The sequence below is a fragment of the Paraburkholderia sp. J41 genome, from assembly GCF_905220235.1.
In the GTDB taxonomy this organism is placed as follows: Bacteria; Pseudomonadota; Gammaproteobacteria; order Burkholderiales; family Burkholderiaceae; genus Paraburkholderia.
This window is the reverse complement of the sequence record NZ_CAJMZE010000002.1, coordinates 115344-171688: the sequence shown is the minus strand read 5'-3', so window position 1 is coordinate 171688 and position 56345 is coordinate 115344. Positions and strand designations below refer to the sequence as shown.

Below are 56345 nucleotides of genomic sequence, written 5' to 3'. Positions count from 1 at the left end.
TGGCGGGTTTCCGGTGGATGACAGGGTGAGCGGGGAGCGTCGCGGCGCGCTAGGTCTGAGCGAGAAGGAACGCCAGCGCTTTTTGCGTGAATGCGTCGGCGTTGAAATTGAGGATGCGGTGCGGGCTGCCGTCGAAGATATCGAGCGTCGAACCATGAATGCCCCGGTGCAGCCGTTCGGCGTACGACGGCGGCATCACCGGATCGTCGGTGCCGACCGCGATCCACGTTGGACAACGGATCTGATCCAGACGCGCCGACGTGTCGTGCGACAGGATCGCGCGATAGTGGCCGATCAGCCCGGTGCGCGACGGTGCACTGTCGCCTTGCCAGCGTGCGGCGCGTTTGGCGATTTCGTTGCGCACGGTGGTTTCGTTCGCGTTGATGTAGTCGGTGCCGAACGCGGAGAACGCGCTGAACAGCGCCCACATGGCAGGCATCGCATGCTCGACGATGTCGACGAGAATATCGTAGCGCAAACGCAGATACGGATCAGGGCGGTCGTAGCTCGCATAGAGCGAAAGGCTTTTCACCCGCTTTGGCGCGCAAATGGCAAGCTCTTGACCGATCGCGCCGCCGAGCGAGTATCCGCCCACATGCGCGGATTCGATCCCGAGCGCGTCGAGCAATGCGAGCGCATCCTTCGCCATGCCGGCCGTCGTGTAGCCGTCGACGGTGATACTGCTCGCGCCAACGCCGCGCAGGTCGTACACGATGCACGTGAAGTACGGCGCGAACTGGCGCAACTGCTCGTCGAAGCAGGTGTGATCCATGCCATTGCCCGCGATCAGCAGCAGCGGAGGCCCTTCGCCCATGCTGCGGTAGAACGTGTCAACCTGATTGGCGGCAACGAAGGGCATGTGCGGCTCCGCGTGAAAGTGGCGAGCGGTCAGCATAGCACGCGGACGCTACAAAGGTATACTGCGATGGCATGCCAATAGACGTGTATTGCGGGAACGACAACGGCGCCGGGCGACCAGTGCTTCGGTATATACTTGCGGAATACCGTTCGCCGTGTCATGGCGCGCGCCGATTGCGCGTCCATCGCGCGCCCGGACCACTATCGGACCTTGCTATGTCTACCGTCGCAGACCTGATTTTCGATGACGTCGTTCGCGACATCCTGCTTGGCGCGATCCGCCCGCGCGACCATATTTCCGAACGTGACCTGGTCGCGCGCTTTGGCGTCAGTCGTACGCCGGTACGCGAGGCGCTCAAACGTCTGTTCGAGCGCGGTTTCGTGGATTCCGGACCGAAGGGAGTGGCGATCGTCGCCGAAATCGACCCCGAGGAATTGCGCAGCCTCTACGACCTGCGCATCGAACTCGAAGGCTATGCGGCCGGGCTGACCGTCGAGAACATCAGCAACGCGCAGATCGACGAGCTGAACCGTATCAACAAACGATTCGCTGCCGCGCTCGCCGACCGCGATCTGATGCGCATGCTTGACGTGCGTGCGGAATTTCATGCGCTGACGTCATCGGCGACGAAGAACAAATGGCTGGCGCAGATTCTCGTGATGCTGCGCGACAAGGCCTATACGGTGCGCCACTGGCATTGGCAGGATGCGGATCGCGCGAATCAGACTCGCAAGATTCACGAGGAAATGGTGCAGGCGCTGCGCCGCCGCGACGCGCAGATATACCGTGAACTGGTGGTCCAGCAGATCGAGGCGGCAATTATCAGCTACGAGGGCCAGTTGCGCGCGCGACCGCGCATCGTCAGTTCGGAGTCGGAGGCGCGCAAGCGCACGGTGTCGCGGCTGTCGTCGGCGCAAGGGAGCGAATCCGGCTTGAACCGCGATGCCGCGCCCACCGAAAAGAAGCGCCGCACGCGCGCAACCATCGAGTGATGTAGGCGCTCGCAGGTGGCCTGACCGAAGCTGCCCGTCTTTCACGCCGCATTTCACGCTATAACATCTGTCTGTACGGTCGCCCGATATCGCGCGGCCGTACAGGCGTTTCTCCTTCCCGCGTTTTCTCCTGTGTCCGAGCGCTGCGTCAGCCAAAGCCGAAGTGTCCGCCGACGTACCCCCCGCGTCATTCTGATCTCTCTCCCTCTGCCGCAAGCCTCAGCACGCCTTCGATCGCACGTCTCGCAGCGTCTGATAAAATGCATCGACATATTTTTGTGTATGTTGCATTGGTATGCCAATAACAATATACTCGGTAGCATCAGTTGATGCTGGATGCCTGTTCGCGCCGCCTCAACGGTTACCCACCGTTCACCGGAACATGCCATGCAAATCGAGTACTTCAGAGGCACAGAGTCCGTCGCTCTAAATGGCGGCGGCATGCAGTCGTCACACCCGGTGTCGCTGCACGAAGCGATTCAGCGGCGTCGCTCCGTCTACGCGTTCCTGAACGCACCGGTGCCACGCGGCGTCGTCGAGCGTGCGCTCGATCTCGCCGTGCTCGCGCCTTGTCATCATCAGACGCATCCTTGGCGCTTTTTCGTCTTCGAAGGCGCGGGGCGCGAGCGTCTCGCCACTGCGTACAAGGCGGCGGCGGAGCGGCTGGGCATGTTGCCGGAGAAAGCGATCCAGCGCGCGTACGACGCACCGGTGATGATCGCGATCGTCTGCCAGCCGATGCTCAAGCATCCGCGCGTCAAGCAATGGGAGGAAGAGTTCGCGACCACGGCGGCGACACAAACGCTGATGCTCGCGCTGTCGGCGGCGGGTGTGGGCACCTTGCTGACGACCGGCAGCCTGCCAGAGTCGGTCGAGGTGCGGCGCCTCCTCGGACTCGATCAGCCCGAGGCGAAGATGATGGGTGTGCTGAACGTCGGCTATCGCAATCCAGAACGTCCGTTGATGGCGCGTCCGGCCGCGTCGGCCTCCGCGGCAACGCACTGGATCAGCGCATCATGAGCATGCTGGCGGCGGTGGCGTCCGTTACGCCCGATCCGGCATGGCTCGACGTGCGGGTTCGCTCGGTGCAGCAGGAAGCGCGTAACGTGCGGCTCATCGAACTGCAGGCGCTCGCCGGTGAGTTGCCGGCCTTCGAGCCGGGCGCGCATATCGCGGTCGACTGCGGCGAAGGGCGGATTCGCCATTACTCGCTGTGCGGGCCGCTCGACGATCGTGCGGTATATCGTCTTGGCGTCAAGCTGGAAGCCGACGGTCGCGGCGGCAGCCAGTGGTTGTGGAATCACGCGAATACGGGTGCTGCATTGCGCGTGTCGGCGCCGCGTAATAACTTTCCGCTGGTGTGCGGCAAGCCGCACTATCTGTTCCTGTCGGGCGGCATCGGTGTGACGCCGGTGATCGCGATGCTCGATCGTCTGCGCGATCTCGGCGTGCGCGCACGGCATGTACATATGTGCCGGACGTGGGACGATCTCGCATTCAATCAGTATTTCGAAGAAAATCGGATCGTGCACGACGTGCACGTCCATGTCGATGCTTCGGAACACGGCTTTTACGATCTCCACGCGGAGCTGGCGTCGGCTGCGCCCGATACGGAAGTGTATTGCTGCGGTCCGGCGCCGATGATGGAAGCGGTATATGCGTTCGCGCAGACATCGGGACGCGCCAGCCGGTTTCATTTCGAGTTCTTCGCGCCGCCGGCCGCGTCGGCGTCGGCGGCGCAGCCGGGCGGCTGCGAGTTCGTCGTCGTGCAGAACAGCACGGGCCGCGAGATCCCGGTGCGTGAAGACCAGACGATGCTGTCGGCGCTTCGTGAGGCGGGCGTCAGCGTGCAAAGCGAATGTGAATACGGCGTATGCGGGTGGTGCGCGACACGCGTGCTGGCCGGCGAACCGCACCATCTCGATTCTTATCTGACGGATGCCGAGCGCACCGCGAAGAATATCGTGCTGCCGTGCGTATCCCGATGCAGCGGCGGCAAACTGGTGCTCGATCTGTAGCGTGTCGCTACGTCACAAGGCGGTGTGGCCGCCGTTCCCAATCAAGGACAACGATGAAGCTGGCTACCTTCGTATTGCAGAAAGACCCGCACACCACGCGTATCGGCTTGCTGGCGAACGATGCGCTGATCGATATCCAGTTGGCGCTGCTGGCGATTTCCCCGTTGTCGGCACTGCCGATCCATTCACTGAAGCACCTACTCGAACTCGGCGACGACGGCATGAAAGTGGCGCGCGCAGTGGAGCGCCATGCGTCGGGCGCTGATCGCCACATGTTGGCCGCGGCCAGTTTCACGCTTGACGAGATCGCATTCTTGCCACCGGTGACCGACGCGGGAAAGTTTCTGTGTGTCGGAAAAAACTATCGGACGCATCTGGCTGAGCTGGAAAGAACCGGCTTGATCAAGGAAAAGCCGGCGGAGCCGACTGGCTTCATCAAATTGAATTCGTGTCTCACCGGGCATCGCCGCGATGTGGTGCGGCCGGCCACCGTAACGAAGCTGGATTACGAGCCGGAGTTGGTATTCGTGATCGGCAAGCGTGCTTTCGAGGTCGCGCCGGAAAGCGGTCTGGAGTATGTGGCGGGCATCACGCTGCTGAACGACCTGACGTGCCGCGACACGCAGAAGCGCGAGGTCGTGTCCGGATCGCGCTTCTGGACCGGAAAGAACGCGCCGGGTTTCGGTCCGCTCGGCCCGTATCTGATCACGCTCGATGAAGTGCCCGATCCGTACGACTTGTGGGTATCGTGCAGCGTCAATGGCGAGCAGCGCATGCGGGTGAATACGTCGGAGCAGATCTGGAGGCTGCCCGCCATCATCGCGCACTTCTCACGGCTCATGCCGCTCGAACCGGGCGACATGATTTCCACTGGCGCGCCAGGCGGCGTCGCGGTCGGCAAGGAAAACGCAGAGAGTCTGTTTCTGAAACCCGGCGATGTCGTCGAATGCGCATTCGAATCGCCACAGATGGTGTTGTCCAACCGAATCATCGCGCCACACTAACCAGGAAAACGACATGACTCGCATCACGCGGGGCGACCCGCCCAATTTGACCAATGTCCGCAAGATGATCTACCACCACTACATTCGCGTCGACGAGCCGCAATCGCTGATCTTCCTGTCCGGACAGCTATCGCGCGACGTCAATGGACAGTTGGTGGGCGCCGGCGACATGGCCGAGCAGACGCGCCAGTGCATCCGCAACATGCGCACCGTGCTCGAAGCCGCGGGTGGATCGCTCGAAGACATCGTATCGATCGTCGTGTACACCACCGATATCCGGCAGTTCAAGGAGATCGTTGCGTCGCGCACGGAGTTTTTCGTCGCCAATCTGCCGACCAGCACGATCGTCGAGGTCAATCATCTGGCCGATCCGGGCCTGCTGATCGAATTCCAGGCAACCGCCGCACTGTAGGCAAAACCGCGGGTTCATGACGAACGCTTCAAATGATTCGTCATTCGAAGCGTTTTCGCACGCCTCACTTCAGACATCGCTTTGCGTGCGCCAGCGAGCCCGTTCGTCATCACCCCAGCCCGCGGCTTGCCAATCGTCGAAGGCGAAGCGTTGGCCGCTGGCATGCCGGATACCGCCGCGCGGGTTCCCGTGCGGCGTGTCGCCGAACAGCGCGCGCATCGGCGGTGGCAGCGGCGCGCCATCGGGCACGGTCAGCCACAGGCGCAGCAACGTGCGCTTTTTCTCGTGCTCGCTGTGATCGCGGTAATCGGTGCGCGCGTGATAAATCGTGTGGTTGTTGAAGAACTGGACGTCGCCACGACGCAGTTCGACGCTGATGCTGTGCTCGTCCGCGAGCCGCGCCAGCGCATCGAGTGCCTGGCGTTGCGTCGGATCGAGTGGCGGCACGCCGGCGAGCTTCTGTGCGTTGTCGATGAATGTTCGCGAAAAGAGACTTGATAGCCGGCCATCGTACTGCCCGAAAATCGGACAGGCGTAATAGGGCATTTCGCCCGTCACCTCTTCGCCTTGCCTGCTGAAATAAAACGGCCGATACAGCGCGGCGAGCAGTTCGGGCGCTTCGTCGAGCAGCGCGTTGTGAACGGTGGCCGAGCTGACGATCTTGCTATGGCCGCCCTCCAGCGCGCCGCGCACACACATTAACGCGAGTACGTCGCATTGGTCGGTATGAAATCGCAGTGCGCCCGGCGAGCGAAACGCGCGTGCGGTCGGATCGCCGACTTTTTCTCCGACGTCACGCACCTCGGCGAGCAGCTCGAGCTTCCGGCTCTGGTTGACCGGCATACCCAGCTGCAGGCCGATTCCCCAGAACAGTAGCTTGCAGTCGTTGTCGGAGAGGGTGTCGAGCGGCAGTCCGCGCAGCAGCATGAAGCCGCGCCCCGCCTGTAGCGCGGATGCCAGGTTGCGAAACAGAGGCTGTAGACCCGGCACGAGGAACTGATCGCGGCGCATCTGTCCTGGCGTCAAACGCTGCTCCTGTGCCGAGCGTAGCGCCTGCATCAGATCCTCGATTTGCGCGGTGTTCAGCGTGTGCGCGAAAGTCTCCGTCGCGCGGTAGTCGTCGGGTTGCCAGGCATAAGGTCCTTCCACGCGTCCTGGCGTGGTGGACGGCGGTGCAGAGGATTCGGCGGCGGGTTGCGTCATGGCGGGGGTCTCCTTTGCGGCGGTTGCGGATAGGGCGCATTCAGCGTTCAACGTTCGGCACATCTATGGGATACGCCAATGCATCACTGCGCGAGCGGAAATGCGCCCAGTCGCATTGGGGACCGGTGTGATCGAGGCAGGTCAATAGCGCCGGTAGACACTAAAGGGGAAGCCATCCCAAACAAATCACTTGCTGCGCATTTTGACAAAATATACACTGAATTGGTATGCCAATGAAGTATACCTTAATTGCTTATCAAGGAACCCCTCATGAAGAACCTGATCATCTCGGCTGATTCTCACGTGTTCGAACCGAATGACTTGTGGAGCAAGGCGCTCGGCGAGCGTTTCGGTGACGAAGTTCCGCATGCTGTGACGCGTTTCGAAGGTCACGAGGGCTCGTTCTTTTACGTCGGCCGTCCGGGCGAGGCCGCGAAGATGGACGAACTGGTGGCGGCCGACAACGTCGACCGCCGCCTTGAGGATCTGGCGAAGGCGGGCAGCGACCCGGTGTATCGCCTGCAACTGATGGATAGCGACGGCATCCAGGCCGAAGTGCTGAATCCGACCTGGGGCCTGTGGATTCCGCGCATGCCGAATGGCGCGGCGCGTAACGCGTGCGCCGAGGTCTACAACGACTGGATCATGGAATATTGCGCGCACGACCTGAAGCGCCTGCTGGCCGTCGCGATGATCCCGATCATCGACGTGGAGTGGGCGGTCGGCGAACTGCATCGTGTGATCAGGCGCGGCGCGCGCGGCGTGATGATCGGTACGAGCCCGGTGGATGGCGCGCCGCCGTATCGCGATCGCAAATACGATCCGTTCTGGGCTGCTGCGGAGGAGGCGGGGTTGCCAGTCACGCTGCACATCGTCACCGGCAGCGTCCGCGATCCGTTCACGTATCACGGCGACAAGGAGCGCGAGGACGTGCCCGCGAGCTTCATCGAGTTGTTCCACGAGATTCAACCTGCGCTGGCCAACGAGTTTATTTTTGGCGGCATCTTCGATCGTTTTCCGCGCCTGAAGGTATTTCTGTCGGAGTACGACGCATCGTGGCTCCCGATCCTCAAGTACCGCGTTAACCGCATCCAGACGTTTCCTGGCTTCGACAAGCTGAAAAAAAAGCCGGCGAGTCGCTATATCGAAGAAAACATCTTCGCGGGCATCATCAACGATCCGCTTGCTGCCAAGCTGCGCAAGGAGATCGGCATCGACCAGATCATGTGGGGCTCGGATTTCCCGCACCCGCCGTGTCCGTACCCGAACACCACGCAGAACATAGACCGTGTGCTCGGCGATATGTCGCCCGAAGAGCGTTTCAAGGTGGTGGCGGGAAATTGCGCCAGGCTCTACAACATCGAACTGTGATGGTGAGCTCATGTCGAGTGCATTCGAGCTGAAGGGAGCAACGGTCGTTGACGGCACCGGCGCCGCGCCGCTCGCCGATGCGACGGTGCGGGTACGCGACGGCTGCATAGAGGCTGTCTGGTCCGGGGCTGTGCCGTCCGACGCCGCGCGGCTGCCGGTGGAGCAGGTTATCGACGTGCGCGGCATGACGGTGATGCCCGGCCTGATCGACGCGCATTGTCATATCTCGTACGGTGAGGGCCGCACGGCCGAGGAGGTCGACGTTTACGGTGGCGCGGAATGGGCCGCCGTGCGGGCAGTGTGGAACGCGCGCAAGGTGCTGCTCGGCGGCGTGACGAGCTTCTGCGATCCTGGCTCGACGTGGAACGTCGCGGTGACGTGTCGGGATGCGATCGACAGCGGAATGTATCCGGGGCCGCGCATTTTCGCGGGCGGGCGTCATCTTTCGGCGGACGGCGGCTTTGCAGACTACTTCCCGAGCTGGCTAGGCATGCCGCCGTCGGCGGAAGGCGTGCTTTGTCCAACACGCGATGAGATCGGCAGGGAGGTGCGTCGTCAGGTGAAGAATCGTGTCGACCTGATCAAGATCAGCGGCGACAGTCAGGCGCAGGAGCGCGCGCCGAACGCGGGCTCCTGTTTCACCGACGATGAACTGCAATATACCGTTCGTTTGGCGCACCAGTTTGCACGCAAGGTGACGGTGCATTCACGCTATGCCGAAACGGTGTTGGCGGCCGCACGGGCGGGCGTTGACTGGTTAATTCACGCGTCGTATATGCGAGCAGGCGACATAAGCGAAATATTGGACCTGCAAGTTCCCATCTGCCCGACCATCACGTTTACCGCGAATGTGGTTGAGCACGGGCGTGATGTGGGTGTTGACGAAGGCTATATAGAGACCAAGCGGCGCGAACTCGATGCGCTGGTCAGCGTGCTTACACGCGCATTGGAAGCCGGTATCCCAATGATGATGGGATCCGAATCAGGCTTCTCGATTACGCCATACGGCGAGTGGCATGTCAGGGAGCTGGAGCTAATGGTCAAGTTGCTCGGTATGAGCCCGATGGATGCGATTGTTGCCTCGACCTCAAATAATGCGCGCGCTTTCGGCTGGGCGGGTCGGGTGGGAACCATTGAGCCAGGATGCCGAGCCGATCTGCTGGTCGTCGATGGCGATCCGTTGGCCGATATTAGCTTGCTGGGAGACCGAACCAGGATAAATGCCATTTTCAAGGATGGGGAAAAGGTGGAAGTAACACATTCGGATACACGGCGGCGCATGGCGCACGAGCGAGGATTTTCGGTTTCACGCGAAGTGCTGCATCGGAGAGCTGGGTTGTCGTTGCGATAGTTCTAATCGGAAGCGGTGCGGATGATTCCCTCTGTCCGGACTGCTGGTCTGTTCTATAGATATACCCAAAAAATTAAACGATACGGATTACGACAGTCCTCGCGGTTCGTCGCATCGGGAATTTTAATAAGTTAAACTGAATTATTTTGGCCGACGAACGTCGCGTCGAAGCACATCGTTCGTCCCGGATTCCTTAAACCAGAAATGCAAGAGGAATCAGGCTGCTGGCCAGAAGAAAACGTGCGTTCGCACTTTGTTTTGGAAGCCGTTCTATCAAGTTCGACCGATTCGTCTTCGTTCCATAAAAATCAACCTGGAGTCAAGAATGAGAAAGATATTGGTTTACGCCGCTGCGTCGGCGACGGCGATCGTGGTGGAAGTTGCTCAAGCACAGGGAAGCGTCACGCTCTATGGCATTGCCGACGCTGGATTTACCTACAATAACAACCAATCGGGCAGCAAGTTATATGCGCTTACGAGTGGAGATCTGCAAGGTAGTCGATTCGGGTTGCGTGGCTTAGAGAACTTGGGTAGTGGCCTGCAGGCGCTCTTCGTGCTTGAAAATGGCTTCAACATATTGAATGGAAGGTTAGGGCAGGGGAACGACGTCTTCGGGCGTCAAGCCTACGTCGGTATAGCGTCAAACAGGGTTGGAGCGGTGACGCTAGGCCGACAGTACGACTCCGTCGTCGATTACACGGGACGTTTCGCAGTCGCATACCAATGGATGCCCTACGAGGGAGCGCATCCTGGTGATATCGACAACATGATTGACACAAATCGCGTCAACAATTCGATTAAATATAAGAGCCCTGAAATCGCTGGCTTCACGTTTGGCGGACTCTACAGTTTGGGTGGTGTGGCCGGAGACTTTAGCAGGAACCAAATTTGGTCGATCGGTGCCGGTTATCATAGAGGCTCGCTCGACCTGGGTGCGGCCTACCTGACCGCGAACGATCCAAACTATTCTTTCTTCGGAAATAACTCGACGTCGAACACTGCGGCGTCGAACATGACAAGCCCAGTCTACTCAGGATATGCATCAGCCAAGACCCAGCAGATTGTTGCAGTCGGTGGTGCCTATGGAATCGGCAATTCGACGTTCGGCGCAACTTATAGCAATACGCAGTTCAAGGATATTGGTGCGCTTGCGAATCTGCCGGCACAAGGCGTCGAAAAAGGCGCCGCAAAGTTCCACAACGTCGAAGTCAATTATAAGTATCAGCTGACACCCGCGCTCTTACTCGGGGTTGCGTATGACTTCACAAAAGGTTATGGCGCCAACGACGCGAAATATCATCAGGTAATGCTGGGCACCGACTACTTCCTTTCGAAGCGGACAGACCTGTATGCGGCCGGGATATATCAGCACGCTTCTGGTACGGATTCGACGGGGGGGGCGGCTGTAGCTAGCATTACCAGCTTGTCTCCGTCGACCACATCGAATCAGACAGCGATCATATTAGGCATTCGGCACAAGTTCTGAATGGTATAGTCCAGCCATCGAACCGCGGTAATTGTGTTGATCCGGGTGCAGATGCGCTTCCGAGGGAGATCCGGTAAAGACAATATCGCCCGGCCCGAGCGTAATATGCTCACCGATCTTGGTGACGATCTCGTCGCACTTGAACAGCATTCCGCTCGTGCGAGCGTCGATCATCAGTTCCTCATTGACCCAGAGCCGAATGCGCAGATCGTCGACGTCGTCCACGAACTGGGCGGGCATGATGGCCGTACCGCACGGCGCCATCGTGCCTGCCCTTTGCCGCGAATGGGATCGGTGCCGAGACCGTTGTCGACTCCGGTCAAATCGCCGCAACCGAGATCAAGGCCGATCGAATAAGCCGTAGCATCGGCGGCCCCCACGCATCGTGGAGACCCACTGCAAGCTCGTCGGCGACGGTTCGAGTCATCGTCCAGATTCATCAACTGCGAGAGCGCCACACCGGGGTTGATCGAAAGAGAGACGCGCGGGATTGCGCCACGGCCGGGGCATCCCGATCGAGCCGCCGCCAGGTTGGACGGTAATCGTAGCCTCTTATGTAGGCGAAACTACAGAACGATCAATCGGTTTACTGACCGCAATAATTGCTGCGTAATGCGCAATGTTGGAAAGACGTCAGATGGCGTCCCCGCGTGATCTTGCACGCCAGCGCGTCGGCGACACCGAACAGTGTCGGGTGAACGCCTTCGTCAGCGCCTGTGCGCTGGAGAAACCGCAGCGCGATGCAACGGTGCCAAGGTCGAAATCGGTCCCGCACAGCAGGGTTTGCGCTGTCTCAATCCGAATGGCCAAAAGCGCGGCGTACGGGGTCATCCCGGTTTTTTCCCGAAACAGCCGCACGAAATGATAGCGACTAACGCAAGCTTCCGATGCCAACATGTCGAGCGTTATCGGTTCTGCCAAACGCGCGCTCATCATCTCGAACACCCGTGCAAGCCGACGGTCGGTGATCGCTTGAACGTGTCGCTGCGCAGTGTCGACGTTGAAGCCCGAATGCCTTGTAAGAAGATGGACCGCCAACCAGTAGGCTGTTGCGGAACAATACAAATCGGGCGCGCCTTCCCAAGCCGCCCGGTGCAGCGCCAGCGCTGCGTGCCGGATGAGGGGATCGGTATAAGCTAGTGCGTCTAATGAGGGAGGGTCCGATCGCTGAGCAGTGCGGCGAAATTCATTCCAGGCGTCTGCGATAACCAAACCCGACAGATACAGGTTGAGTTTTTCGAACGTGCGTGTGCCGTGCAGCGGTAATCGGCGCAGCCGATCCACGTGGTTCGGCGGGGTCAGCCCAATCGTTCCGGCCTGATAGATTGCGCGATGCCAGCGGTAATGCTCATACTTCTCGATCCATTGTTCGCCGCTTAGCTGCACAACAATAGTTTGATCGGGCGTCGCGCGGGTTTCGAATTCACATTCGTCGGGCGCCACGCGATGATGGTCGACGAGGATCGCGTTCCAGCCGGCATGCCTACTGCTGCTGACGAGCGTCGCGCCCAGATTTCGGTGTGCTTCGAGGCTGTGAGCAGCCAACTTCACGAGGCGCTCCGGCCTAGATCGTTCAGTTGAACACGGTTGATGTCCCAAAGCTGCAGCAGCGCAGTGATGGCTGCGTCGAGCCTTTCCTGCATGGCGCCGTCTCTAGTTTGGGAGGCCATCTCAACGAGGAACGCGTCGAACGCGGTAGCAAGTGCCTCGCCATCGGTTGATGTGTCGAGTTCCTTTTGCGCGATCCCGTGGTCAACGAACGCCTTGGTCCCCTCCCGACTTCGAGCACTTTCGGCCGCGAGCATCGCGTCAATGTGATAGTTCTCGGGAGAACAGGTCCGAGGAGCAAGGGCGATCAGGCAGCCGGCCGGGGGCTGCATTCGGTTTGCATGCGCACCGAAGCGCTCGAGTGCATAACGCGATGCCGACGCTTCGTCCCATAGGACAGCTACCACACGACCGTAGGTCCGCATGTGGCGCTTTACCACCTCCCTGAAGAGACGTTCCTGCGATCCGAACGCTGCATAGAAGCCGGCTGGCGAAATGCCGCTCATAGAGTTCTTGATCCGATTCAACGAGGTCGGCTCGTACTTCTGCGACCAAAACAAATGCATCACCGCATCCATCGCCCGTTCGCGGTCGAATTCGCGTGGGCGCCCGGTTCGTAGCATCACAGTCTCCCAGGATTGACTTTCATACTAGTCGATCCAGAAGTGATTGTGAAGGGGGCGTGCGATATATATGGAGCGATCGATCCATAAGACGCGGCGAGTCGTGCTATTGCCGTCTCATCATATGGGGTCGGCCGTTCTCAAACCCTCGGCAATGCTGAGGGCTAGGAGATTTAGATGCGTCCTCGTCCTGTCGGTGTTGATCTTGCTTTCGTCAGAACGCAGGCCGGTGAACTGCGCATTGAAGTCACAAACGCAGAGGCTAGTCGACTGCGTCATTGATCTTGCACCGCACGAATCCGGCGTGAAGGATCGCCATACTTCCATTTTTTCGGCTTCGGATTTTTGTTGTGATCTTGCCCTCGGAAAACTTATCCATTACTGAGAGTGTGTAAATCTTCAGTGACGGAGGATTGAGCAATGGGAAACGCGAGGGCGCGGTACACGCTGGAATTCAGGATTGAGCGGTGCGCGTGGTGCGTACCGACCAGAGCCAGGCGGCGACGGCGAAGATTTCCGAGCATCAGCACGCAGACGCTAGATGCGTGGATCAAGACCGACGATGCGGGCAAGCTCAATGGGCAAGCAGATTCATCGTTGCCTGAAGCGCTATATCGTAAGGGAGCTGTACCTCTAATCTTGGCGGATGTGGTCGATTCGACGCGTGTGACGGCCGCGCGAGCTGACGCAGATCCGCGACGCGCTGGGCAACGATGTCGAACTCGTTACCAACGCCGATAAGGTGCTCGTTTATGACCGCCCCATCGGCAACGACGTATTGCGTTGGAGCGACCTACAGCAGTGGTGGAGCGAGACCGAGCAAATTGCTGATGCCACGCAGGCCAAGCGCTCGCCATACGTGCGTTCCAAGGCCCGCTTGCCTCACAAGTCCCCGCCCCAGTCCTTGCTGTTTAATGCTTTCTTCGTGGGGTTCCGCGGTGCCGTGCAGAATCTGCCGGCGCTGCTGCGGGAAGTGTGGCTTCACTGGGGTCCACGCACGGTAAAGGAGAGAGGGCGGGATGCACTTCCGCGATTTCGCATTGATTTCCTCTTGCTATTACCGCAGGGTGCGCGGGTCGTCATCGAGCTGGAGGCAAGCACCACTGCGCGGACGTCGCGGGGAGCGTCGGCGCGCAACACTATGTGCAGTTGGCTAGAGGCGACCGCCGACTCAAGCTCGCGGGATATGAAGTTTCTCACTTTGGGGCAGTGAAGCTGCAGGCGCAACAGCCAAAGCGGGCTTGAAGACCTTTTTCGAGGCTTTGTCCAAGCGCTACGGGTTCCGACGAACTGGAGTTCCCAACCGCATTGAAGAAGGCGGCCCACAGTGGCGTGGACACGACCTAGGCGCTGAAATGTAGTTTCGCAATATTGCGGACCTTGTACCCGATATTGCTGTACCCGGAACCGACCCCTTACGCGAACGCGCCTCCTACCGTAAGGTTGGGCGAACCCCGCGGGCAGCCTCTTTAGCGTCCCGCAGGGGCTCGTGAGCATTGGGGATCGTGAATGAACGATGGTCAGCTTGGGATCGTGCTTGACGGCCTTCGTCTCGCTCTCTGGAGCGACAACCCGAACCGCTTCCGTCCCGGCTACGCCGGGAAAGCTGAACAAGATCGACAATGCTCACGGGACTTTCCAGAACAACAATGCTCACGGGCTTTCCAGCCGTCTTTTGGCTGGGAGCAAACAATGAATTTAGCAACAGGATTTGCTGTGGCCGCAACGAAGAAAGCAGAGGGAGATTCGCGTCGCTGGCCGGCGTTGGGCATACTTCTGGTAGGTGCGTTTCTGCCGCCGCTCGACTTCTTCATCGTCAATGTCGCGTTGCCGTCGATCCGCTCAGACCTCAAGGCGAGCGGCAGCATTCTACAGCTCGTCATCTCGGGATATGCGACGGCATATGCAGTCATGCTGATCACAGGCGGCCGACTCGGCGATCTCTACGGCCGCCGGCTTGCGTTCATCGTGGGAATGTTGGGGTTCGCTGCGTCGTCAGCTCTCTCCGGTCTTGCCTGGTCGCCAGTGGTCCTGGTGGTCGGGAGGGTGTGCCAAGGGCTGACTGCCGCAATAATGGCGCCTCAGCCCCTCGCATCCATCGAGGCATTGTTTTCGGATGATGAGAAGCCCCGCGCACTCGGCTTTTACGCGATGGCGTTCGGTCTGGCGTCGGCGGCGGGACTACTTTTGGGAGGGGGCCTCATCCTCGCCAGTCCACTCGGCCTCGGCTGGCGCAGCATATTCCTTATAAATCTCCCAATCGTTGCGGTCACCATACCCCTTGCGTTGGTACTGCTGAAGGAAACGAGAGCGAACGAACCCGAGCAATTGGATTCGGGCGGGGCGCTCTTGTTGGCTGCGGCGCTTTTCGCATTGGTTTTACCGCTTGTCGAAGGCCGTGAGTACGGTTGGCCATTCTGGTCATGGCTTCTGATGGCGACTTCGCTGCCATTGCTGATCGGCTTCTGGATCTACGAACTTCGCTTGGACGCGCGCGGAGGCGACCCGCTGGTCGTTCCTAAAGTGATCGCAGCGCCAGGCATGAAGCAAGGGCTGACCGCTGCGCTCTTCTTTTACGCATTGGCGGCTTTTTGGCTCTTCTTCTCGGTTTACGACCAGTCGGGCCGTGGAAAGACGCCATTTCAGACAGGGATTGATATCCTGCCGGCCGCAGTCGGATTCATTTTCGGACCGCTCATCAGCTCGCGACTTGAGCGAAGGGTTGGCCGCTGGACTGCGCCGACTGGCATGGTTTTGCTCGCGATCGGCCTCATCGGCACCGCGCTATGCGTCCTCTACGATACTGCTCACGTCTTGTCCTTGCCGCTTTTTGCAATCGGTCTGGGTCAGGGCGTCGCGCTTCCCGCCATGACCCACACGATCACCGGCCGCGTACATCGCAAGTGGTCAGGGCTCGCTGCAGGCTTGGTGACCTCAATGTTCCAGATCGGCGGCGCGCTCTCCGTGGCGGTCATAGGCGGCCTTTTCTATTCGCTGCTCGGTAATTCACCAACCAACCACTCTTTGGCGCAGGCCTACGCCGTTGCAGTGTCCTGCATCGCTCTGTCTCTCTTGCTCGCTGCGGGCCTGACTGCCGGCGTCCGAAGAACCGGATCGGAGAACCAGCGACATGCCACTTGAGTGCGGTCAGGTCATCACGGGGATCAGCGTGCGCCGGCGACATCCCGTTGAAGGGATCGCCCTCCGAACCTTCCATCGCGCCCGACACCAGAGCGATGCGCGAGGGCAATACGGTCCAGGGAGGTGCAATCGATGACAAATCCGTCGGGAGAAAACGTCTCGCCGAGGAACGACAGCGGGATCTACAGCCCTGCATATATTCTCTCACGAGCCAACTTTGGGTCGCTCATCGCGATCGGCGCGGTTCTCGTCGTCGTCGCCGCTGCATTCGCCTGGACTGCAGGCTGGCTGTCCCCCAAACGACTGACGCCGGGCGAGGTCGTGGACCAATTCGAACGCACCAACGGCCTACACGCGGGGTTCCGACGTAATCATCCCAAGGGCATCTGTTTCGCGGGACACTTCGACAGCAGCGGCGCCGGCCAAACCTTATCCAAGGCCGAGGTTTTCAGGCCCTGGGCTACGCCCGTCTTCGGGCGTTTCGCGATCGCGAGCGGCCAACCCTATTTGCCAGACACAGCGATGTCCGTGCGCAGCATGGCTCTGAACTTCACGCTGCGAAACGGCGAGGTTTGGCGCATGGCGATGAACGGCATTCCCGTCTTCACAGTCGCCAGTGTCCAGGATCTTTATGACCAGCTCGTGGCGGCGACGCCCGATCCGAAGACTGGCAAACCCGATCCAGCGCGCCTCGCAGCGTTTATGAAGAGCCATCCGGCTGACGCCCAAGCGGTCGCCGTCGTGAAGGCGACGCCGCTCGCCTCGGGGTTTGCCAACACAACCTTCAACAGTCTCGACGCATTTCTTTTTGTAAACGCCAGGGGAGACAAACGGGCGGTTCGCTGGGCGATGATCCCCGACGACCCTTTCCAACCGGCGAAGCCCGATCTAACACAAGCGACGCGCCCAAACTTCCAGTTCGATGATCTGATCACGCGCATGCGTCTTGGACCGATCCGTTATCACTTGGTGGTCACGCTCGGGCAGCCAGGTGACCAGACCACTGATCCGAGCAAAGCATGGCCCCCCGATCGGGACCACATCGACCTTGGCGTGTTGACGCTCGATCGCGTTGACGACGAGGCGCACGGAGCTTGCCGGGACGTTAATTTTGACCCTCTGATCCTGCCCGCGGGCGTAGAGGCTTCCGACGATCCGATCCTGAGCGCGCGATCCGCGACCTACGCGCAATCATTCAAGCGCCGGGCGGCAGAACATCCGCCCGTCAGCGCCGTGCACCTCCCTTCCAACTCAGAGGGGATGCACTGATGACAAAGTCCCATATCTTTTCCGGCATCGCTCGATTGCTGCACTGGACAATCGCAGCGATGATACTCGCGATGCTGTTCATCGGCATTGGCATGGTGTCGTCACAGGATCTTTACCACACCCTGCTGTCCATCCATCGACCGCTCGGGATTGCCATCCTTCTTCTTGCCGCGGTTCGCCTGATCTATCGTCTGTTCAATCCGCCGCCGGCGCTACCGCAGGCAATGCCACGCTGGCTGAAGCTTCTGGCCGACCTTTCACACATCGCGCTCTACGCATTCATGTTTGCAGTGCCCCTTGTTGGCTGGGCGATGCTGTCGGCGGGCGGCTATCCGATCGTGCTCTATGGAGGCCTGCGGCTGCCGGCGGTCCTGCCCCTCGATCTGCCCCTCTACGCGGCGTTGCGCACGACCCACACCGCCTTGGCGATGCTCCTCCTCCTGACCTTCCTCGCGCATTTGGGCGCGGCGCTCCTTCACGCCCTCGTGTTCCGCGATGGCGTGTTTCAGAGCATGGCGACACTCCGTTCGCGCCGCACCACGCCCTCGTCGACCGACGGCGCCACACAACTCGAGCGGCGTTGAGCTATGTCGAACCCATCGCGCCCTTCGATCGACGGCGTCCATCATTTCAAGATCCCGGTCGCCGATCTCGTTCGTGCGATGGCGTTCTACGGCAGAATCTTGGGCGCCGAGCCGATCCCCGAACTCGATCACCACACGGCTGATGGCAGTGTTTATGCGCATATTTGCGATGTCCCCGGACTGGGTACGAAGCTTGAGATTCGGCTCGATCCGGCCCAGGCGGCGGATAACAAAGGGTTCGATTCTGTCACCATCGCGGTCAGGGATCGCGCTACGCTCGACGACTGGGCAGCCTTTCTCTATGCAAACGGCATCGAGCACTCGCCCGTGCTCGCGGGCGTTCAGGCATGGCTGGTCGTGTTCGACGATCCCGACGGCAATCGCCTTCGCTTCTACACGCTCGAAAAGCACGGGGCGAATGTCTCGCCCGACGAAGACAGCCCTTGGGTTCGCAACTGAGGAAGGACGATGCGCATCCTATACCATACCGAGGCAATGGCACATGGCGGTCGCAATGCCCATGCCGAAACAAGCGACGATGCTTTCAAGGTCGACCTCGCGGTGCCGCGAGAGCTTGGGGGTCTTGGCGGACGAGGCAACAATCCCGAGCAGCTCTTCGCTTCGGGTTACGCCGCCTGTTTCCTGAGCGCGATGCAGGGCATTGCAAGGCATCGGAAAATCGAGTTTCCAGACGACGCGACCGTTACGGCTGAGATGGGGGGTGGGGCCGCGCGATGATGCTGCGGGCTTCATGCTTGACGTCAAGCTCAGAGTGCACATCGCGGGGATGGACACGACGAGGCCCGGACACTGGCTGAGCAAGCGCATCTCGTCTGTCCTTACAGCAACGCCACGCGGAATGGTCTCGATGTCCAGCTGGATGTCGTTTGAGGGACTGCGCAATGCCGACCACCGCCAACAGGGTCAATTCAAGCGACGATGCGCCTGTCGAATACTTGCCGCGCGATTTCGACGTCGTCGAGATGGTCCATCGTCCAGGCGTACAGCGCTTTGAACGGGCCCTGCAGCGATCGGCCAAGCGGAGTGATCTCATATTCAACCGCCACCGGCGAAACCGGAATGACCCGCCGCAAGATCAGACCATTGCGCTCCAGTCGGCGCAGGCACTGCGTCAACGCCTTTTGCGACACGCCCTCGAGCAGCCGCTTGATCGCGTTGAAGCGCGCTGGACCGTCGTCGAGCACGGTCAAGACCATGATCGACCATTTATCGGCGATTTGATCGAACAGAAGGCGGCTCGGGCAATCGACGGAGAAGCGGGGGCGTTCGGGGAAGGGCATGGTTACCTGCGATATACCTGGTCGAAACAAGGTGCGTTATTGACGCTAGGTCTACAATGTATACCATAATGAATTCCGATTTCAATGGAGCTTTTCCGGATGACTGTTTCACCCGACACGTTGTTTCGCCCCTTCCGCATCCATTCGCTCGAACTGCCCAACCGCATCGTCATGGCGCCCATGACCCGTACCTTCGCACCCGAAGGGATTCCGGGTGTTCGCAACGCCGATTACTACCGTCGTCGGGCCGAAGGCGGCGTAGGGCTCATCCTCTCCGAAGGAACCGTGATCGACCGTCCAGCGTCGCGAAACGAACCCGCGATCCCGTTCTTCCATGGCGACGCTGCGCTCGCGGGGTGGAAAGGTGTCATCGACGCCGTGCATGGTGCTGGCGGCCGCATGGGTCCCCAGATTTGGCATACCGGCTCGACGCTGGGAATGAGCGGTTGGGAGCCCGACCGTCCGGTCGAAAGCCCCTCGGGTCTGCTCGCGCCAGACACCCCGCGCGGCGAGATCATGAACGACGCGGCCATCGCCGACACGATCGCCGCATTCGCGCGGTCGGCAGCCGAGGCGAAGCGCTTGGGTTTTGACGTGGTCGAGATACACGGAGCCCACGGTTATCTGATCGACCAGTTCTTTTGGTCTGGCACCAATTTGCGCACCGATGGCTATGGTGGTCAGTTGATCGCAGAACGAGCGCGCTTCGGCGCCGAGGTCGTTGCTGCCGTGCGCGCCGCAGTCGGCCCGGATTTTCCCGTTCTCATCCGCCTCAGCCAATGGAAGCAGCAGGATTACAGTGCCCGCCTCGCAGCAACGCCGCAGGAAATGGCCGCCTGGCTTCAGCCTTTGGTGGATGCCGGAGCGGATGTTCTTCACTGCTCGCAGCGTCGTTTTTGGGAGCCAGAATTCCCCGAAATCGATGGTGAGAACGGCCTGAACTTTGCGGGCTGGGCGAAGAAGCTCACGGGTGCGGCAACGATCAGCGTTGGCTCGGTCGGGCTGTCCGGCGATTTTCTCGGCGCGTTCGGCGGAGAGAGTTCCACCAGCGCCGGCCTCGATCGTCTGGTCGAGCGCATGGAGCGAGATGAGTTCGATCTTATCGCAGTCGGACGGGCGCTGCTTACGGACGCACAATGGGCGAACAAGGTTCGCGCCGGAGACGCCGCGGGACTTAAGGGCTTCGAACCCACCGCGCTCGCCGAGCTTGTTTAGTTCCCGCCAAGGAGCCGAATCATGAGTGACAATAGTCTTGAAGATACCATCTACGTTACCTACCAGGGAAACGCGGACACGCGTTTCGACCGGGATTATTACGTCGAGCGCCATCTGCCACTCGTGATGCGGTCTTGGGAAAGCCATGGCCTGAAGAGCATCAAAGCTTTTTTTCCCAGCAGTGACGAATCCGGCACCATCGCTATTTGCGAATGCATTTTCCGAGATGAGGCTGCGACTGAGGCAGCCTTCGCCGCAGCGGAAACGCCTGCGGTGATGGCCGACGTCGCGCAATTTACCGATGTCGAGCCGATCCGTTTCCGCGCGAAGGATATGTAGCCATGGCCTTCTGGACTAACACGCCCGCCCGCCTGGTGCGCCGAGGCCATATCTGGATCGCGGGGGACCGCGTCGAGCAGGACGGCCTCACGTATCAACGGGGACCGTTATTCGCCGAATGGGAAGCGCCGGAGACAGTCACGCAGCCTTGGCCGGTCGTGCTTGTCCATGGCGGCGGCTATCAGAGCACCGAATGGCTCGATACGCCAGACGGACGTCCCGGCTGGCAGCAAAGGCTGGTCGAGGCCGGCTACGCGACGGTGATCGTTGATCGGCCCGGGCAGGGCCGGTCTCCCTACCACGTCGATACGATCGGACCGATGGGGCCGCCATTCTCTTACGAGAACGGCAAGAAAATCTACACGCCCGAAGCCTTGGCGGAAAAGCATACCCAGTGGCCGTTCGATCGTGATGACGAAGCGGCATGGGACGAATTCATCGCCGGTTACGGTCCGCTCCCAGCGGATCTCGCTTTCTCTCAGGATATGGAAGCGGACCGCATCGCAAAATTGCTCGATAGCATTGGACCAGCGATCCTCCTGACCCACTCCGCGTCAGGCCCGGTTGGCTGGCTGGTAGCCGATCGCCGGCCTGATCTCGTCAAGGCGATCGTGGCAGTGGAGCCGATGGGTCCGCCATTCGCCGATATTCCCGATATTGGATCGTTGAGCTGGGGTCTGACCGCCGCGCCGCTGACGTGGGAACCGGCCGCAACACCGCAAGAACTGCGCGACGCCGCGCCAGGCACCTATCGGCTGCCGGCCCTAGCCAATCTGCCGATTCTTGCCGTCACTGCCGACGCTTCGGCGTTCGCGGCCGCGAGTCCGCCCGCGATCGAACGGTTAAAGGCTGCCGGCGCAGCGGCGGAGTTGATGCACCTTGGAGATTACGGCGTACACGGCAATGGCCATGGTCTCATCTATGAGAAGAACTCGGACGCTGCGCTGGCCCCCGTTTTAGCTTGGCTCGAACGCCATAGCCGTATCTGAGACGACCAGTGGCAGCGCGAGCCAATTCCGGGGACAACACGCCGTGTCAGCGAGGCATGCGTAGAGTGCTTGCTGACGCAGCCTCAGCTTGGCCTCTCCTTGCTCCCGGCAGTTGGCCCACGCTAATCGCTGGCACACTGGTCATCGCGCTTCTTTCGCTAGGCATCCACGATCTCGCCATTTCGCATCTCGGGGTTCCCTATCCCAAGGAAGACGCTGTCCCCGTTTGGGCGAAATACCTGGGACAGGGCGTACGATTTGCAGCGACTGTCGCGCTGTGCCGAGCGGCGTCGATTTACTTCCTCGGAAGGAATGCTTTCGTCGCCGCCGCCATCATGGGCGGCCTTGTAGCCGGCCTCTATGAAAGCCTGCGCGTGATCGGAATTGAGTGGGTGATTCTTGATGGCTGGCGGCGACTGAATTGGGTCTATGTCCTGACTGATCGAGCGCCCGCCAGCATTCTGACCTTCTACCAGCGGGCAATCGCTACCTTCATAGCACGTCGGTGGCGCTCCGGTTGGAATGCGCCGGTCGTCATAGCAATCGCCGCCACGAGTGCTTTCGGCTATTTCACACTTTCTCCCGGCCTGACTATCGCCATGTCGCGCATCACTTCTGCACTTGGCGTCGCGCAGCCTGTGGTCCTATATTGGCCACCCTACGACTTGCATGTTTACGCCTACATCTATGGCCTCTTCATCGAGTCGGCGATCTTTACTGTCGCGTTGGCGGCGATCAGTTGGACCGGTCTTGGCGATCGGCTTTCCCGTTGCGTCAGCATGTTCGCCTTTCTGCTTCTTCTCGCCAGGGGAAGGCCCGTCGCATTGCTGGCCTTCAGCTACTGGATACCAGCGCGTCTGCCGGTAGCGCTCGCCTGCGAGGGCCAATTCTTTCTCGAAACCTTTGTCCTCGCATCGCTCTCCGCCCTCTTGTGGGCACGCGTCCGCGCAAGGGAAGTGGGCGTGCCATGATCCGAAGCGTCGTGCTCGATGCCGGCCTCCTCGCAAAAGCACGCCCGGATCTGATCCACGTCGTTGCCTCCACGATTTCGGACGCATTCTCGCACGAGCTGGTAGCGGCGCACGAGCGGGCGCGCGTCGCCTATGTGGCGGCGCCGGTTCTCGGCCGTCCGGACATCGCCGCGAAAGGCGAATTGAATATTCTGACCGGCGGGGCGCAGGAAGCGATCGCCAGGGTCCGTCCGGTGCTCGACGCGATAGGCTCCCGGATTTGGCCCATGGGCGATCAGCCTCCCGCAGCGAACGCGGCGAAGATCGCTTGCAACATGATGATCACCATGGCGATCGAGGCGATGGCGGAGGCCGTTGTGCTGACAGAGGCGAACGGGCTGGCTCGTGACGATTTCTTCGAACTCATTCTGGGGACTTTGTTCGGAAGCCGTTCGTACACGATCTATTCCGGCAACATCGCCTCGCATCATTATTCACCCGGGTTCAAGGCGACACTGGGATTGAAGGATTTGCGTCTCGCCCGCGAAGCCGCCGCCGATGCTGGCCGCTCGCTTCCAATGCTCGATGCTGTCCACGCGAGAATGAGGGAAGCGGTTGAGGCAGGGTTTGGCGACCGCGACTGGTCCGCCATGGCGGCGCTCACGATTGGCGACAAAATCTGAGTGATGATCTCAAAAGGGACGACAGATAATGGATAGCATCACGGTACACTTGCCAGCCGAAACGCTGGAGCTCGCAGTCGACCAAAAAGGAGGGGGAAGACCACTCCTTCTGCTTCACGGCGGGGCGGGCCCCGCGTCTATGCGCCCGTTGTTTGGAGCGCTGGACGAGTTTCACGTGATCTTGCCGACGCATCCAGGCTTCGATGCCACCAAGCGACCAACTTGGCTTGCCTCAATCGCGGGGTTAGCCGATTGTTATCTTGCGTTGCTTGACCAGCTCGAACTGCACGATGTGATCCTCGTGGGCAACTCGGTAGGCGGCTGGATTGCGGCGGAGATGGCGACGAGGCGTCCGGCGAGCGTGGCTGGCTGTGCCCTGATCGACGCGGTCGGACTTCAGCCGACCGGAAGCACAGGGACTATCGGCGATCCGCGCACGATTCCGTTCCAGGATCTGATCAAGAAAAGCTTCGCGAACCCCTCAAGGGCGCCGCGCCCGTCTCCCGACGCGATGGAGCAGATCCGAGCGAACCAGCAAGCTTTGATGATCTACGCCGGCGACCCTTTCATGCATGATCCGAGCCTCGCGGAACGCCTCCCGCGCATCGAAATGCCCTCGCTCGTGCTTTGGGGGCGACAGGACGGCATCGTTACCCCGGAGTACGGCGAGGAGTATGCGCAGCGCATTCCCGGCGCGCGATTTCAGCTTGTCGACGATGCAGGGCACCTACCACAGGTCGAACAGCCGGCCCTGGTCGCGCGCGCGATCCGAGATTTCATTTCTTCGCTCTCCTGATCCGCCACTCGCCGGCAGTTCTCCTTCCGAACTGACCAGTGCGCTGGACTTCGCCTCCGAGACCGGAATCAGAGGCGCATACCGCCTGAGACTTCGATTCGCTGCGCATTCACCCAGTGATTGCCGTCCGATAGCAACGACGCGATCATCTGACCGATATCTTCCGGGAGCCCGGGGCGCCCCAACGCGGTCATCTCTGAAACGAGCTTATTCACGGCCGGATTGTCGCGAACGACGCCACCACTGAAATCGGTTTGGATCGCGCCAGGCGCGACGGTGTTGACGTTGATGTTCCGCTTGCCGAGGTCATGCGCAAGGTAGCGCGTGAACACTTCGATCGCGCCTTTGAACACCGCATACGCCGTGCTGTCGGGGTTTACGAAACGCGTTACACCCGACGAGATATTGACGATGCTCCCACCGTCATTGAGGAGCGGCAGCAACTTCTGGGTCAGAAAGAAAACGCCCTTGAAGTTCACGTCGTAGAGCTTGTCCAGCTCCTCCTCGGTCACTTCCAGGAATGTCGTATGGTTGGAGATCCCAGCGTTATTGACGAGATAGTCGATCCCCTCGGCGCCAAGCTTGACAAGGGCAGTCTTCAGGCGTTCGACGAAGCCCGCTAGGCTGGAAACGTCGCCGGTATCAAGCTGGAGCGAAACGGCTGTCGCGCCGGCGTCCTTGACCAAAGCCGTAACGGAGCGCGCCTCGTCTTCGGCCGAGTGGTATGTGAAAATCGAGCTCACCCCACGCTTGGCGAGGTTGAGCACCGTGCTTCGACCGAGACCTCGGCTTCCGCCGGTGACTACCGCAACTTTCCTCTGTGTCATGTGATATCTCCTTGTACATCGTTACGCTTCAAAGTGAGTGGGGCGGAATCCTTTAAGCCGAGCCTACTTGCTCGCCCACTATAGAGTGTGTGCTGACCCGACGTGAGGCCGCATGAGCAACCGGTTGCGGAACACATAGACAATATTGCTGGGCTGCATCGGGATGCTCTCGTCTGGCCTTTCGCGACTATGTTTGAGAGACGCCGACTAATTGGAGTGGCATGGGAGAACGAAGCTCTGGGAGTAGCCGAACGTTGCGAGGCACTAGCTGGATATCACTGACGATAGAGAGGCCCGACACAGATATTGCCTCAGCTCGCCGAGCTGACGAGCCATCCTTATAGCGACGCCAAGCCCACGCGTACCATTGCCAGCCAGGATCGTGGATTCAGCTTGTCCAATCCGACCGACAGGCGCGCGACGCGTACGAGATCAGTGACGGGAAAATCGGCGGGCAGCTTGGCCATTAGCTTCATCGCCTTGTCCCGATTCGCGGGCGCCCTTTTGCGATCGGCGCGGTTTAGCAACCCGGGAAGTTCGACGACCGTGGGATCTGTAGCGTAGGTCGGCTGGCCAGGCTGCTGCCGCCAGGATTGTGCGATTGGGCCAGCATCGAAGCCCGTGAAGCCCAATTGCTCGACGAGCACCATGATCATCGCACGCGCCTGCGGGTCGTCGGCCGCCACCGGCACCGCAATCCGATCACTTGCCGCCTTCGACCGGCCACCGTGCGCCATGCTGTAAGCGGTCATGCTGTTGAACGCCTTCACGACCGGCACCCCGATCTGCCGCGAGACCCACTCCGATTCCGGCATGCCGGCGTCGATCTCGTTGATCGTGCCTACCAGAGAAGGAACGTAATTCGCGGTATCGACCACCACCATCGAATGCGATCGGCCCACGAACAACGATTTCGGCAAGTCGACCACGCGCTGGATCGGGACAGCCAGAATCAGGATATTAGCGCTCGCTGCAACATCCTCGATGTTGACCGCCTCGGCTCCGGTTCGCCTCGCGAAATCCACCAGACTTGCGGCACCGCGCGCGTTCGCCACCCGCACCCGATACCCGGCATCAACAAGCCGTCGGGCCAGTGCCTCACCAACGTTTCCGGCTCCAACAATCCCAACTTGCATCGCCAACTCCGAATATTCTGGTAGCGCGCCATTTGATTATTTCCCGGATCTGGACAAGACGGCGCCTCTACGTCCCTTTGTATCACCGAAATAATTCCTTTGATGTGTTCGCTGCGGCAGGATATTGCTGAAGTCGTTACCAAAATTGCGGCGAAGAAACGTAGCGCTCGCACAAGCCTTTCGAAGTGAGAGAATTCAAGCCGTGGCGAGGGGACCGGTGGCTGCCGCGGTGTCGCGTCCTCTACCTGACCTCATGTCAAGTGAAGCCGACCGCACCGGCCGATGTGCCTAGCGAGCGAAATACCGAACTTGAGTGCTAGGCGCTCGGTATGCGCCCAATTGGAGATGCAAATGTCGCGTTCATGGCTGATTACCGGCTGTTCAAGCGGATTCGGACGCCGACTCGCCAGCGCGGCGGCAGCACGCGGCGACCGCGTGCTCGCAACGGCCCGGAACTCGGAAGCCGTCTTTGATCTCGTTGCCGCCTTTCCGGACTTGGTCATCGCGGCTCAGCTTGACGTGACGAAGCCGGACACCGCCGCCGCTGCAGTTGCTAAAGCCAAGGCCTCGTTCGGAGGTATCGACATTCTCGTAAATAACGCGGGTTACGGGCTGATCGGCGCGGTCGAGGAAGGGGCTCCGGACGAATATCGGCCGATGTTCGAGGTCAATGTCTTCGGGCTGATCGAAACCACGCGCGCGGCGCTCCCGGCCTTGCGTGAGAAAGGCGGTACGATAGTCAACTTCTCGTCCGGCGCCGGCATCGCTGGAAGCGCAGGCTCCGGCTTTTACAATGCGACGAAGTTCGCGGTCGAGGGCTTGTCCGAAGCGCTTGCAGAAGAACTCCGGCCTTTCGGTATCCACGTCATCATCGTCGAACCCGGCCCGTTTCGTACCGAATTCCTTGGACGTTCGATCACCGTCGCCGCACTTGAAATGCCGGAATATGCCGGCACCGCTGGGCAACGTCGTCATTACCGCGATGAAAGCGATGGCCACCAGCCAGGCGATCCCGACAAGGCGGTCGCCGTGATCCTCCGTGCGATCGACGCGACTGCGCCACCGCTCCACCTTCCCCTTGGTCCCATTGCGCATACCACCGCCGAGCACAAGCTCGCGAGCTTCCGGCGCGATTTGGACCGTTGGAAAAGCGTTGCTATCGCCACAGATTTCGAAGCCGACAACGAGGCATGATCATGACAAGCGCGGACCGCATCGACGTCCATCAACATGTCGTGCCCCCTTTTTGGGCCGAAGAGCTGCCGTCCCATGGCGGTGACCCATCCGGATGGCACAGTCCGGACTGGTCGCCTGAGGCTGCGCTCCAATTCATGGATCAAGAGCAGATCGCAACCGGTGTGCTTTCTCTGACAGCACCGGCCGTCAAAGGGTGGGACGGGGCCGAGCGGCGCGACATGGCGCGGCGGGTCAACGAATACACGGCCGAGCTCGTGGAAAAATATCCAGACCGCTTTGGTAACTTCGCGACGCTTCCGTTGCCAGATGTCGAGAGCGCTTCGGCGGAAGCTGAGTTTGCGCTCACCCAGCTTAAGGCTGACGGCGTGGTCCTGCTGACAAGCTATGACGGTGTTTACTTGGGGGATGCGAGCTTTGCGCCGCTCTGGGAGGTCCTGAACCAGCATTCAGCGGTCGTGTTCATCCATCCCGGCGCTCCTGCCATCAAGGTACTGGACGGCATGCCCGGACCCGTTGTCGATTATCCGTTCGACACCACGAGGACCGCCGTCCACCTCGCTATCAACGGCATGCTCGACCGCTATCCGAACCCAGAAATCATTCTGTCCCATGCAGGCGGCTTCCTGCCTTATGCCGCGCATCGGTTCGCCGAGCTTCTGTACGCGCTCGCTCCAAATGGGCCAAGCACAGAGGATCTGCTCCAGCGGTTCGGGCGGTTCAATTTCGACACGGCTTTGTCGTCTGGACCCGCCGCGCTACCCAGTCTTCTTGCGTTCTCCGGCATCAATCGCGTGCTCTATGGCAGTGACTTTCCTTACGCGCCCCCGTCCGTAGGAGCGTCGTTCACTGTCAAGCTCGATCGCTACTCCGAGATTGATGACGACGCGCACGCAGCGATTAACAACGGCAATGCTCGACGTCTGTTTCCGCGTTTGAGCAAGTCGCGATGAAGGTTGAGCTTGCCAGCTGGCCACGACCGTGCTCATGCGGCTGCTGATCGTGTGCGCGATACAGTGACGCTGGATAGAATGCTCAGAACCGATCGTCGTTAGCAGTGCTTACGTTCGAACGCAGCTGATCCGTGGCCTCGTGCTAGGGAATTTGGCGAGCGTGTGCCGCTGATGCGGACCACCCGCCGTGCGCCCAGTCATATCGAGGACCACCTATGAATACTGCATATTCGGTCCCTGCTTACGCTGCTCGCAATCTCGACAAGTTCGCATGCCGCGGCAACGTCACCCTCCCCACGTGCGGCCGCGGCCGTGAGGGTCATGGAGGAATTCCCCATACCCGTCGGCTTCCCGCCGGGATGCCAAGCTGTGGACGGCGCACGTATCTCGTTGCCGCCCGTCGACGAATTTGTTCGAAAGCACGCGGCCGAGTTTGGCGGTAGTTCGACCTAGGCAAGTGTCTTGCCGTAGGAGTTAACTTTGAGCGTCGTATACCGCGATTGTCACGATCGAACAAGCAGCGTTCGCCAGGATAAAGTAACTCCTTGCCAGCGTGCGCTGGCTTGCCGCCGTCATGGCTGCGAGCAGTCTTGATCCGGCGGCCGCGGTGTTTGCACAGGCTCGCACGGGAAGTGCGGGCACCAGCAATGAAATGCCGCTCCACTGCGCGCTTCCAACGTTCGCACATGGTTGCAATCGTCGAGCTGCGATGGCGCCGATGCGCGAAGGCGCGAAGCTATTAAGGTCATCATGATGAAAATGGGCGTGCGCGGCGGGGCGGCTCCGTCAGACCGGGTGCTTTACGTCAAGCCCGTCAATGTCTCTGGTACGGCAGCGGACATCTTGATACGTCGCTGGCAAGCCTTTCCACGCTGGCAACCGAGCTCATGACAGTGACGGCTACATCGGCGTGTTTCAGGCGATCTGGGGAACCTACCACTCCGACGGCGATTTCCAGCTCGTTTCGCATGCGGTGGGGGCGCACAGGTGAGCCTGCATCAAGGAGACCGTCATTTCTGGAGACGATTGAGGGGCCGGCAGAAAGAGTGCGCGAGTCCAACGGCCGCGTCGGCATCGATTCGCACATCCATCTGATATCTACCACTCTGATAACACTTCAAAATTCCCGTCCGGCGCTAATGGTTGATGCACTCTCGAGGGCCTGTCCCAAAACACCGTACGACGTACCAGCGTGGGGGCCACATATGGGCTTAGTGTTTGTGTTCGAAGGTGCAGCCGGCAAATTCTTTTCGCGTTGTTACCGCAAGTTCATACGCAGCGGCTGCGTCCCACCTGACGTCGGTGCGTATTGGCTGCAGGCGGGCTGCACATGTCGAATTGAAAGGTCGCGAAGGAGAATGTCATGCTGGATCGGCAGCAACTGGAAACATTCGCCACCGTCCTGGACTGCCAGCATTTCAGGAAGGCAGCGGAGATACTACATATATCGCCAGGAGCCGTGACTGCGCGGGTAAAGAGTCTGGAAGCCGCGGTCGGCGTAACGCTGCTGTTGCGCGAGCCGACGGTTACACCGACTCACGCAGGTGAAGTGATCCTACGGCACGTCATGGCTGTGCGCCTGTTTGAGGAGGAGGCGTTCCGGCTCATCAAGCCGGGCGCATTCCCGCCGGTGAACATTGCTGTCGCTGTAAATGCTGATTCACTCGCGACCTGGTTTGAGCCTGTTTCGTGGCAACTTGCTGCGCAGCACATCGGGCTCGAAATCATCGTTGACGATCAGGACCATACGGTCACTTCCCTGGTCCGCGGTGACGTCAAGGGTTGCATCTCGACACAACGCGAGCCGAGTCTTGGATTCCAGGTCGATTTTGCCGGAGGGATGCGCTACCGCTGTGTAGCGACCCCGGGGTTTGTCGGAACCCATCTGCCCACGGGCATGACGCTGCCAGCCATACTGGATGTTCCGGCGATACTGTTTGATCGCAAGGACGCGATTCACGACAAATTTCTTTCGACCTTCTTCAGGGTGGAGGTCGCCAGGTACCGCAAGCATTATTTCCCGTCGCCAACGGCGTTGCTGAACGCAATCCTGAATGGGCTAGGCTATGGTCTGGTGCCAGAGATGCAGATCGGCGCGTTGCTGGAATCGGGTGAATTAGTCGAGCTTACTCCTGGGCATAGTCTCCTGCTCGAGCTCTACTGGCATCACTGGGAATCGGAGCCTGAGCCCCTCGCGAAGATCACCGCCCTGGTCATGGAGCACGCCCGACGCAGCCTTGCCCAAGAGATTCATACGACCGGCGCTGGCAACTGAGCCTGGTTACGATCGAAGACCTCGTTCGCCGGGGGCAAAATAATGTATCAGCAGCGGACAGGCGGATGCTGGCAGCCCCGCCACCAAAAACGCCCAGCCGGGGACGTTGATGACATGCGTCCAGGACAGTGTTGCCGTAAGCAAGGCAACCGTGGAGCCGGAGATCATCATCGCTGACGCACAGCGCGGCGTAACCCGGTGTCCGGCCTGATCGAGGATGAACAGAATCCCCACGGCGGAAATATAGATGGTGTTCAGTGAGATGATAGTTGAAACGATCGGCTGGCCGTCGATGGCAATGGCCGAACAGAACGCCAGAATCAGACTCCGGCAGGCGATCGGGTGTTGGTGCATGAGAGGATGTAAATCTGTCAGTGCGGTGCCCATCGCACGCGTCAGAGCCGTCCCGGATCCGAGTGCTGCCAGCATGATCACGCCGAGACAGAACGGGCCGGCAAGTCCGCTGGAGTGGAGCATGATGTAGGGGATTGCGCTGGCGTAGTCAGTCAGCCCAGTCAGTTTTCCGCTACGCAGTGTCGCCACGACCGTCGCGGCGGGTAAAAAACCGGCAGCGACAAGAAAGATGCCGGCGAGGATGCAGCCCAGCCAGGCATCGACAGGTCGACGCGCTGCAATGACGAACTGCTGATAGTCGGATCCGGTGACCACGAGGAATCCGATGGAGATCACTGTGGCTAATGTTGCAGCAGGAGGGGCGGACTGTACCTCGTGGATGAACGACGGCCACGCGTAGTGGTAGATTGGGAGCCCTCCCGACGTGACAAGAGCATGCAGCAATATCAGGTTGCTGGCGAGCAAGCCTACCGTAAAGAAGAGGGCGGCAACGCCGAGCTCAATGGAAGAGATTGCGAGCAACGCAACGGCAGTGACCAGGACCGAGGGGTATGTCGTCAGTCCAGCGGTCGAGAGCACGGCGACACTGCCGTGGATCTGCGCGGCAAGCACCCCGGACATCCAGACAACCGAGAGAACCGCGACGGCTCTCCGTACGACTGGACCATACTGGTTTCCAAGGATCTCCCAGATCGGCACGCCGCCATGCCAGAGCTTTCGTGCGATGAGCGCCAATGCGAACATGCCAAACGCCGTCACGATCGCATAGAGACTGCCCGCCATCCCGGAATGCACCGCCATTTCGCCGGAGCCGATCAGGAAAGCGATTCCACAGCTTGCCGACACGAGGAGCGCGGCAACACGAATTGCGCCTGGGCGGGTATTCACGTTTTTTCTCCTGAGTGAAGCGCCCATTCCCGCACGACTGCATCGGGGCTGGAAAAATACGAATGGCATATTCTTGCTGTGCTGGCGAAGCTTGGTAGCTCAAGCAATCTGCCCTGCGCTTCAGGCAGTCGATGATAGGGCACCGAGGGCATCAAATGATGCGTCAGGTGGTAGCCATTGTTGCGTGGGTGAATAACCCAGCGCCAGACGCTGCGCGACGACACGTCGCGCGTGTAGTTGAATACGCCACCGGGACGTCGTCCGAAGTGGTCGCAGAATTCGCGGAAGGTTGTAATCAGGTGGAGCACGGTGGCTCTGGCCACTATCCACAGGCCGACGAATGCGGCTGCCATGTGGAGCCCGGCGAGACGTGTCACGGCACCCATCGTGAACATCCACCAGAGCAGAATGCCGGCTTTCTGTGAGAGCGTGGCTTTTCTGGAGTGAAGGTGTCCGAGGATGGACGCTGCCCACGTGCGCGGCGTTATCAGGACTGTGAGGTAAGGTTGCCACCAGGCATTTCCGGATGCTGGACACACGTCAATGTAGTCGGGGTCGGCCTGCGGGTCGCCAAGCCATGCGTGGTGGCGGGCATGCGACTCACGATAAACGGCGAGACTGTTGAGTAGCGGGGGCGCAATGAACAGCCTGGCGAGTGCGTCGTTGAGTTCAGGCGAAGTCGCAAGGTTTCGATGAGCGGCGTCGTGAAGGAGATTGCCCAGCGCTCGCTGCCGGTTGCCGATCCATGCGATGACTGCCGGAGCACAATACCATCCGAAACGATGGAACAGAAACGTCGCGCCCGCGATGCTTAGCCAGTCGAAGACGATATCCGCGAGCACCCGTAAACCATTCGGTGCCGTCATGGCCTGATGTATGGCATTCCATCCGGGGAAAGCGGACCGGATGAGGTCCTGGTCATGGATGACAGCGCGATTCGTCATGAGCAACCTCGCCTGGGAACCAGTCGTAAATACCGTGGCCGACGCATCTCGTGCGCGTGGGGCCGGCGGCACAGGACTTTCATCTTAGGAAACGATGGGAGGTCGTACGGCCTGTTCAGCAAATTTGCACGGCGTTCAGACGCTGCAATCGGAATGCAGGAAAGCACATTGTGAGCGCTTGAATTTCGGATTGGTTGACTCGCGCACGAGCCCGTGCGGCCAGACAACACGGAACACGGCAGGACTGAAAACGCCGACATGAGACAGTGCTGTCGTATTTTTGACCTACCCAGTCCGTCATCGATTTGCCAGGGATTGCGAATGAGTTTTTGCTTTCCGATAGTTGCGCCATGACAACGAACCTGCCGCGATCGGGAAGATCAGCATTGCGGTTACTTCGCGGGTGGGATCGGTGGACGATCGCAGAGGCCCCCTCCGATGCATGTGAGGGTTGGTGGTCAAATGGCGACGGTCGGAGGGTAGTCGACAGATGTAGAGTCCGGCACGGGGTGCTAGCGACGTTTTTGATTGTTACCCTGTTGAAGTGAGATCCTGATGCGCATGCGGGATATGTTGCTGGGCACGACCAGGAGAATATGGACGGGCGGAGCGGGTGCGACCTCTTCGCTGGTTTCGGGGCGGTGGGGCGAGCGCAGGGCGTCGCGCTCAATCTCGTCGCAGAGTTCTTCGATTTCCTTTCGCACCTCGTTCAGACGACCCATGTTCTTCCCCACGGTGGATACGCGATGCGACAGAGTCTTCGCATACGCGATCAACAGTCACGTGTGAAGATTAGCCCGCCGGGGAGGTTTTCTGACCTTTGTTTAATATTTTTGCGCGTCGCTCACGTCAACGCGACGCCCGGGTCAGACGGTCGACCCGCGCATCGCTGAGAATGTCGTCGGCGTTCTCGCCGAGAAGCCGACATTGTTCGTACAGCAGCCCGATGAGCCGGGCCTTCTTTTTTGTTGCGAGCGGTGAATCCAGTCTTTTTTCGATCCGCTCTACGGTCGCCATGACGGCGTCGAGTGTCCGCTGGTCGAGACGGTAGCGCACATCGCGGTCGAAGAGCATCGCACCTTCGCCGGTGAGCAGCCACACGGGATCGATTGCACACTGTTCGTGCAGGGCACGCACAACGTCGATGGGTATGACGCGCTCGCCCCGCTCGTAATTTGCATAGGCGCGCAGTGATGTACCAAGACGTCCAGCCATCTTTTCCTGGGAGAGTTCGAGGTACCCACGGACCTGCGCGAGGCGTTGATGATATTCGGCGGGATCAACAGTGCTTGACATGTCTGCCCTGCGTTTCTAGAGTGAATCCGTGCCTTGATTATAGGCATCATTGAGTAGTGGACAAGTCTGGACGTGCCTGGACCAGCAGGGTAGTTAATGGACAGGTCGTGCATGTGTTGTGCTGCAGGGAGGCTCTCACGGTGACGCGCTTCTATACGCTGGAGGAGATTGCGCGCGAGTTGCATATCGCGCCCGCCACCGCGCGCAACCGGTTGACGCTGGGGCAACCGATGCCGCCGTCCATACGCGTTGGACGGCGGCGCCTCTTCCCGGTCGACGAATTCGAAAGGTGGATCGCGTCGCAAATGAGGCGGGCTGATGCCGGTGAAACATCTTCGGCAGAAGCACCATTGCTGCCAGACGTTTCTCTATCACGCTGTACCCCAACAGGCGAGTCCTGAGTTCAGGTCATGATGTTGCACTGGAACCTCCACCGTGCCGGTCGTTATCTCCTTCGTTTCCACCAAGGGCGGCGTCGGTAAGACGACCGTCGCCGCCAATCTGGGCGGCCTGCTCGCAGCCTTCGGCATGAAGGTCCTCGAGATCGACGCAGACGTCCAGCCAAGTTTAAGCAGGTTCTTTCCTGTCCATTACCGTTCACCGCGAGGGTTGACCGCCGTGGTGACCTCCGGGGGCAATCCGTCTGCGGACTGTATCAGTCGCACGATCTTCTCGAATCTGGACCTGATCTACTCGGACACCGCCGATGCCGGCCTTCAGACCTGGCTTAACCGGCGCGAAGACCGGTTAATGATCATGCGCCGCGCGATGCGCAGTCCGGTGCTTGAGTCCTACGATGTGGTGCTGATCGATACACAGGGCGCGGTGGGAGAGTTGCAGAAGTCCGCTGCGATGGCGGCGGACTACATGGTGTCCCCGGTCAAGCCTGACGCGCTGAGTGCAGGCGAGTTTGCGTCGGGTACCGTGGCGATGCTCGACGAACTGAACCGGCTGTCGGATTTTGGCGCATCGTCCCGTTCTGGCGACCTTCACGTGCTGATCAACGCGCACGAGAGAACCGTCAATGCCCGCGTACTCACGCAGACCCTGCGCGCGCAGTTCAGCACGGGGGCGAGGGTGCGCGTGCTCGATACGGTCATCCCTTCGGCTGCGGCCTATGCGGGTGCCGCAATGTCACGCATTCCTGTGCATGACTTCGATCGCAGGAGGTCCTTCCCGCGTTCGGCGTGGAATGTCATGCACTCGCTGGCATGGGAGCTGTTCCCCGCGCTGGCCGGGCGCTATGCCGACGGCGGTCCTGCCGGCGCATCCAATGCAATGCCGGGTCGTGCACCGCTGGAGCAAGTTGCGTGAACAGATCGACACACACGGTGCTCCCGCACGACTGGCCGCGTGGCGATCAGGAAGGCGATCCGGTGGAGCAGGCTGCGCTCAGGCTGGGCGTCGGTACGCCGTGGCCGCGAACCAGCGAGGTCGCGCTGGTATCGACCATCCGGCTGAAGGTGACGGAAGTCTCGACGTTCGAACGCAACCCGCGGCGGGCTTCGCCGGACCGCATCGCCGAACTGAAGGAATCGATCCGCATCAACGGCATCGAACAGATCGTGACCATCACGCGCCGACCATCGGAGACCCGATACGTCGTCGCCAAAGGTGGCAACTCGCGGCTGACGGCAGCCCAGTCGCTGTATTCGGAGGCGCGGGATCCCCAGTTCCTGTACCGGGACTTCCTGTATATCCCGTATCCAGGCGAAGCGAAGCTTCTCGCCGCCCACCTCCGGGAAAACGAACAGCGTGCGGACCTGTGTTTCTGGGACAAGGCGGCCGGCTACCTGGCGCTGAAGGCCGATCTGGAGCAGGAAAGGGGCGTCACCCTGTCACTGCGCGAATTTGCCCGTCTGCTGGCTGAAGATGGCGCACCGGTCAGTCATGTGCTGCTCTCGCTGTTCCAGTTCGCGACGCAGCGGCTGGCCGCACTCGGTCCCGCAACCCTGCTGCTTAGCCGCCGCAACGTGGTCGACGTCATTCAGCCAGCGATCGGTGCCCTGGCGCGGCTCGCGCGCCGGTTTGAACGTGATGATGACTGGTTGCAGCGTGAGGTTGTCAACGTGGCGCTGGAGCGGTTCGATCCTGAATTGATTCCCGGAGCTTCATCCGTTTCGACCCACGAACGGCCGCTCGATACGGACGCCCTGGTGGACAGCCTGCAGCGACACTGTGCCGAGGCGCTGAGCATACCGGCCAACGCCGTGAAACCTTTGCTTGCGCTGCTCACACGTGAGCCTGACATCTCGCCGCAGCAGTTACGCGAAGCAGCTGCCCAGGTGGCCAGTGGTGTGGGTCCGATCACTATGCCTGCGCAACGACCTCCGTTGGAACCGCCGGCTCGGGCAGTGGAGACAGCGCAGGAGGTCGGCGATGCGACGCTCAGCAGCGAGGATGATGCGAGATCATCTTCAACGTTTGCGCAGGACGAGGCGAGTCGACTTTCTTCGTCGCTCGCAAACGGCGCTGCAAACGAAGGCGACGGGAATGTTGCGGATGAAGCAGTTCTGGCGCCCGACGCAGATGCATCGCCGGTCGAGGGGCCGGGGGAGATCCAGGCGCGGGATGATCTTGCCGATCTGCACCGTGATATCCGCGCGTTCGCGACCCTGTGCGGCCTCGAGAACACATTGCGCGATGCCCCGGAGTTGCCTTATGGTTTTATGGCCGATCTGCCGGACCCGGAGCAGACCGATCCACCACTCGATACGCAGGCGAGGCAGCACGAGACAGGTTACCGGCGGTACGTCGGCTGGTGGTGGCTGGTGAACCTGTCACGGCAGAACACGCCCTGTGGGCTGACACATCTGCCACCCGGGACGCGTTTCGGTGAGATCACCGGAGGCGAGGAATGCTGGTCGGACGCGTGCGACACCCACATTGGCGAGCCGTTGCTCGCGGACCGGTTCGATCTCTTCTTCGACACGGCACTGAATCCTGACAGTGAGATTGGCGGCCGGTATCTGGAGCTGGTCGGGATCGCACGCGGATTCCGGGCACGCCATCCAGCCCGGTTCCTGCCGCCACGATGGACCGAACTGGACGCCGATGCGCTGCTGCGCAGGGGAGAGCGTCGATGAGTGACCATCTCCTGCCGCTGACGTATTCTCCGCTACAGCACATGACGTTGCTGCTGCTTGTGGCAAGCGTCGCCCGCGATGGAACGCAATGGACCAGCCTGAACAATAAGGAAAGCGAAGTTTCATGTGAAACACTCAACGGTGCGGGCCGTGACTTTGCTGTCGCTGTTCCCCGTGTCGTCGCCCGCGTGCTTGGTGATCCTCGCGTCACGCAACACGTGGATGACCTGATTGCCTCGGGCACGATACGGCTCTTTCTCGAGCTGGATCATCTCGTACGGCGGTGCGAACTGATCGAGCGGCAGTGGCGGGATGAGTCGCTGCTCGCCGGATTTGTCAGGGGGCAGGCGAGCCTGCCGATGATCCGCCGGTTTTTCCGGACCGCCACACGTTCGAGGGTGACGCAGTTGCGGCGGCAACTCGGCGTGTCGGCGCCGGTCAAACCACGCGGCTTAATTGGCACCGAGCTCGACGCCGTACTGGACACATGGCGGGACTGCTCCAGCATACCGGACGCCCGCGAGCGGTATCTCGCGATTTACGACTACTACGATGGCCGGTACACACTGGCCACGATTTTCTCCGCGCTCGATACCGGGCCGGAACAGCGCGCTTCTGACTGTCTGTCTTCATCGATCAGCAAGGAGCCGTGCGATGTTTGATATGCGTGTTGACCCCGAAGGAAATCTGCTACCCGGCAAGACGTGGGACGATTCACCGGGCCTGCCGCCCGCGCAGACCCACATGCTGCTCTCGATGCTCGACGCGCCGATCGCGATCGACCGGTGTTTCGTTGAGGCCTGCGAAGATTTCGTGGCTGGTGCATTGCTGACCGAACTCTCGGCGATCGAGAGCGAGACGACCATCCCCGGCGCCTGGATCACCGTCACGCCGGAAGATATCGAGCGACGTATCGCACTTCCAGCCTGCCAGCAGACTGCAGCGCTTCGTGTACTTCTCGATCAGGGACTCGTTGAGCATTGCCCATGCGCGACGCAGGCGGACGGGCTGCGCATCCGCTGGCCGGAACTGCTCGCGCTGATCAGGCGCCGCGCACAGGAGCGAACGGCCGGCATTCCGTGGCCGCCCAGGCGGCCTGATGATCCGTCAGCAACGGACGCCGCTGTGGCATCGGGAGTCCGGTCATGAGCGCAGCCGACTACCTGAATCACTTCGAGGACCTGTGGCTGCGCCTGAAACCCTTTCGTCCGATCGCCTTTGGTACACGTCTCGCGCGTATCACCGGGCATCCGAAGGATGCGATGCTGCTCTCGCAGATGGTCTACTGGACACGGCGCGGACGGGACGTCGGCGATAACGGCGGCTGGATTCACAAGACGCGTGAACACTGGCGCATCGAGACCGGCCTCTCGCGCGACGAACAGGAGGGCGCCCGCGCGCGCCTGCGGAATCTGAACCTGGTGTCGGAGTGGCGGGGCGGTCGCGCCGCCTGCCTGCATTACCGGATCAACGTCCCGCTGATGTCCGAACTGATCGAAGGGTGCTGCACATTTGTGCGCCGTCTGCCAATGAGTATCGAAGCGATGCGTGAGGACGAGTCCGCGGCGAGAGAGCTGCTCGGGCCTGTGGTGCCGTTCAGGCGTGCACTCGTTGACCTCACCGGCAGCTTCAATGCGGGCCTGGTACTCTCGCGCATGATCCAGGTCCAGCGGCAGACAGCGGACCGGCAGGGCATCTGGTTTGCGTTGACGGCGTGGGAGTGGAACCGCACCACCGGCATTAACCGGCGACAGCTCGACAACGCAAAGCGGCGGCTCCGGCAGATGGGCATATTGCGCGAGGTCCGATACGCGGGACGGGGTACACGCCTGTGGAGCCAAATCGACCCCGTCCGGTTGCAAGCGTTGCTGGACGAATTCGCCGCGCGCTCACCGCACCCAATGTCGACGACGATGGCCGGCGCCGCGGACGCAACCCGCATTCGTCCGCCAGTGCTCACGGACGTCGTGCCAGCTGTTACCCCGGGTAACACGGCCGATAGCGCAACTTCGCCATCGCCTGAATGCACCCTGCGCGTTGCTGCCACCATCGGAATTTCGCCGACCAGAATTCGCCGACCTGCGGTCGCGCGGGACGCGCTGTTACCGTCGGCGGGTTTGGTCCGTTACCGTTGGCGGCAAACGTACGGTCCCAACGCGCGCGCGTATACGAGGATTACATATTCGACTACAACCACCACCGGCGCGATCGCCTCGGGATGGGTGCGCCTGCTGGGGAGCGCACGGCTTGATGTGGGGATGGGTTTTCGAAGCAGCGACGATGAAGACGCGGCCGATCCAGGCGCGGGGGCATTGAACTGGCCTGCGGTCGTCAGTGCAGCGGAGCGTAGCCCCGTCCGCCAGTGTCTTGCAAGGGTTCCCGTGCGCGACCGGCAACTGCTGCTCGATGAGATGGCGGCAGGTCATCGGCATCAGACAGTGCGGTTCCCCGTCGCCTACATTGGCGAACTCGTGCGCCGGTATCTGGCCGGTGAGTTCGTGGCCACCCGCGCGTACCGTGAAGCCGAGGCTCGTGAGCGGTCGGGACGCGCTCGTCGCAATCCGGACTCTGACGACTCGCGGGTCACGCCTCCGGACATCGCCCGCGCCCATCTGGCGAGCCTGCGTACACAGCTCGGCCGCTGTGGTGCCGGAGCCCGTCATGTGTGACCGGAGCGTTTCCGTGTCGCCTGCTGCGCGTGTTACCCGGGGTAACAGCATCGCGGGCGGACCGGATCTGCCTTGCGTGTGCCGGAGCACGGCGGTGTTACCCGGGGTAACACCGCGGATTCAGCGATCCGGCGAAGCCACGTCAACCCGACCTGTTACCCCGAGTAACACGGCGCGGCAGGTAACACGCGTGTCGCGCATCGATCAGGAACGCCTGTTACCCCGGGTAACACGACCGGCCGATGGCTGGGACGCCGCGCCCGACCACCCGATTCCGTGAGGAGGACCCGCTCATGAGCAGCGAAACAATCCCGGCCGACGTGTCCCTTGACGCCTTTGCGCGCTCGGCGACGTCGCCGTTTCCCGATGGCTACGACATGGATGCCGAACGCCGCACCCTGACGCAGCTCCTGGCGTCCGACGACCCGGACCCGGCCGATCCGCTGTTCGGCCGCTACCAGCTCTTCCTTGAGCGTGAGGAGGCACTGCGTGACGCGCAGGCGCAAGACGCGTTGCGACAGTCGGCCGACCCGCTTGTGCCGACCACACAGGCGCTGGAGATCACGCGCATCGGGCAGCTCACGAGCGAGGGCGGCGATCGCATGCATCTGCATACGCGCGATGCCATGCGCCTTTTTCTCGGGCGCACCGTCGCGCCGGGCGAAGCGGGGCACCCGATGGCGGGCGGCCGGCGCGTCGCCGCCGCATTGCGTGCGCTCTGGTCCTTGTCAGGTAACGACAATCCGTACGCGGACTGGAAGCTCGTCGAGATCGCGGAGCGCATCGCCGGTATCCGACGCGCGGGCGAACTCGAACTGCAACATGCCATCGGGCTGCTCGATGCGGCACGGCAGAAGGGACTGGACTACACCATCCTGCAGTCGCGTGAACCGGCGAACGTGTCGCTGGGTTTCACGTCACCCTACGGCTACATGGTCGTCATGCTGCTCGTGGAACTCGATTACCTGGTGCGCGTGATCCGCTCGGCCGTGCTGCGCGACCTGCTGGCTTCCGGAGACGGGCAGCGACGGATTGGCTCGGCGAAACACCGGTGCCTGTCGGTGTTCCATTTCGCGGTGCACTGCCAGCGCGCGCTGACCCGTCCCGAGATGCTGCCGCTTGCGCGCCACGACTTCCTGCCGGGCGCGGAGACCGCCGCAACGCGTCGGGTCGAAGCGGCGAGAGCGTTACTCGGAGCGATCCCGCGCGACGTCTTCACGGGCGAGCGGCAGCCGCGGCACAGCCGGCGGCGCGTGAACCGGCTCTCGGAAGCGGAACTGCGCCTGCTCGACAGTGTGCCGTTGTCCGGGGATGCCGCGGATGTCGCCGACGCGAAAGCTGCCGCAGACACGCTGGTCCAGTAATGCGAGGGCTGCGGCAATGACGAACCGGTTTCCGCCTCTGGATCGACGTTCAAAGGCCTTTAAGGGTAAGGGGGAGGCGGCCCTTTTGCTGCCTGTCGCCCAGGTGGCCGGGCGCAGCGCCTTTCGCGTGCTGCTTCGCACCTACGAATACTGGCTTGAGGAGACCGTGGCCGAGATGCAGGCGCTGGCACGCGAGAGCAGCGAAGCGGGGCTCGATGCTTCGCTGCGTTGCGCGCGCATTGCACTGGCAAGCGGCGCGACGCGCCACCGTCTCGACTGGTTCCTGCACGGCGAGCCGCATGCGGTGCCGTACTCGCGGGTGCAGTCCTGTTTCAGCCGGATACCGGCACCGCTGCGCGCTTACCTGCAGCAGTGCCATTCGCGCGCGAAGGAGCTCAACGCGCTCGAATCCGTGTTCCGTTATGCGGCGAGCCAGCTCGCGATGTATCTGGAGCACGGCACGGTCAAGGTTCGTCGACGCGACGACACGTGACCTGCGTGCTGACATTCGCCGGTGCAACACCCGCGGGATCCTCAGGCTGACGCAGAGCGGCCCTTCACAACAGCAGGCAGTGGACAGCGCGTTCGATTCACCGGGGCAATCCTGATGAACGGAGTCCGCTATGGGCATCTATGCAGAACTGGTCGGCAACGTGCTGGCGTCGCCGACGATGAAACAGGTCAACACGGCCGGCGGCACGCGTCGCATTGTCGAGCTACGTGTCATGTCGGCCAGCTATCGGCGCCTCGATGACGGCACGCTGGAGCAGCGCGACGGGCGCACCTTTCCCGTCGACGTAACGGTCTGGAACGAGCGTCTGACCGAACGCGTCCTCCAGCACATCCGCACCGGCGCCAGCGTCGTCGTACGGGGCGATCTCTACGTCAGTCCCTGGATCACCCGCGAGAACGAGGCCGATGCCGGCGCGCACATCGACGCGGAATCCATCTCCCTGAATCTCGTGCGCATTGACCAGGTCGTGTACCGGCCGCGCCAGCCGCGGGATGGGGGTGATCAGGCCCAGGACGGCGCCCCGGACTCGGGCAGCCCGGACGACGATCCCGCGAACGGTGCCGGTCCCCACCCCGAGCGACCGCAGGACGACGCGACAGGGGACAGCTCCGGTGCACCGGAGCAGCCAGCTGGCCGGCGGCCGCGTCGTGCATCGGGTTCCGCAACCCGGTAGTTCATGTTGCCTTTTGCCCGCACGGGTGATTCAACACGCTCCGTGTGTGGCGACCCTGCAGGAGGATGACGTGAAGCCGACGAACGTGATGTGTCCGGCGTGGCCGGACGCGCAGGAACTCAGGATGTTGCGGGCGCTGGTGCAGGAGGGGATCGAGGCGTCCCGGAAAGGGCCGTATGCTGCGCGGTTTCATGGCTGGCTCATACGGATTTTCCGGCGTGCCAGCCCGCTGGGTCATTCCGTCTACGTCAAAATCAGTTCACGTGGTGGCGCGGCGTGGGCGTGCGTCGCCACGGCAGCGGCGGTCTTCATCGAAGCCGCTGAAGACGCGATGATAGACGTGGGGAGGCACGCAAAGAAAAAATCATCTGGATTCCATATTAAAAACAGGGTGATGCTGAAGACGCGGAGAAGCTGGATTCGGCAAACGGGGAGATAGCAACGCCTGATTTGGGTGGCGCGCGTGACCAGGGGAGTAGACCGAATCCATCCGGAGGTCTACATGAAGCTGTTCATTTGCGAAAAGCCGTCCCAGGCAAAGGACCTGGCGCCACATATCGGCGCGCGTGGACGCATCATCGGGGCGTTCACCGGGAACGATGTGACGGTAACCCGGTGCGTCGGCCACCTCGTCGAGCAGGCGAAGCCGGAGCAGTATGTGCCCGCACTGGCGAGATGGAATCTCGATCTTCTGCCAGTCCTTCCCCGGCAATGGGCGGTGCAGGTCAGGTCATCCGTGAAAACCCAGTTCGACATTGTCGTGCGGTTGATCCGTGAGGCCCAGGACATCGTCATTGCCACAGACGCAGATCGCGAGGGAGAGGTGATCGCGCGTGAGGTGATGCAGATCGCCGGCTACAGCGGACCGGTTTCGCGGCTATGGCTCTCCGCAATGGATGCGACATCTGTACGCAAGGCGGCGGAGATGTTGCTGCCCGGAGCGAAGACGCTGCCCTTGTATTACTCCGGTCAGGGTCGCGCGCACGCTGACTGGCTCGCCGGCATGAACCTGACGATGGCGCTGACGTCAGCCTTCGGTACCGGCGGTCGGGAGGGCACCTGGCATGTGGGTCGTGTCCAGACGCCGGTGCTGGCGCTGGTGGTGCGTCGCGAGCGCGCGATCCGCGCATTTATCCCGAAGACGTTCTACGAGCTTCGCGCGGTCTTCAGCCTTGCCGGTACGGGAGTGCTGATGCAATGGGTCGTGCCGCCGATGCTGGCAGATGACGCGGGGCACGCGACAGATGAAGCGAAGGTGAAAATGGTCGCCGCACGTGTGCGGGGGCGTGCGGGACGGATCGGGCGCGTGGAGACAACACCTGAACACGAGCTAGCACCCCTGCCTTTCAGTCTAGGCAGTCTGCAGCGCGAGGCGTCGGCCCGGTACGGCATGAAGGCGGCCGCGGTGCTCGATGCGTGCCAGGCGCTTTATGAAGTCCACAAGGCGGCGACCTATCCGCGCACGGACTGCGAGTATCTTCCCGCGTCGATGTTCGCGGGTGCGCCCGCGATTCTCTCTGCGATCGCGTCGGTCGATACAACACTGCGTCCTCTCGCGGACGGGGCTACGCTCGACAGGCCCGGACGCGCGTTCAATGACGCGAAGATCACCGCGCACCACGCGATCATTCCGACGGCGAACAGTGCAGTCAGGCTGCCGGGGCTTGGCAGGACCGCGCGCATCGTCTACGACCTGATCTGCCGCCGGTATCTCGCGCAGTTTCTCGGCGATTACGAATATCTGCGAACGGTGATTGAGGTGAGCTGCGAAGGTGAGCTTTTCCGGGTGACGGGCACGACACCCACGACGTCAGGATGGCGGAGAGTATTGGAGGAAAAAAAGGGAAACACAGCCGCCGATGCCGATGATGAAGCGACGGGAAACGACGCGCCCGCAGTGCCTGTCGTCCGGGAGGGCCAGCCTGCACCGAATGTCGCCTGCGACGTCGAGCGGCGGCAGACGAAGCCGCCGAAGCGCTATACGGAGGGCACGCTCCTGGCCGCGATGGAGTCAGTCGATCGCGAAATCAGCGATGAACGGCTGAAGAAGATCATGCGCACGAAGGAAAAAGCGGGTATTGGCACCGATGCGACGCGCGCCGGCATCATCGAAAACCTGTTTCACCGGAAGTACATTGGCAACCATGCGAAGCAGAAGAAGCAGATCGTGCCGCTTGAGCGCGGAGATGCGTTGATCGTGCTGCTCGAGCGTGTGGCGCCCGAACTGGCGGATCCGGTCCTGACCGCGGAATGGGAGGACCGGCTGATGCAGATCGAGGCGGGGCAACTCGATCTCGCGCAGTTCGAGGCGGAGCTCGGAGCGTGGGTGCGGAAGCTCGTCGAGCGCATTCGCGCGCAGCGCGGCAAGGTCGTTGATGGCTTGCCGGTCGGGACGTCGGAGATTGACGTGGCGTGTCCGGCCTGTGGTGCGCCCATGCGGCGGATCAAGGGCGCGCGCGGCTATTTCTGGGGCTGTACGGCGTTTCGCTCGGGTTGCCGGAGCACCTTGCCCGATGCCGATGGCGCGCCGGTCACACGCGCCGCAACAAGTGGGCATGGCGATAAAAAAGGCAATAACACTTGAGCTGCAGCGGTCGCTATCTACGAGCCATTGGCATGATCGCGCTCGTCTGGCGGAAGCGGGGAAGGCTTCGTGCCCTGGATGAAACGCATCAGTTCGTCGTCGGCCTCGACGATCGCATGGGCGGGAGCGGTAGCGAGTTGCCGGTCGTGCAGAACCAGAATGCGCTCGAAGAAGGGATACCCGTCCTCATCGAGATACCAGGCGTCGGTTTCGACGCCGCGCCGGTTGGCGGCCTCCATGTAACGCTCGGCAGCATGAAACTGCGCGAGCGGCAGCTCACCATATCCGGCACGCTGAAGAAACCACATCACGTACATCGCGCGCGCCAGATCGACGAGGTGCGCCCTGCATCCGAAACCCAGGCGGACCGTTACCAGGGAAGCGTGAAACTTCAGCGAGCGGGCACGAGCCGCTTCCAGCGGCAGCGGGAGCAGCATGGTGCGCGAATGGTGACGTCGGGTACCGTTGCGATGGGAAATGGATCGGGACGTGCGGGGCATGCGAAGAAGCTCGTCGGGCGTATTGCGGGCGTATTGCGTTGCGTGGCGCGCGCAATTTTACGCCAGTCCGGTATCGGTACCAGCGGCGGCCAGAACACGCGTGCTTCTGAAAGCGTGCTGGCCACTTCCACCAGCCGTTCGTGGGCAGGGCTTGCGCAGCCCGTGTGCTTCGCGGTACGGTACGCGTTTGCTGACGGCCGTCGCCGTGCAGGTAACCGTTTGTGGGAAACCAGGCGGCCATTTATTCATCGACAGAGGAAAACAGGACATGAACAAGCAGGAACTCATTGATGCCGTCGCGTCGTCGACGGGCGCGAGCAAGGCCATCACGGGTGAGGCAATCGATGCGGTTATCGGGGCGATCACGAAGGCGGTCGCCAAGGGTGACGCCGTGCAACTGGTTGGCTTCGGTTCGTTCAGCCAGGGCAGTCGCGCTGCCCGTACGGGTCGCAATCCCGCGACCGGCGAAGAGATCAGCATCGCTGCCGCAAAGACCGTGAAGTTCACCGCGGGCAAGGCGTTCAAGGATGCCGTCAACGGCGCCCGCAAATAAGCGTTCCGTTTGGCGGGTTGTTCACCGGTTGGTGGCGCGCAGCAGCGGCGCGCCTGCCAGACGCGCCACCGATGCGATACCCTGCTGCTGGATCCCCGCGAGTGCCAGGTCTGCGTCAAACCAGCCGTTCGACTGGCTGATCACGACATCGGGTCTGTCCAGCAGCGTGCGCCAGTGCGGCCACCACAGCAGGTCCTCGTAGCAGAGCGACATCGCGGCATGCCGCCCGGCGATCGTCAGGTACGGCTCTGAGATATCGCCCCTGATCGCGCTGGTCTGGCCGCCCGGTCGCCATAACGCGACCGGCACGGGTTGCCGGCTGTCGGCCCGGCCGTGGCCCGCGCCCGCGACGACGGCGCTGTCGGTGTACCGCAACGGTGTCGTGCTCGCGCCGATATCCATGCCAATCACGAGCGTCTGTCCCGCCGCACGCATGCGTTCGATATCGGTACGCCACCATAACGCCATCGCGGGGCGCCACAGGCCGGCTATTTCTTCAGGCAGGATTACCACGCGGGCGCCGTCTGCGAACGCACCCAGAACGATTGTTTGCAGTTGCAGGGTCCGTGTATAGAGCGACGGATAGCTGGACTGGTCAAAGCGACCCAATGCGGTGTTCACGGCCATCCATCGGGCGGGCGCGGCTGGTGGCGCTGACTGCCAGTGGGCGTACAGGGACAGCGCAGCGAGCACCGCGCAGGCGAGCCGCACTGCAGAGGTGGACTGAAGCATGGCTACGGTACATAGCGCCGCCATGCCAAGGGCGATGCCCGCGAGCCGCCATCCCGGGTACAGTGTGCTCGCCACATGCAGGGGCGACAGCCATCCGATAATGCCGACCGGCGGAATGGTGACGCCCAGTGCTGCCAGCGCCGTACGCCACGCACGGCTCGTTGCCGGTGTTGCCGTGCCGGGTTTCAGTATCGTCCAGGGGAGCGCCAGGACGATGGCCTGCAGCAGCCAGAAGCCAAGACCGAGTGTGAGCCCGGCGGATGGTGTGAGTTCGTGATAGCCCGCGAAGAACCGTTCGCAGACGACCGGAATGTCGCGGGCGCCGGTGAGATAGTAGCTCGCCCAGATCATGAACCCGGCCGGGCGACCACGTACTCTCGACCATATCGCGGGTAATGCGAGCAGCGCGACGATGTAATGCCCCGGATACCAGGCCAGTAACGCGACCATGGTTCCAGCGGAGGCCCCGAGGAGGCCGTGCCGAATCGATGTTCCGGCCTGCCGTACATCTGCGGCTCCCAACGATGACGGGATGTTCTGCATGACGGTCAGCACGCGGCGTGAAAATGAGGCGACGGGATGGTGTCGCGGTTTCGAAGCGCGCTTTTGGCTGGCCGGTTCACATTGCATGATCACCGGCATCCGGAATTGTTATGGTATGCGATCTATCTTAGGATATTCGACGCCATGCGGGGCGCACGCGGCACGCAGAAAAAGAATGCCCCTGTCTCTTGCGAGAACAGGGGCAGCGTGGGGGGCTATCACGGATAGCAGCGGAGAAGCTCGCTATGCTACCGGCCGGACGGCATTCAGAAAGAGATGGCTGGCGTCAGCCCGGATTTCCAGATTCCATCCATCGTTGACGATGCGGTCAAAGACAGCGTCATCCGGATCGAGATGTTCGACGAAGTCGTCACCGCCAAACTCCGCACGGGCACGATCCCACCATTCGTCAAACGGCACCGTGTCGGGATTGCATCCGACGGCATAAGCGATCGGCCGTGGCTGGGCATTGGCCGGCGCGTCATTTTTTTCGGGCAGCATGTAGACGCCCTGGTCCTTGACGAGGACAACGGGGCAGGCGTGAGAGCGCGCCTCGATGAGTACCGGACGCAGCTCGGAAGCGTTGAAAAGAATCATGATGATCTCCTGCAGTTTGGGGAGAAACGAAGCGGGCTGTGCGGCCCGCTTCTAGGAGAAGGCGTACTCGCATGCAGTGGTGTATACGGGTATGCCAAGGGCGACGGAGGAGCCTGTGCCGCCAGCTACTCCTGATTCACGAGCTGGCGGGCAAGGGCGACCTCGATGCTTTCACCGCCCTGGTTGAGGATGTCGAGACCGGATTCCGGCATGTCGCCGGAGGTCGACTGCGAGACGGCGATTTTCTGTGCCATCAACTTCAGGCAACGCATCTGTGCTGTGCCTTCGTATCCGAGGAAGCGCACCGTCACGTCGAGGGTCTGGCCAATGCGCCAGCTTCGTCGCGCAGCCTGCTGCAACGTATAGACGTTGTAGCCCGACTGGAGAAACGCGATGGTCGGAAATTCGAGCAGGTCGAGCCCCGTCTTGACGAGCTCGGGGTTTGTGATGATGACTTCGGCACCGCGCTCCAGCTGGTCGGCGACCCAGTCCTCGCGTTTTTCTGCGGGAACGCTCGCGCGAAGCACCGATGCCCTGACGCCGACCGCATCGAGCAGATTCTTCAGCCGTACCGACGTGTCACGTGTGCCGGTATAGGTCGTGTACACCAGCGTGCGCCGGCGGTTCAGCAGTTCGCCGCGAACCAGCCGAAGCAGCTCGGCTTCCTTCGGACCGGGTTGATCGTCACGCAGCAGGGCAGGCACGCTGGCGAGAATCCGCTTCGTGCGCGGATGTCGCACCAGCTCCGGACGGAAACAGCATTCCGGCCAGGCGAGCAGTGCGTTGAGCACCACGCCGAGCAGGCTTTTGTCTCCGCAACGCAGTGCAGCACGCAGTTCCGATGTGAGTGTCGATTCGAGCGTTCGATAGGCGGCTGCCATGTCGTCGGACAGCGCGACGGGCAGCAGCGATTCGTCGTAGGGCGGCAGGACGTTCTGGCCGATCTGCGAGAGCTTCAGGAAGGCCGTGTAGGGTACGACGTACCGCATGATGCCCTTCGGGCCGAAGCCCGGACCCTTGACCGTCGAGACGCTCTTGCGATCGCCCTTCGCCGTACGGTGCGAACCTTCATCCACCTGCTTGTGGATATCGATGAGGACGCCATGCTCACGCATGAATGCCATCGTTGCGGCGGACATCGAGCCGTTCACGTTGTAGTTGAATCCGTCTTCGATCAGCATCGACGGATTCAGACGATAGAGCAGGTGATAGAGATCGTCAGCATAGCCGCCCATCAGCGTACCGGTGAGCAGCAGGGTCCGCGATGCCTTGCGGGCGAGTACGCCCATTGCCTGGCCCTGGGCGGAGTTTTCATTCTTGTACTCGTGTCCTTCATCAGCGATCAGCAAACCAAAGTAGCCTTGGGGCAGATAGCGTTTCACGAACTCCGACGCCTGATAGCCACCCTGGCCGAACGAGATTTCCGTGTGGGCCAGCGCGCGTTCCATGCGTCTGGCCTGCCGGTCGGAGAAGACGAGCTCACCGCTGTCGTCCATCAGGTTGATGAACTCGAACACATTGTCCTGAAGCATGTCAGCAAGCATCGATTCGCCGAAACGGGAGAGCAGACGTTCGGCAGTTTTCTCACCGACGGTGGGCATCTGCAGCAATGCGCCCTTGACGAGTTCGCGCATCGATCGTGTCCCCTGGCCTTTGGGCGCCAGGGTCCACAGCCGCTCGCCGCAACTGCATGCGCGGCGCTTTTCGTTGAGCGCGGCACGGGCCAGGGTCGGCGTCAGCGGATTGCCGTCTTCGTCGCACACGAACTCGCCGCACGACGGGCAGCAGGCAAAGACACGCGTGATCGCGTCGGTTTCCATGTCGAGCGTCGCGACGCGCCGCGCGAACGCCGGCTTCCAGTCGAATCCCATGCGCATCCGTACGCGACCGAGGATGAAGAACTCCGGGACTGCGGGCTTCGAGCGCATCACACGCAGTTGCAGGAGCTTGCGTAGCGTGTCCGGACCGTTGAGGATCCAGACGCGCGCGCCGGGCACCGTGGCTTTGATTTCACGTCGCCACTTGTAGACGAGGTGGGGAGGCGCAATGACGAGTGTGCGCGGGAAGCCGCAGTGATGAAGCAGGACGGCGACCCCGATGCCCATCAGCGTCTTGCCGGTTCCCATCTCCGCGTTGATGACACCGCCCGGGGCGTGCTGTGTGAGCAGCGTCGTGATCGCATGTATGACCTCGCGCTGTGCCGGGAATGGCTGGCGTGAGAGGCCGTCGAGCAGGACATCCCAGTGAGCCGGGCGTTGACCATCGTAGATGGAGGGATTCTGCCGACGTACGGCGTCGAGCAGGCCTGCGCCGAAATTGGAGATAAAGTCCGGCAATGCAATGATGGAAGCTTCGCCGGTTGATGCTTCACAGTCTGATACCGTATCGCCCGTATCATCGGGGATGCCGGTCGGTTCGAGTGTTGCCTGAAGGGTTTCCATGAAAGACCTCATCACAGGGAGAGGCGCGGGGAAACAGCGCCCCGCGGGGGACGGTGTCTTCCCGCGCGGGTTGAGAAAGAAAAGAAGGGCGCAGGCCCAATCAGGTGGTACCTAGTCAGGATGGCTACGGGTTTCCTGAAGCAATGCGGCGAGTTGCAACGTGAGCGTTTCGCGCGCAGTGTCGTCGCTGATCCCGGCGAGCGCTTTCCTTACCATCGTTGCGAACGTGGCGGTGGCGCGGTCGAGATCGCGGGCAACCAGCGCCTCGCGAAGGTCATGTCCGAATTCGACCGGCTCGCGGCTGTTGCCGTAGTGGATGACTTCCCGGCTGATGTAGGCACCGTCGCCGCCAAACTCGAAAAGGCGGGGTTTGCTGCAGTGCCAGCAACCTTCGAACTGGATGGCGCTCAGACCATGACCGTCGTCGAGGCAGAGTGCGATCATGAAGAGCGCTTCGAGACTGGCGTCGTCTTCGGACGGCAAGGTGTCGGCCCGGAGATCTGGTCCGTTCTCATTGCCGACACCGAAATGACCAGCCAGCAGCCGGAGCAGGACGTCAATCGAGACGTCATCGTCCTCCGGACAGGGCAGGTCAAGTTGTGCGGCGAGATCCATCAGCCCGTCGCAGACGTCGCTCCACCTCGGATCGTTGGTTTCTGATATGCGGGCGATGTACGCCTGGCCGTCACCGGGCCAGTCGGGGTCGAGCAGGAAGGCACCGAACAGTGCGTTGATGACAGGGGTGACGTGATCGAGCACGAGGACACCCGTGCCTTCGTAGTAGTTGTTGGCCATGATGTGCTCCAGAAGGCGCGGGCGACGTGCCCCCGGGAGGGAAACGTACGTCCCGCAGGTAGGGGAAAAAACAGGCGAGCCGGCTATCCGGCCGGGATCTGGCATGCGCCGGTCAGTCAAGCCGGAGGGAGCCGTCGCGAACCCAGCCGGAAATTGCCTCGGCGAACGAGTCGGGCAGGACAATCCTCGATGCATGAATGCGCCCGATCGGCGTGTAGGGTGTCTGGTCGAGGGTGTTCACCAGTTGGTCCCCGAGCATGTCGAGGACGGGGGTGCGCCAGTGCGGCAGCAGCGGCAGCGGACTGAGCTGTTCGATCAGCAGCCAGGTGCGGGCTTCGAGCGACCCGATGTCGTGTGCCTGGGTTTCGCGGTCGACGAGCAGCCAGGCGGAGCCGGCTGCTTTCGACGGGTTGAGGAGTGATTCGTCATAGATCCATGTATGGACGAGGTTGCCGAACAGGTTGTCCTTCGGCAGACGACCGCTGTACTTGTCGAGCCGGCGTGGATCGCCGACGGGGACCGCTGCCAGCGGCTGGCTGGTTTCGGGATCGAGCAGCGTGATCTGGCGGATGCCGCCCTCCTGGATACCGAGGTGCAGCGATGCGTACAGTTGCTGGACGGCGCCGTCACGACCGAATACGGAAATGAAGACGAGTTCGCCATCGGGGGCACGCACGCAGGCATCGACGAAGATGTCCTGCAGTTCCTTGACGGGATACAGCATGGAATGCTCCCAGATAAGTGTCCGGGACACCCACCGGATGCTGGCCCGGACGGGTTGAAGGAAATTCCGGCACTTCCCGGAGGAAGCCGCAGCCGCGCAGACGAAGGCGCCGGAAGAAGCTGCAGCGATACTGCGGAAGGTGTCGTGTAACGGGCGACGACGGGTCGGCTACCGGCAGACCAGCGGGTGACGCTGTGGCGGCGGGAACCGCTTTCCCCGAACGTCGGTCGGGACGTGCCGGGAAAGCGCCCCGGACAGGGCGCGCAAGGCATTGAGATGAGAGCTGGCCAGTCAGCAAGCCCGTAGTGTTTCCAGCAATGCACGGAGATCGCGCGCCTGCCCGACCGTGAGCGTCATCGTCAGCAGGGCTTCGGGATGCCATGATCCGGTCATGGTTGCAAGAGGTAGTCGGCTCTCGACGAGGCGAGCCAGCGCAAGCAGACGCGGTGCGGCGTTCCGCAGCTTTGCGGCTATCACGGATTCATGCGCCGGTGGCCAGGTCGCAACGGGCGTGGCATCGAACTGCACGGTCTGCCCGTCAATTTCCTCATCGCTATCGTAGAGGAGCGGTCTGTCGGGCGTGTCATCCCAGAGCGTGCCTGCGTCAAATGCGGCGTGCGCAATGGAGCGGGCGGCGTCAGCGTGTGCTGCCCGGATGCCGACGACGATGCGATGAGTCACGTCGAGGCCGTAGCCGACCATGAAGGCGGGCAGCGGTTCCAGAGTGTGATGTGTATCAGGCATGGTGCGTATCCTCAAAAAGCGGAACCCGCTCCTGCGGGGCGAGGCCCCGCAGGGTGGAAGAAGTGGTCCGGTCTAGCGGATCGTGACAATGCGGCCAAGATTCGGGCCGGGTGTGAAGTCGATGCCCGCGATCGTTGGAACGAACCGGTCGCGCATCAGGATGGTGGTCCGGATGTCGCCCTTGTCGGTTTCCTCGACCTGGACTTCCTGTTCCTTCTGCTTGATGGTGTCGCCCCGGATGAGCAGGCGGGTGCCGTCCGCGCCGGTCACCACACCGGTGATCTGTCCGGCCGCCAGTGCGAGCGCGAGGTGCCAGTCAGACAGGTCACGCAGTGGCCGGCGCGGTGTGACGGCCTTCGAGGCGAACAGGGTGGCGAACTGCGGCCAGAGCGTCGCGCCCTGCAGGCGTTCCAGTTCACGCTCGAGCTGCGGTGCGTCGATCCGGGTAGACATGAAGGCGTGTTCACCCGCCGTGGAAGGAACGCAGTACCGGTCTGCTGTCCAGTGCTCAGGCAACTCCGGCGGCAACTCGCCTTCGGTGATACGGGCCAGACGGGCAACCAGTGCGCTGTCGACACCATCGGCGCGTCGTTTGACGCCGAAGAGGACAAGCTGCTTGAACGTCTGGTCGGGCGCGAGGAACACCGCGACGCGGGCGAAGTTGCGGGCGATCATGGTCGCGAATTCGCGATCCATGACGTAATGCGGCACGATCAGTATGAGCACGCCATCGAATGCGAGCCACGGAATCGTCTTCATGTAGAAGAGCTTCTCGAGACGATTCGGCTGACGCTCACCCGTCCGGGCCTTGTCGGATACCACGTCGCCATAGGGCGGATTGAGGAACAGCAGGCCCATGCTGCGCGCGGTGATGAACATGTCTTGGACGTCGGTGTGCGCTACCGTGTCGAGGACGTCCTTCGCGTGCCATGCACGCTCACGGTCGTATTCGACGCCGAATGCTCGCAGCGTGTCGGGTGTGGTCGTCTGCGTCACGAGTGCGTCTTTCAGGTCGTGCAGCGCGGCGCCTTCGCCGCAGCACGGATCAAGCAGCCGCACGGGGCAGTCGGAATCGGTTAGCGTCAGGGCGGGAATGATTCGTCCCAGCGTTGTGGCATCGGTGGGAAAATAGCCGTTTTTCACGAAATTTCTGGCGAGGCGGGGAAAGATCAGGGCCATGTGAAACTCCTTTGGAATGCAGACGGATGGGCGTGCCGATGGATCAAACCTCCCGGCACGCCCGTGATCGGACAATCAGGCCTTCATCCAGGTCTGCGTGGACGCCTGGAATGCGTAGCCGAATGCGCGAAGCTGGTCGCGCTGCTGACGGAACACGCCGCGGTCGACAGTGGGGTCGAGCTTCACGGGCTCGCCAGCGACGATCTGGTCGGCCAGTTCTGTGCCGAACAGGTCGGGCAGATACAGTTCACCCGGGTCGGTACCAGCCTGAGCGGAGACAGACACTTCATCCGTGCGTGCATGAGCAACATCACCCGGTGCACGTTCCTCATCGGCCGGATCCGGTTCAGTGGAGGCGGGCGCCTGTCCCATTTCGCTGAACGGTTCGTCGTTGTCGAGCTGCACGTCGGCCAGCCTCGCGCGGATCTCGACCGTGACCTTGCCGTACCACATGTAGCTGTGCGGATAGATCCTGTCGATCAGGAAGGTGCCGGTGTAGGCGCCGGGCTCGAACTGTTCGAGGACCTTGTCTTTGACCTTGAACTCGCCGACGGATGTCGTGAGCTCGCCGACCTGGAACGGGCCGTTGCTGCCCTTGATGGTGCGCACGTCAAGCGTGCCGGAAAGGGAAATCATGATGCCTCCACGAAGTGAGGCGGGAACGTCCCTGACGGGCATGGCGTCCCGCCGGTTGGGAAAGATGAGGTGAGGATGAATTCCGTCTGTCCGCCTGTCGGTATCGATGGCGGGCAGGCAGCGCGCAGACAGGGGCGCCGGAAGGCAGCTGCAGGTGTCGCCTGACGTGGCGACGCACGGATCTGCATCGGGCAGATCAGCAGGAATGGATCATTCCGGGCAAGCGCCCCTCGCGGGCGCGCCTGGAATGACGCCTGGCGCGTGAGCCAGGCGGTCCGATCCGAACGACCGGAAGGATTGGGGCGAATCACGCAAGGGGCTGAGTGGCGGCTTCATCCGCGCGCCGCTGCCCGGTGATGTGACGGAAGAGCCGTGGCGGAAACCTGAAGAGCCGGCCACCGCTTTCGACGATCCACGTGCGGTGCCGCCGGCTGACCACGAGGGCTTCGCTGATCGACAGTCCGCTGAGCGTCAGGATGTCGCCGGGCGCGAGTGTGCGAGAACGTGCGGCGTGCCAGGCGCGGACCTGCTCGCGCCATTCGGCCGAGGCGGGTGGCACCATGTCGAGGTAGGCGAGAGGACACGAGTAATAGAAGGGCTGCATTTCCTCGCACATGTCCTTGTAACCCCAGCCCGCACAGCTTTTATCCCACGCGAGCAGATCGCAGCCGATGTAGCGCATCGGCATCTCGTCCGGCCGGGCGATTTCCCACACGGTCCAGAGCACGTTGCCGCTGGTGCAGTGACGCAGACAACGGCGTGTCGTACCGCTGTGTTCTTCGTAACGGGTCAGACGTTCGATCAGTTGCGAACGGGTCTGTCCATGACCAAAAAGCCATCCCATGATGCACCTCATCAAGTAGAGCGGCGCATCATTCCCGTACGGGGTGATGCCCCGCAGGGAATGCACCGTGTAGCTGGTGCAGAGGAAGGAGAGCGTTGCGACAGCGGCAGGACCGCAGTCACATCCGTTGCTGCGAGCGCAGGTCGCGACCGATGACGGTGCGGACCGAACTGATGATGAAGATCGTCCAGTCGGCGAAGTAACGGTCGTCGAATACAATCGCGCCGGAACCCGGCCCAGGCTGGACGGGTAGCGAGGCCATGCCCGTCGGGGCGTGGCCGCCAGGTCCGGCGATGATTTCCATGTCAGGGAAGAACACGCGGCCTTCGAACGGATCGAGGAACTCGAGTTTCAATTCACGCGCTTCGACCGTATGGCAGTAACGCAGCCGGCCGATCAGCGGGCCGTCGAATCCGGACGCGATCGAAGTAGTGAACGGCGCGTCGCGTCCGTTGAAGAGTCCGAGATAAAGGCCGTCGGGGAGATCGACATTGTGATCGGTGTAGCGCGGCAGGGACCGACCGTCGCGGCACGAAAAAACGGGCGGCTGCGAATCGCGGCCCTCATCCGGCCAGTTCGCCGCATGCACCAGTGTGCCTGGTTGGCGAAAGACGTCGTGGGTGCGGAATGACCGGGAAGTGAGGAGTGCACAGGTTGGCATGATTGTCTCCGGGAGAATCGCGGAGACACGCCCCTGCGGGCTGCGTTCCGCAAGGGGGAAAGGAATGGTGAGACGTCAGTCGATCGCGGCGAAGATCTCGCGTGCCTCGGCGTGAGACGGTATGAAGGCGATCAGACGGTGATAGAGATCAGTGAATGTTTCGTCTTCGGTGGACCATGCCATGGCGTTGAGCGCAAAGAGCGTGGCCACGATGCCGGCGGCGTCGCTGCTCATCTCGCCCTCGTAGCCGTTGCCATCGCAACTGATGGTCAGCGGACCATCCATGCGGGGCGCCATATAGAAGGTACCGTTGGACAGTTCGACATAGTCCCAGAATCCGCCATGGTAGGTGTCGCAAAGCGATTCCATGGCCGCATAGACGGCAATCTCACCGCGGATCATGTGTCTGCCGAAATAGCGCGGCAGGATGTCCATGCGGCGTTCCTCGGGTACGAGGGTGGCGACGATGGTTGGTGTTTCTGCAGCCTGATTCATGACATCCTCC

Annotated in this window: 59 protein-coding genes and 1 pseudogene (1 of these 60 only partly in view); 35 read left to right on the top strand and 25 right to left on the bottom strand. The window is 61.6% G+C overall.

All coding sequences use genetic code 11. From position 1 onward, the window contains the following. Together U5805_RS02720 and U5805_RS02715 are read right to left on the bottom strand one after the other, a co-directional pair. Position 1, bottom strand: a 1-nt sliver of a protein-coding gene (locus U5805_RS02720) for an isopenicillin N synthase family dioxygenase (protein ID WP_322101899.1). The gene continues 1028 nt to the left of window position 1, outside the view; a 1-nt sliver of its 1029-nt coding sequence is all that appears in the window; the start codon is cut by the window's left edge — 1 of its three bases falls inside, at position 1; its stop codon lies off the left edge, out of view. A 48-nt stretch (positions 2–49) separates the two neighbouring features. Next, positions 50–859: an alpha/beta hydrolase gene (locus U5805_RS02715; protein ID WP_322101898.1), complete on the bottom strand. Its 810-nt coding sequence runs from the start codon at positions 857–859 to the stop codon at positions 50–52. Between the two features lie 215 nt (positions 860–1074). On the opposite strand from U5805_RS02715, the gene U5805_RS02710 reads away from it, so the two are divergent. From U5805_RS02710 to U5805_RS02690, 5 genes are all read left to right on the top strand, one after another. Continuing rightward, positions 1075–1851, top strand: coding sequence for a GntR family transcriptional regulator (locus U5805_RS02710; protein WP_322101897.1), 777 nt, complete (start codon positions 1075–1077; stop codon positions 1849–1851). 387 nt (positions 1852–2238) lie between these two features. Further along, the gene (locus tag U5805_RS02705; protein WP_322101896.1) at positions 2239–2871 is read left to right on the top strand and encodes a nitroreductase; all 633 of its coding nucleotides are present in this window, start codon (positions 2239–2241) and stop codon (positions 2869–2871) included. Then, on the top strand, positions 2868–3869 hold the full coding sequence (locus U5805_RS02700) for a PDR/VanB family oxidoreductase (protein WP_322101895.1): 1002 nt from the start codon (positions 2868–2870) through the stop codon (positions 3867–3869). The genes U5805_RS02705 and U5805_RS02700 overlap by 4 nt, the downstream gene beginning before the upstream one ends. Positions 3870–3922: 53 nt before the next feature. Beyond that, on the top strand, positions 3923–4873 hold the full coding sequence (locus U5805_RS02695; RefSeq protein WP_322101894.1) for a fumarylacetoacetate hydrolase family protein: 951 nt from the start codon (positions 3923–3925) through the stop codon (positions 4871–4873). Between the two features lie 13 nt (positions 4874–4886). Further along, a complete protein-coding gene (locus U5805_RS02690; protein ID WP_322101893.1) occupies positions 4887–5285 on the top strand; it encodes a RidA family protein in 399 nt (132 codons plus the stop codon). 69 nt (positions 5286–5354) lie between these two features. Here U5805_RS02690 and U5805_RS02685 read toward each other — a convergent pair whose 3' ends face one another. After that, positions 5355–6488, bottom strand: coding sequence for a TauD/TfdA family dioxygenase (locus U5805_RS02685; RefSeq protein WP_322101892.1), 1134 nt, complete (start codon positions 6486–6488; stop codon positions 5355–5357). Between the two features lie 270 nt (positions 6489–6758). Between U5805_RS02685 and U5805_RS02680 the strand changes: the two genes are divergently transcribed. The 3 genes from U5805_RS02680 (at position 6759) to U5805_RS02670 (ending at position 10696) form a co-directional block, all read left to right on the top strand. After that, entirely contained in the window at positions 6759–7859 is a 1101-nt protein-coding gene (locus tag U5805_RS02680; RefSeq protein WP_322101891.1) for an amidohydrolase family protein, read from the top strand. Positions 7860–7869: 10 nt separating this feature from the next. Continuing rightward, positions 7870–9210, top strand: a complete 1341-nt coding sequence (locus tag U5805_RS02675) for an amidohydrolase family protein (RefSeq protein WP_322101890.1) — start codon at positions 7870–7872, stop codon at positions 9208–9210. 325 nt (positions 9211–9535) lie between these two features. Continuing rightward, complete coding sequence (locus U5805_RS02670; protein WP_322101889.1) at positions 9536–10696, top strand: porin; 1161 nt, start codon at positions 9536–9538, stop codon at positions 10694–10696. Here U5805_RS02670 and U5805_RS02665 read toward each other — a convergent pair. From U5805_RS02665 to U5805_RS02655, 3 genes are all read right to left on the bottom strand, one after another. Beyond that, entirely contained in the window at positions 10673–11029 is a 357-nt protein-coding gene (locus U5805_RS02665; RefSeq protein WP_322101888.1) for a fumarylacetoacetate hydrolase family protein, read from the bottom strand. The genes U5805_RS02670 and U5805_RS02665 overlap by 24 nt on opposite strands. Before the next feature lie 300 nt (positions 11030–11329). Beyond that, positions 11330–12247 carry an AraC family transcriptional regulator gene (locus tag U5805_RS02660; protein WP_322101887.1) on the bottom strand — a complete coding sequence of 306 codons (918 nt, stop codon included), beginning with the start codon at positions 12245–12247 and terminating at the stop codon, positions 11330–11332. After that, entirely contained in the window at positions 12244–12867 is a 624-nt protein-coding gene (locus tag U5805_RS02655; RefSeq protein WP_322101886.1) for a TetR/AcrR family transcriptional regulator, read from the bottom strand. The genes U5805_RS02660 and U5805_RS02655 overlap by 4 nt, the downstream gene beginning before the upstream one ends. A 742-nt stretch (positions 12868–13609) precedes the next feature. Between U5805_RS02655 and U5805_RS02645 the strand changes: the two genes are divergently transcribed. The 6 genes and pseudogenes from U5805_RS02645 (at position 13610) to U5805_RS02620 (ending at position 18752) form a co-directional block, all read left to right on the top strand. Beyond that, positions 13610–14080, top strand: coding sequence for a hypothetical protein (locus U5805_RS02645; RefSeq protein WP_322101885.1), 471 nt, complete (start codon positions 13610–13612; stop codon positions 14078–14080). A gap of 296 nt (positions 14081–14376) precedes the next feature. Continuing rightward, entirely contained in the window at positions 14377–16008 is a 1632-nt protein-coding gene (locus U5805_RS02640) for an MFS transporter (RefSeq protein ID WP_322101884.1), read from the top strand. A 132-nt stretch (positions 16009–16140) separates the two neighbouring features. Continuing rightward, complete coding sequence (locus U5805_RS02635; protein ID WP_322101883.1) at positions 16141–17277, top strand: catalase family peroxidase; 1137 nt, start codon at positions 16141–16143, stop codon at positions 17275–17277. Beyond that, positions 17277–17861, top strand: a complete 585-nt coding sequence (locus U5805_RS02630) for a cytochrome b (protein ID WP_322101882.1) — start codon at positions 17277–17279, stop codon at positions 17859–17861. Before U5805_RS02635 ends, U5805_RS02630 begins: the two co-directional genes overlap by 1 nt. 3 nt (positions 17862–17864) lie before the next feature. Beyond that, complete coding sequence (locus U5805_RS02625) at positions 17865–18320, top strand: VOC family protein (RefSeq protein WP_322101881.1); 456 nt, start codon at positions 17865–17867, stop codon at positions 18318–18320. A gap of 9 nt (positions 18321–18329) precedes the next feature. Further along, positions 18330–18752: pseudogene (locus tag U5805_RS02620) on the top strand (Ohr family peroxiredoxin). Positions 18753–18790: 38 nt separating this feature from the next. Here the strand turns inward: U5805_RS02620 and U5805_RS02615 are convergent. After that, positions 18791–19162: a helix-turn-helix domain-containing protein gene (locus U5805_RS02615; protein ID WP_322101880.1), complete on the bottom strand. Its 372-nt coding sequence runs from the start codon at positions 19160–19162 to the stop codon at positions 18791–18793. Positions 19163–19261: 99 nt separating this feature from the next. Between U5805_RS02615 and U5805_RS02610 the strand changes: the two genes are divergently transcribed. The 6 genes from U5805_RS02610 (at position 19262) to U5805_RS02585 (ending at position 24134) form a co-directional block, all read left to right on the top strand. Beyond that, positions 19262–20377 (top strand): NADH:flavin oxidoreductase, encoded by a 1116-nt coding sequence (locus U5805_RS02610; protein ID WP_322101879.1) that lies wholly within the window; start codon positions 19262–19264, stop codon positions 20375–20377. Between the two features lie 21 nt (positions 20378–20398). Continuing rightward, positions 20399–20716, top strand: coding sequence for an EthD family reductase (locus U5805_RS02605; RefSeq protein WP_322101878.1), 318 nt, complete (start codon positions 20399–20401; stop codon positions 20714–20716). 2 nt (positions 20717–20718) lie between these two features. Beyond that, positions 20719–21705: an alpha/beta fold hydrolase gene (locus U5805_RS02600; protein ID WP_322101877.1), complete on the top strand. Its 987-nt coding sequence runs from the start codon at positions 20719–20721 to the stop codon at positions 21703–21705. Positions 21706–21770: 65 nt separating this feature from the next. Next, complete coding sequence (locus U5805_RS02595) at positions 21771–22676, top strand: hypothetical protein (protein ID WP_322101876.1); 906 nt, start codon at positions 21771–21773, stop codon at positions 22674–22676. Continuing rightward, positions 22673–23338, top strand: a complete 666-nt coding sequence (locus tag U5805_RS02590) for an NAD(P)-dependent oxidoreductase (RefSeq protein WP_322101875.1) — start codon at positions 22673–22675, stop codon at positions 23336–23338. Before U5805_RS02595 ends, U5805_RS02590 begins: the two co-directional genes overlap by 4 nt. A 28-nt stretch (positions 23339–23366) precedes the next feature. After that, positions 23367–24134, top strand: coding sequence for an alpha/beta hydrolase (locus tag U5805_RS02585; protein ID WP_322101874.1), 768 nt, complete (start codon positions 23367–23369; stop codon positions 24132–24134). 68 nt (positions 24135–24202) lie between these two features. On the opposite strand, the gene U5805_RS02580 is transcribed toward U5805_RS02585, so the two are convergent. Continuing rightward, positions 24203–24961: an SDR family NAD(P)-dependent oxidoreductase gene (locus tag U5805_RS02580; RefSeq protein ID WP_322101873.1), complete on the bottom strand. Its 759-nt coding sequence runs from the start codon at positions 24959–24961 to the stop codon at positions 24203–24205. 338 nt (positions 24962–25299) lie between these two features. Next, the gene (locus U5805_RS02575) at positions 25300–26097 is read right to left on the bottom strand and encodes an NADPH-dependent F420 reductase (protein WP_322101872.1); all 798 of its coding nucleotides are present in this window, start codon (positions 26095–26097) and stop codon (positions 25300–25302) included. A gap of 351 nt (positions 26098–26448) precedes the next feature. On the opposite strand from U5805_RS02575, the gene U5805_RS02570 reads away from it, so the two are divergent. The 3 genes from U5805_RS02570 (at position 26449) to U5805_RS02560 (ending at position 30519) form a co-directional block, all read left to right on the top strand. Next, complete coding sequence (locus tag U5805_RS02570; protein ID WP_322101871.1) at positions 26449–27291, top strand: oxidoreductase; 843 nt, start codon at positions 26449–26451, stop codon at positions 27289–27291. Positions 27292–27293: 2 nt separating this feature from the next. Beyond that, positions 27294–28244 (top strand): amidohydrolase family protein, encoded by a 951-nt coding sequence (locus U5805_RS02565; RefSeq protein WP_322101870.1) that lies wholly within the window; start codon positions 27294–27296, stop codon positions 28242–28244. A 1363-nt stretch (positions 28245–29607) separates the two neighbouring features. Continuing rightward, the gene (locus tag U5805_RS02560; RefSeq protein ID WP_322101869.1) at positions 29608–30519 is read left to right on the top strand and encodes an HTH-type transcriptional regulator ArgP; all 912 of its coding nucleotides are present in this window, start codon (positions 29608–29610) and stop codon (positions 30517–30519) included. 6 nt (positions 30520–30525) lie between these two features. On the opposite strand, the gene U5805_RS02555 is transcribed toward U5805_RS02560, so the two are convergent. The 4 genes from U5805_RS02555 to U5805_RS02540 form a co-directional block, all read right to left on the bottom strand. Continuing rightward, on the bottom strand, positions 30526–31761 hold the full coding sequence (locus U5805_RS02555; RefSeq protein ID WP_322101868.1) for a sodium:solute symporter: 1236 nt from the start codon (positions 31759–31761) through the stop codon (positions 30526–30528). Further along, positions 31758–32705, bottom strand: coding sequence for a fatty acid desaturase (locus tag U5805_RS02550; protein ID WP_322101867.1), 948 nt, complete (start codon positions 32703–32705; stop codon positions 31758–31760). Before U5805_RS02550 ends, U5805_RS02555 begins: the two co-directional genes overlap by 4 nt. 512 nt (positions 32706–33217) lie before the next feature. Beyond that, positions 33218–33427, bottom strand: a complete 210-nt coding sequence (locus tag U5805_RS02545; RefSeq protein WP_322101866.1) for a hypothetical protein — start codon at positions 33425–33427, stop codon at positions 33218–33220. A gap of 127 nt (positions 33428–33554) precedes the next feature. After that, complete coding sequence (locus tag U5805_RS02540; RefSeq protein WP_322101865.1) at positions 33555–34001, bottom strand: helix-turn-helix transcriptional regulator; 447 nt, start codon at positions 33999–34001, stop codon at positions 33555–33557. Positions 34002–34057: 56 nt separating this feature from the next. On the opposite strand from U5805_RS02540, the gene U5805_RS02535 reads away from it, so the two are divergent. The 11 genes from U5805_RS02535 to U5805_RS02485 all read left to right on the top strand — a co-directional run bounded on the left by U5805_RS02535 (position 34058) and on the right by U5805_RS02485 (position 44891). Further along, a complete protein-coding gene (locus U5805_RS02535) occupies positions 34058–34402 on the top strand; it encodes a helix-turn-helix domain-containing protein (protein WP_322101864.1) in 345 nt (114 codons plus the stop codon). 34 nt (positions 34403–34436) lie between these two features. Continuing rightward, on the top strand, positions 34437–35315 hold the full coding sequence (locus U5805_RS02530; protein ID WP_322101863.1) for a ParA family protein: 879 nt from the start codon (positions 34437–34439) through the stop codon (positions 35313–35315). Beyond that, complete coding sequence (locus U5805_RS02525) at positions 35312–37087, top strand: ParB N-terminal domain-containing protein (protein WP_322101862.1); 1776 nt, start codon at positions 35312–35314, stop codon at positions 37085–37087. The genes U5805_RS02530 and U5805_RS02525 overlap by 4 nt, the downstream gene beginning before the upstream one ends. Continuing rightward, positions 37084–37749, top strand: coding sequence for a hypothetical protein (locus U5805_RS02520; protein WP_322101861.1), 666 nt, complete (start codon positions 37084–37086; stop codon positions 37747–37749). Before U5805_RS02525 ends, U5805_RS02520 begins: the two co-directional genes overlap by 4 nt. Next, positions 37742–38236 (top strand): hypothetical protein, encoded by a 495-nt coding sequence (locus tag U5805_RS02515; RefSeq protein ID WP_322101860.1) that lies wholly within the window; start codon positions 37742–37744, stop codon positions 38234–38236. Before U5805_RS02520 ends, U5805_RS02515 begins: the two co-directional genes overlap by 8 nt. Further along, a complete protein-coding gene (locus tag U5805_RS02510; RefSeq protein ID WP_322101859.1) occupies positions 38233–39756 on the top strand; it encodes a hypothetical protein in 1524 nt (507 codons plus the stop codon). The genes U5805_RS02515 and U5805_RS02510 overlap by 4 nt, the downstream gene beginning before the upstream one ends. Before the next feature lie 293 nt (positions 39757–40049). After that, a complete protein-coding gene (locus U5805_RS02505; protein WP_322101858.1) occupies positions 40050–41120 on the top strand; it encodes a PFL_4669 family integrating conjugative element protein in 1071 nt (356 codons plus the stop codon). A 16-nt stretch (positions 41121–41136) separates the two neighbouring features. After that, positions 41137–41613, top strand: coding sequence for a hypothetical protein (locus tag U5805_RS02500; protein WP_322101857.1), 477 nt, complete (start codon positions 41137–41139; stop codon positions 41611–41613). Between the two features lie 130 nt (positions 41614–41743). Next, positions 41744–42307, top strand: coding sequence for a single-stranded DNA-binding protein (locus tag U5805_RS02495; RefSeq protein ID WP_322101856.1), 564 nt, complete (start codon positions 41744–41746; stop codon positions 42305–42307). A 70-nt stretch (positions 42308–42377) separates the two neighbouring features. Beyond that, positions 42378–42746 (top strand): hypothetical protein, encoded by a 369-nt coding sequence (locus tag U5805_RS02490; protein ID WP_322101855.1) that lies wholly within the window; start codon positions 42378–42380, stop codon positions 42744–42746. A gap of 63 nt (positions 42747–42809) precedes the next feature. Further along, a complete protein-coding gene (locus U5805_RS02485; RefSeq protein ID WP_322101854.1) occupies positions 42810–44891 on the top strand; it encodes a DNA topoisomerase 3 in 2082 nt (693 codons plus the stop codon). Positions 44892–44908: 17 nt separating this feature from the next. Here U5805_RS02485 and U5805_RS02480 read toward each other — a convergent pair whose 3' ends face one another. After that, positions 44909–45328: a hypothetical protein gene (locus U5805_RS02480; RefSeq protein WP_322101853.1), complete on the bottom strand. Its 420-nt coding sequence runs from the start codon at positions 45326–45328 to the stop codon at positions 44909–44911. A 331-nt stretch (positions 45329–45659) separates the two neighbouring features. On the opposite strand from U5805_RS02480, the gene U5805_RS02475 reads away from it, so the two are divergent. Then, positions 45660–45944: an HU family DNA-binding protein gene (locus U5805_RS02475; protein WP_322101852.1), complete on the top strand. Its 285-nt coding sequence runs from the start codon at positions 45660–45662 to the stop codon at positions 45942–45944. A gap of 21 nt (positions 45945–45965) precedes the next feature. Here U5805_RS02475 and U5805_RS02470 read toward each other — a convergent pair whose 3' ends face one another. The 11 genes from U5805_RS02470 to U5805_RS02420 form a co-directional block, all read right to left on the bottom strand. Continuing rightward, positions 45966–47318 carry a conjugal transfer protein TraB gene (locus U5805_RS02470; protein WP_322101851.1) on the bottom strand — a complete coding sequence of 451 codons (1353 nt, stop codon included), beginning with the start codon at positions 47316–47318 and terminating at the stop codon, positions 45966–45968. A 144-nt stretch (positions 47319–47462) separates the two neighbouring features. Continuing rightward, positions 47463–47816 (bottom strand): DUF3085 domain-containing protein, encoded by a 354-nt coding sequence (locus U5805_RS02465; RefSeq protein ID WP_322101850.1) that lies wholly within the window; start codon positions 47814–47816, stop codon positions 47463–47465. A 125-nt stretch (positions 47817–47941) separates the two neighbouring features. After that, positions 47942–50257, bottom strand: a complete 2316-nt coding sequence (locus U5805_RS02460; RefSeq protein WP_322101849.1) for a DEAD/DEAH box helicase — start codon at positions 50255–50257, stop codon at positions 47942–47944. 111 nt (positions 50258–50368) lie between these two features. Then, a complete protein-coding gene (locus tag U5805_RS02455) occupies positions 50369–51052 on the bottom strand; it encodes a hypothetical protein (RefSeq protein WP_322101848.1) in 684 nt (227 codons plus the stop codon). A gap of 112 nt (positions 51053–51164) precedes the next feature. Next, positions 51165–51776, bottom strand: coding sequence for a hypothetical protein (locus U5805_RS02450; RefSeq protein ID WP_322101847.1), 612 nt, complete (start codon positions 51774–51776; stop codon positions 51165–51167). 291 nt (positions 51777–52067) lie between these two features. Then, complete coding sequence (locus tag U5805_RS02445) at positions 52068–52520, bottom strand: hypothetical protein (protein ID WP_322101846.1); 453 nt, start codon at positions 52518–52520, stop codon at positions 52068–52070. A gap of 72 nt (positions 52521–52592) precedes the next feature. Further along, a complete protein-coding gene (locus U5805_RS02440; RefSeq protein WP_322101845.1) occupies positions 52593–53699 on the bottom strand; it encodes a DUF6094 domain-containing protein in 1107 nt (368 codons plus the stop codon). A 75-nt stretch (positions 53700–53774) separates the two neighbouring features. Beyond that, a complete protein-coding gene (locus U5805_RS02435) occupies positions 53775–54335 on the bottom strand; it encodes a DUF3275 family protein (RefSeq protein ID WP_322101844.1) in 561 nt (186 codons plus the stop codon). A gap of 307 nt (positions 54336–54642) precedes the next feature. Further along, on the bottom strand, positions 54643–55179 hold the full coding sequence (locus U5805_RS02430; protein ID WP_322101843.1) for a hypothetical protein: 537 nt from the start codon (positions 55177–55179) through the stop codon (positions 54643–54645). 118 nt (positions 55180–55297) lie between these two features. Then, the gene (locus U5805_RS02425; RefSeq protein WP_322101842.1) at positions 55298–55840 is read right to left on the bottom strand and encodes a hypothetical protein; all 543 of its coding nucleotides are present in this window, start codon (positions 55838–55840) and stop codon (positions 55298–55300) included. A 75-nt stretch (positions 55841–55915) separates the two neighbouring features. Further along, a complete protein-coding gene (locus tag U5805_RS02420; RefSeq protein ID WP_322101841.1) occupies positions 55916–56335 on the bottom strand; it encodes an antirestriction protein in 420 nt (139 codons plus the stop codon). Positions 56336–56345 lie beyond the last annotated feature (10 nt).

Bases quoted from the DNA above. Each gene is read 5' to 3' on its own strand.
- U5805_RS02625 (WP_322101881.1), top strand. From the start codon at position 17,865: ATGTCGAACCCATCGCGCCCTTCGATCGACGGCGTCCATCATTTCAAG.
- U5805_RS02445 (WP_322101846.1), bottom strand. From the start codon at position 52,520: ATGCCTGATACACATCACACTCTGGAACCGCTGCCCGCCTTCATGGTC.
- U5805_RS02420 (WP_322101841.1), bottom strand. From the start codon at position 56,335: ATGAATCAGGCTGCAGAAACACCAACCATCGTCGCCACCCTCGTACCC.
- U5805_RS02670 (WP_322101889.1), top strand. From the start codon at position 9,536: ATGAGAAAGATATTGGTTTACGCCGCTGCGTCGGCGACGGCGATCGTG.
- U5805_RS02585 (WP_322101874.1), top strand. From the start codon at position 23,367: ATGGATAGCATCACGGTACACTTGCCAGCCGAAACGCTGGAGCTCGCA.
- U5805_RS02600 (WP_322101877.1), top strand. From the start codon at position 20,719: ATGGCCTTCTGGACTAACACGCCCGCCCGCCTGGTGCGCCGAGGCCAT.
- U5805_RS02640 (WP_322101884.1), top strand. From the start codon at position 14,377: ATGAACGATGGTCAGCTTGGGATCGTGCTTGACGGCCTTCGTCTCGCT.
- U5805_RS02685 (WP_322101892.1), bottom strand. From the start codon at position 6,488: ATGACGCAACCCGCCGCCGAATCCTCTGCACCGCCGTCCACCACGCCA.
- U5805_RS02540 (WP_322101865.1), bottom strand. From the start codon at position 34,001: ATGTCAAGCACTGTTGATCCCGCCGAATATCATCAACGCCTCGCGCAG.
- U5805_RS02515 (WP_322101860.1), top strand. From the start codon at position 37,742: ATGTTTGATATGCGTGTTGACCCCGAAGGAAATCTGCTACCCGGCAAG.
- U5805_RS02715 (WP_322101898.1), bottom strand. From the start codon at position 859: ATGCCCTTCGTTGCCGCCAATCAGGTTGACACGTTCTACCGCAGCATG.
- U5805_RS02615 (WP_322101880.1), bottom strand. From the start codon at position 19,162: ATGCCCTTCCCCGAACGCCCCCGCTTCTCCGTCGATTGCCCGAGCCGC.
- U5805_RS02590 (WP_322101875.1), top strand. From the start codon at position 22,673: ATGATCCGAAGCGTCGTGCTCGATGCCGGCCTCCTCGCAAAAGCACGC.
- U5805_RS02435 (WP_322101844.1), bottom strand. From the start codon at position 54,335: ATGATTTCCCTTTCCGGCACGCTTGACGTGCGCACCATCAAGGGCAGC.
- U5805_RS02500 (WP_322101857.1), top strand. From the start codon at position 41,137: ATGACGAACCGGTTTCCGCCTCTGGATCGACGTTCAAAGGCCTTTAAG.
- U5805_RS02630 (WP_322101882.1), top strand. From the start codon at position 17,277: ATGACAAAGTCCCATATCTTTTCCGGCATCGCTCGATTGCTGCACTGG.
- U5805_RS02705 (WP_322101896.1), top strand. From the start codon at position 2,239: ATGCAAATCGAGTACTTCAGAGGCACAGAGTCCGTCGCTCTAAATGGC.
- U5805_RS02605 (WP_322101878.1), top strand. From the start codon at position 20,399: ATGAGTGACAATAGTCTTGAAGATACCATCTACGTTACCTACCAGGGA.
- U5805_RS02440 (WP_322101845.1), bottom strand. From the start codon at position 53,699: ATGGCCCTGATCTTTCCCCGCCTCGCCAGAAATTTCGTGAAAAACGGC.
- U5805_RS02575 (WP_322101872.1), bottom strand. From the start codon at position 26,097: ATGCAAGTTGGGATTGTTGGAGCCGGAAACGTTGGTGAGGCACTGGCC.
- U5805_RS02460 (WP_322101849.1), bottom strand. From the start codon at position 50,257: ATGGAAACCCTTCAGGCAACACTCGAACCGACCGGCATCCCCGATGAT.
- U5805_RS02545 (WP_322101866.1), bottom strand. From the start codon at position 33,427: ATGGGTCGTCTGAACGAGGTGCGAAAGGAAATCGAAGAACTCTGCGAC.
- U5805_RS02580 (WP_322101873.1), bottom strand. From the start codon at position 24,961: ATGACACAGAGGAAAGTTGCGGTAGTCACCGGCGGAAGCCGAGGTCTC.
- U5805_RS02425 (WP_322101842.1), bottom strand. From the start codon at position 55,840: ATGCCAACCTGTGCACTCCTCACTTCCCGGTCATTCCGCACCCACGAC.
- U5805_RS02455 (WP_322101848.1), bottom strand. From the start codon at position 51,052: ATGGCCAACAACTACTACGAAGGCACGGGTGTCCTCGTGCTCGATCAC.
- U5805_RS02495 (WP_322101856.1), top strand. From the start codon at position 41,744: ATGGGCATCTATGCAGAACTGGTCGGCAACGTGCTGGCGTCGCCGACG.
- U5805_RS02570 (WP_322101871.1), top strand. From the start codon at position 26,449: ATGTCGCGTTCATGGCTGATTACCGGCTGTTCAAGCGGATTCGGACGC.
- U5805_RS02655 (WP_322101886.1), bottom strand. From the start codon at position 12,867: ATGCTACGAACCGGGCGCCCACGCGAATTCGACCGCGAACGGGCGATG.
- U5805_RS02510 (WP_322101859.1), top strand. From the start codon at position 38,233: ATGAGCGCAGCCGACTACCTGAATCACTTCGAGGACCTGTGGCTGCGC.
- U5805_RS02470 (WP_322101851.1), bottom strand. From the start codon at position 47,318: ATGCCGGTGATCATGCAATGTGAACCGGCCAGCCAAAAGCGCGCTTCG.
- U5805_RS02560 (WP_322101869.1), top strand. From the start codon at position 29,608: ATGCTGGATCGGCAGCAACTGGAAACATTCGCCACCGTCCTGGACTGC.
- U5805_RS02690 (WP_322101893.1), top strand. From the start codon at position 4,887: ATGACTCGCATCACGCGGGGCGACCCGCCCAATTTGACCAATGTCCGC.
- U5805_RS02680 (WP_322101891.1), top strand. From the start codon at position 6,759: ATGAAGAACCTGATCATCTCGGCTGATTCTCACGTGTTCGAACCGAAT.
- U5805_RS02635 (WP_322101883.1), top strand. From the start codon at position 16,141: ATGACAAATCCGTCGGGAGAAAACGTCTCGCCGAGGAACGACAGCGGG.
- U5805_RS02520 (WP_322101861.1), top strand. From the start codon at position 37,084: ATGAGTGACCATCTCCTGCCGCTGACGTATTCTCCGCTACAGCACATG.
- U5805_RS02710 (WP_322101897.1), top strand. From the start codon at position 1,075: ATGTCTACCGTCGCAGACCTGATTTTCGATGACGTCGTTCGCGACATC.
- U5805_RS02480 (WP_322101853.1), bottom strand. From the start codon at position 45,328: ATGCTGCTCCCGCTGCCGCTGGAAGCGGCTCGTGCCCGCTCGCTGAAG.
- U5805_RS02695 (WP_322101894.1), top strand. From the start codon at position 3,923: ATGAAGCTGGCTACCTTCGTATTGCAGAAAGACCCGCACACCACGCGT.
- U5805_RS02450 (WP_322101847.1), bottom strand. From the start codon at position 51,776: ATGCTGTATCCCGTCAAGGAACTGCAGGACATCTTCGTCGATGCCTGC.
- U5805_RS02675 (WP_322101890.1), top strand. From the start codon at position 7,870: ATGTCGAGTGCATTCGAGCTGAAGGGAGCAACGGTCGTTGACGGCACC.
- U5805_RS02475 (WP_322101852.1), top strand. From the start codon at position 45,660: ATGAACAAGCAGGAACTCATTGATGCCGTCGCGTCGTCGACGGGCGCG.
- U5805_RS02565 (WP_322101870.1), top strand. From the start codon at position 27,294: ATGACAAGCGCGGACCGCATCGACGTCCATCAACATGTCGTGCCCCCT.
- U5805_RS02700 (WP_322101895.1), top strand. From the start codon at position 2,868: ATGAGCATGCTGGCGGCGGTGGCGTCCGTTACGCCCGATCCGGCATGG.
- U5805_RS02485 (WP_322101854.1), top strand. From the start codon at position 42,810: ATGAAGCTGTTCATTTGCGAAAAGCCGTCCCAGGCAAAGGACCTGGCG.
- U5805_RS02465 (WP_322101850.1), bottom strand. From the start codon at position 47,816: ATGATTCTTTTCAACGCTTCCGAGCTGCGTCCGGTACTCATCGAGGCG.
- U5805_RS02610 (WP_322101879.1), top strand. From the start codon at position 19,262: ATGACTGTTTCACCCGACACGTTGTTTCGCCCCTTCCGCATCCATTCG.
- U5805_RS02505 (WP_322101858.1), top strand. From the start codon at position 40,050: ATGAGCAGCGAAACAATCCCGGCCGACGTGTCCCTTGACGCCTTTGCG.
- U5805_RS02430 (WP_322101843.1), bottom strand. From the start codon at position 55,179: ATGGGATGGCTTTTTGGTCATGGACAGACCCGTTCGCAACTGATCGAA.
- U5805_RS02550 (WP_322101867.1), bottom strand. From the start codon at position 32,705: ATGACGAATCGCGCTGTCATCCATGACCAGGACCTCATCCGGTCCGCT.